This window comes from Bradyrhizobium sp. YCK136 (genome assembly GCF_044570075.1).
GTDB lineage: Bacteria > Pseudomonadota > Alphaproteobacteria > Rhizobiales > Xanthobacteraceae > Bradyrhizobium > Bradyrhizobium diazoefficiens.
Genome location: NZ_CP172424.1, coordinates 4,541,686 through 4,589,844, shown reverse-complemented (window position 1 = coordinate 4,589,844; position 48,159 = coordinate 4,541,686). Strand labels below are relative to the sequence as shown.

The window sequence follows — 48,159 nt, the reverse complement described above, 5'->3', positions numbered from 1 at the left end:
TGAATTCAAAGCGCTTGCAACACCCCGTCATCAGAACCCAGCGAGCCGCCCCTGTTGACGGGGTGGGATCAACAACGGCCCGCACAAGGAGAGACTGCATGAACCCGTTTGGCTTTAACAATCCCCTCTTCGGTCGTCCTGCTGCACTGCCGGCGCCCGAGGTCGAGACACTCGCAGGAGGCTACGTCGAGACGCAGCAACCGGTCGAGGCTGTGACTGAGCCGGCTGCTGAGCCGGTGATCGAAGGCGAAGTCCTGGCGCCGCAGGAAACGTTCGATGTCGCCCTCGCGGTTGTCGTCGAGGAAGCTCCGATCGTTTCGGAAGCCGTCATCCTAGCGGCCGAACCGAAGTATCCGGCCGGCGCGATCGACTTCAATAAGCCGTTCATCGTGGTCGATGCGAACGACGAGGACGACGTCCACGCCGACGCCAGGATCGTCGCGGTGCTCGCCGGCAATTCGTACCCGGTGGTCATCGTCTCGAACCACGACGACGAGGAGGTCATCCACCAGTTCGACACCGATGGCGACGAGTTGAACGGCTACGCCCAGGTCATCCAGGTCAAGGAGCATGTGTATCCCCGGACCATCTATGTCCTCGTCGACCTGACCAAGCGCGGCAAGATCATGGTCGATGGCGGCACCTTCTTCGACAGCTACGATGAAGCGGTCGAGCACCTGGCCAACGGCGAAGGCGGGGACGATCTGGACGGCGACCTCGTGGCGATCATGCCGATCACCGTCACGGCCGACGACTTCAAGCCGATCAACGACTACCTCAAGCCCGAGGTTGTCGAGCCGGAGCCGGTCGTCGAGGAGCCGACCGACGACGTCGAGGGCATCGAGCGTGACGATGACGAACTCGACGTGATCGAGACCGAGCAGGAAGAGAACGGCGACGACGTTGCCGAGGCTCTGCCCGAGGGCGCGGTCTGGGTCAACGGCATCGTCCGCAAGCCGGGCGACAAGGTGACCACCTACCGCACCGAGAAGGGCGAGCGTCGCTGCACGATCCTCAAGACGCGCAACGATCCGTTCAAGAGCCTGTACGTCCAGGCCGACAACGGCACCGAGGAACCCTACTGGGCCCGCAACAAGAACGTCCGTCACTACTGAGCCTGATGGCGGCCCGTCCTCTTCGGGGGACGGGCTCTCCCTCCATGGAGAACACAATGTTCGACAACAACAGAGCCTTCGATGAGGGCTGGGGCATCTTCGAATGTCACGGCAGCCAGAACGGCCCGTGGCAACTCCAGAAGCTTGACGAGTCCCCTCGCCTCCGCAACGACCTTGAGGCCTGGCGCCTGGTCGTCGACTACGCGAACGCCGGCAGCGACTACCACGTCAAGGCGCTGCAGTTCCTCGCCGATAACAACCCGCTCGAACACAACTGCATCATGGACACGATCACGCGGAGGGCCGTGGCGTGAGGCTGCCTGTTCGTATCATCTCTGAAGCCGAATTCGCTGAGCGCCTTCGTGTTGTGCTTCGAGCACACCGCGAAGACGTCGGCTGCGTCACCGGCCCGGGAAGATCCGGCGCGATCGCGTCGGTCTATACCTCCCACATCCTGGGTATCCCCTTCATCCCCTACGGTCAGCTCTGCCCTGAGAAGTTCAGGCTGCTGATCATTGACACCGCCCGCGAGAGCGGCCGGACGCTGCGCAAGGCAGCCCGCTGGTACCGCAACGCCAACCCCATCGTCATCGCCGTCTACGAAGAGCCGCCCCGCGTGGCCTTCTGGTACGAGGCGCCGAAGCCGCAGCGCTATCGGCACGAGAGGAGCTGCTCGAGTCATGAAGCATTTGAGGCCCTTCATCCGTCAACGCCGGCACCGGCACCCATGCTGCAAGGGTGAGCCGGCACAACGCGCGATCGGCGCGGCGTTCCGCTTCCTCCTGGAGAGTCACACCTGGAAGCGCCACCCCGCTCCGTTCAGCAAATCACGACGAGGTCGCTTGCGGAAGGCCGAGCAGCATTTCGTCATCGAGAGCAAACGGGCCTTCGTATGAGTGACATCCGTGACCTGGAACACATCCGCGGCTATTTCCGCACCCACTTCGACTGCCCTCATTGCGAATACGACTTCAGTGAGGAAGGAGACAAATCCTCCGAGGTCATCGAGTGCCCGTCCTGCCAGCGGAAGTTCTACTGCCGAGAGGTCTGGTAGCGACTTCTGGGTCAGGTGCGGCAAGGCGTACACCAACGCCGAGCTGACCATCATCAAGCGCAATCGGCACCTGAGAACGCACGAGCTGCAGAAGCTGCTGCCCGGTCGGTCCCGGCAGTCGATTGCCAAGAAGCGCGGGACCACCGGCTTCACCTACCGCCGGCCACCTTTCACCCAGGGCGAGGACGAAGAGATCAGGCGCGCTGCCCCGACCAAGGGAGCGACCGCGATCACCCACATCCTGCCACACAGGACGCCCTGGGAGATCAACAAGCGCGCCCAGGAGCTTGGCATCAAGCTGTTCAACTATCACGACAAGCCTCTCACCATCGTCGGTGAGCCGCTCGCCGATGCCATCCGGCAGCGCGCCAGAGAGGACGGCCTCTCGATGCGAGGTCTCGACGCCGAGCTGAACACCGGGGGCTACTTCACCAACTGTGCGGCCCTTCGCGTCAGGCGAGGCTATGGCCCGTACATGCCAAACATCCGCAAGGCGATCGAGTTCTTCGACGCCGAGCTTGTAACCGGTCCTGATGGGACCATCACCATAGACTGGAAAGACGAATAACATGAAATCAACTCGCACACCCATCTTCCCTCACCGCGGATCAAGGGCTGACCTGTCCCGTCGCCGCAAGGAAGCGCAACTCCTGATGATCGAGGATACCCGGATCGACGAGGCTATCGCCCTCGCCGGCATCCGTGAGCAGGTCCGGATCTTCGGGTTCGACGGCGTCCGGGGCCTGTGATGCCTGAGATCAGCTTCAAGGAGGTCCTCATCGGGCGCGTCGATAATCCGTTCCTGAGGCTGGACCACGACATCGACGTCCGTGGCAACAACTACGACACCCTTCGCACCAAGGCCGCGCAGGCGATGATGGATGCGGACTTCCCTCGCCGGACCTGGATCTACTTCGAGGTCGAGGGGCACAAGTTCAGGGCCAAGATGCACTACAACGACATCTGGGTGAGGCTCGATGACCGATCCTGACGACCAGACCGGAAAGCCTGTGCTCTGCGCCAGGCTGAACGGCGACACTCTTCGCGCCAAGTGGCCCGGCAAACGCTGGCACGGCAAGTACAAGAACATCGACGAAGTCTGCGACGCTGCCCACGATGATGGGCTCGCCTCCTTCGTCATCGACTACGTCACCGAGGAAGACTGATGAAGAGATCATTGGCAGAGCTGACGTCTGAGCTGGTCGACATGGAGAGCCAACGAGACAATCTCTTCGCTCAGCGCGCTCCGATCGATCGGAAGATCGAGCATGTGACCAAGAGGATTGCGCACTTCAACGAGCTGATCGGCGAGATCATGATCGAGGAAGGACGCAAGAACGCCCCGGACTGGAAGACTCTGGTCCGGCAGGAAGACGACGGACGAAAGTATTACGAGTACGTCCAGTCGCAATTCGCAAGCATCGGACTCGGGTGTGAAGGCTACTGGGCCGACACAAACGACCGGAACGTGCGGATCAAGATGACGAAGGGCTCGCAAGAGAGCTACGACATCACCAAACGAGCCATAGAACTGATCGCGCCGTTGCTTACCGAAAAGGACGGCATGGTCAGGTTCTCGATTTTCGAGCACTCACTGTCCGCCAATGGCATCTACATGTTGTGGGTGACCAAAGACTTGCAGCGCGCGAAGGTCACGCTCAATCGCTGGGACAAATTTGAAGGGACGCTCGATGAGGCCCTGACGCGCATCCAGCGAGATCACTACTACGACGAGGTTGGCGACTGAGCGCATGAAGGCTCAGTTCCTATTCTTAAACGCGACACCAAGGGACTACGCACTTGAGAAGACATTGTTGGACGGGCGGAACCAACAAGACCATCAACAACGATAACAGAGGAATCGAAGATGATGATCACTACGCACTGGTACAACCCCCGAGACAGACCACGGGCCGGCGCCTGAAACGACGCCACCTGAAGCTGACGAAGGGATCATATGACACGAATGTACAATGCCAGGGACAGACCACCGCGCACAGGGTCGCGGCCCATCTCTGAGATCGGTTAGGAAATTTAGCTTGCACGCTCGCTTGCTTGAATGCAAATAGATTGCATCGGTACGAGCCAAAGGCCGCTGGCCCCACATACTAGGGACCAGCCCGCGGCCAAACGACGGAATTCGCGTGCCTTGCGGCGCGCATGAATGCAAACGAAAGAAGCAAACGGAGACTGCGATGTCGTTCTACCTGGTCCGGCTCGAGCCTGATGGCAACGGCGCCATGATCGATGTGCCGCTACCCGACTACGGCCCCTACGAGAAGGGTGGCGAAGCGGCGAAGATGGCGAAGCAGCTGAGCGATCAGCGTGGCTACAAGGTTCAGCCGCGTCGCTCGCATCAGGCGCCGGATTGGCGTGAGCGCCAGGCGAAGCGTCTCGCCGATGGCAGCATCACTCCCCTCCCCGCTGCCTGGGATCTTCCGGCTATTGCTGACCACTTCGCGCACCTCGCGAACAGCGACAACACCAAGATCGCGTTCACCGAGAGCGAAGACCTGGGCATCATCGATCGCGTAACGATCGTGACCCCCGGTCGCTACCTCACCCGCTTCTATCCGGAGGTGGATGACGACAGGCGCCGGAAGCTGATCGCCGCGATCGATCCGAACAGCGAGATCAAGTACGCCACCACGCAGGACGAGATCACCTGGGTCTACAAGGAAGGCCCGGAGTCCTGCATGGATAACCGGAAGGCTCGCGGGTTCGATCAGTATCCGGTGTGGCCGACCGCAGTCTACGCGGCTGGCGACCTGGTGATCGCGTATCAGCTCAACGAGCGCAACCGCATCCAGTCGCGCTGCCTCTGCTGGCCCGAGAAGAAGCTGTTCGGCCGGGTGTTCGGCGACTTCCAGCGGATGAAAGCCGCGATGGAAGCCGAGGGCTACACCTACATCCGCGAGGACAACAAGGTCGAGGGCAACCTCCAGGTCGGGCAATTCGAAGGCGCCCGCATCCTGAAGGTGGAGCTGTCGAACGACAAGGGGTCGTACGTCCTCCCCTATTTCGACGACATCTACTGCGTCCACGACAAGGGCGACCACTTCGTCACCGCAAGGGCTCTTCCCGAGCCCGCGCCTGGCGTTCGCTATGCGGCGAGCGGCGGGACGGACGGCACCTCGGTGCTGATGCGCTGGTGTCCAAAGGCCCGGTCATTCGAGATGGATTGCGGCTTCGCCTACGTCCATCACGAGGACGAGTATTGGTCCCGCGCCGCCCGCAACACGCACGCCTTCACATGCTCTGCGACAGGTCAGGAATGGCCCGTCGAGCACCGGGAGTACGTGACCGTCGAGGGTCAGGTCCAGAGCTGGAATCCTGTTCACTTCCATCTGCACGGTGAGACGTGTCAACACTCCGGCGACAACTTCCCTCGTGAGGAACTCGTCACGCTGTCGAACGGCATGCGGGTTCACAAGCTCTACTGTGCCCACATCGACGGCGAGGACGTTCTCTGCGATGGCGGCAAGGCCTTCGAGACGCCGGACTTCTCCTGGCACAAGCCGGTGGAAGCATTCCCGAAGTTCACCGTCAGGAGCGATGACTTCATCGACGCTATGAGCCTCGCGCTCACCTCGTCGACGGTCACCGTCACCAACCAGGTCGTCATCGAGCCTGAGGCGGCCAACACCAACGAGCAGATCGATCCGGCGTACCTCGATCGGTTCAACCGGATGATCCAGCAAGAAATCGAGCGGTCTCTCCTCACCGGAGATACCCGCCTCGTCAACACCCGCGCAGCCTAACCAGAAAGCACTGACATGACTGACTTCGAGATCATCTCGTTGATGCATACCTATTGCCGTCCGGCAAACTCTCCGGCGGAGGCGCGGTTCATCGATCGCTTCCTCAAGCCGCTGGGCGTGACGAAGGACCAGTTCGGCAACCACTTCATCAAGATCGGCGATGCCCCGATCGTGCTGTGGTCGTCGCACACCGACACCGTCCATACCCGGGACGGCATCCAGGAGATCGACTTTGACGGCACCTACCTGAAGCTGCCGGCAGAGTCCAAGTCGAGCTGCCTCGGTGCCGACTGCACCGCAGGCATCTGGGTGATGACGGAGATGATCAAGGCCAAGGTGCCTGGTCTCTACGTCTTCCACTGCGCCGAGGAGATCGGGTGCGTCGGGTCTCGGGCGATCGCCGAGCAGAACCCGAAGTTCCTGGACGGCATCAAGGCGGCTGTCGCCTTCGACCGCTTCGGCGTCGGCTCCGTGATCACCCATCAGGGGACGCGGACGGCCTCCGACGCTTTCGGCGAGTCAATGATGGCTCAGCTTCCGAAGCGGTTCAAGCTGGACCCGACCGGCTTGGTGACCGACACGAAGCAGTACCGCGAGATCGTGCCGGAATGCACGAACATCTCGGTCGGCTACTTCGATCACCACAAGCCGACTGAGCGGCTGGACGTGGCGCATCTGATCGAGCTGCGTAACCACATGGTCCAGTTCGACGCCGGCAAGCTGGTCATCGAGCGAGACCCGACCATCGTGCCGCTGCGAAGCGAGCGGATGTCTGCGCCGGCACCTCGCCGCCGGCCGGCATTCAGCAATCTCGCGGCGTTCCGCAGCCTGCTGGCATCCGACATCGCTGACCTGGTGTGGACCTATCCGCGCCTGGTTGCGCAATTCCTCGAAGAGGAGATGGGCGTCTCCTTCGACGAGCTGGAGCACTACATCCAGCACGGCGAAATGCCCGGCCTGCTCTTCGACGACGAAGACGAGGGCGAGGACGAAGGCGAAGAGCCTGTCCGTCGTCGCGCCTAATCCCAACCCATCACATCACGATCGAGGAACAGATCAATGAAACTTGATATGCAGCAGCGCACCAACGTCACGTCCGGCTCCCTGAAGCGGACGAAGGTCGAGTTCGAGGCCAACGCGGTGTCGTTCTACGCTCAGGTCACGGGTCTTGCGAAGGACAAGATCCGCTACCCGATGCGCGAGATTTCGAGCAATGCCTGGGACGAGTGCAAGGGCAACTTCGAGGTCCACCTGCCGACCGAACTCAATCCGATCTTCCGGGTGCGCGACTACGGTCCGGGCATGTCGGACGACACAATGCAGCAGGTTTACGGCAAGCTCTACGCATCGACCAAGCGGACGGACAACGTCAAGGTCGGCGGCTGGGGCCTGGGCTCCAAGAGCCCGTTCTCCTACCTGATCACCGACAACGGCGCCGGCACCTACAACGTCACGTCCTACCATGACGGCTGGATGCGCTCCTACGTGATGTCGCTCTCGGATGAGGGCGAGTTGATCATGGACACCATGATCGAGATGCCGACCACCGAGCCGTCTGGTCTCGAAGTGTCGTTCGCGGTTCGCCGCGAGGACATCTACGACTTTCACCAGGCAGCGCGTGACGTGCTGTGGGGCTTCAACCCGCGGCCGACGATCTTCCCGGCGATCGAGTGGGACGAGCCGATCATCCAGTCGCAGGGCGAATACTGGACCACCTACAAGAACTCCTCGGTTCCGTTCTACGGTCCCCACGTCCGCATGGGCTGCGCGATCTATCCGTTCGACCTCAGCCAGATCCGCAGCTCGGGCTTCCTCAGCGAGAACGACTGCGTCCTGTTCGAGGCGCCGATCGGCTCTCTCAAGGTCACCCTGTCCCGCGAGCAGATCGCCTACAGCGACGGGACCAAGGCGACGCTGACCGAGCTGGTGCAGGCATACGAAAGCGCCTTCATCACCCAGCTCCAGGACAAGGTCGATGCCTCGGAGAACCTGTTCGCTGCCAATCAGGCCTGCCACGACATGTGCGTCGGGCTGGGCGAGACCCGCGAGGCCCGGATGCGCAACGCCGTGACCTGGCGTGGTCACCGGCTGTCGACCACCCTGAGCGTGCCTGGCGCCAAGCTCTGCACGCTTCCGGACGGCTGGCACCACTTCGACAAGTTCGAGGCTGGATCAGTCAGGTCGAGCTGGCCGCGCGACGCCAAGATCGTGATGGAGCACACGCCGCGGTATTCGCTCAGCCGGTTCGCCATGGCCAACCTGGTCGGAGAGAAGATCCTCTGGGTGCGCTGCAAGCGGGCCGATCGCGCGACTGTCCTTCATCACCTCGGCAATCCCGAGGTCATCGATCTCGACACCTTCAAGGTGCCGGTCGAGAAGGTCCTCGGCAAGCTGGTCCGCAAACGCAAGACCATCGAGATTCTCGAAGAGGGGCAGTTGCGTTCCACGACCCAGCACGTCGACCTGGCAGACGGCGGCTACTTCGTCGAGCAGGCGCCGGCACCCTACAGCCGGCGGCGTCGCGGCGAGTATTTTCGTCTCACGCCGCATGCCTCAGGCATCCGTCTCTACGACATGGATACCCTGATCAGGCTGTGCGTGAAGTTCGGCTTCATCGACCCGGGCACCACCGTCCTGGTCAAGCAGCCGGGTCAGGAAGTGCCCGACAACTGGACGATGCTCGGCCCCGAGCTGATCGATCAGCTGAAGGACAAGGTCGATCTGACTGAGCAAACCGGCCTGAAGGACAAGACGCTCAGCAACCTCGACTACCGTCTCAAGGGCATCGCGAAGCTCGCCGTCTGGGAAAGGGCTCCTGAGGATCTGAAGGAGTTCAAGGCCGACCTCGACGCGCTGATCGAAGTTCTGAAGCAGAACAAGGTGGAAGAGACCGACTCCGACAGGGCGATCGATGCCCTGGCGAGCCTCGGTGTCCATACCGACACGCCTGCTGTCGTCTGTCCGATCAGGATGATCGACCAAAAGTGGTCGGACATCTGCGACGAATATCCGTTGATGCGCAACATCATCGGCGGATTGAGCCAGTACGGCGACAACGTGAATGTCCGCGACAACCTCAACCACTACTTCGAGCTGCTCTGCCGTCCGCCTTTGGCGGATGAGCCAGCCAGCTCGGAGCACATCGAACTCGACCAAGCCGCTTAAGAACGGAGCACACAATGATCCCCGCGGTCATCACCGATACTTCGATCATGTTCTTTGCCAAGGGCCGTGCGTGGACCTTGGCGGAGGATCATCCGAAGTTCCACGACGTGAAGGCACTCTTGGCATCTGGGTCTGACGACATCGACAAGGTCGTGCAGATGACGGACGTCAGGGTTGCCGTGGAGGCGGCGACCGCGGGTCGTGCTGTTCTGACTGACAAGACCCTGACCCTCGACGGTCAGGAGCTGTCGGTGGCATGGCGCAAGAAAGCCGTCAGTCAGCCCGACAGCCTCAAGGTCCTGATCGTCAACACTGGCGACAAGGTCCGGGTCGAGGGCGATGACGATGCGCCGGACGGCATCTACATCGTCGGCGATCTCGACGACACCGACATCAACAAGCGGGTGATGGTCGAAGACGAGGCAGGTGAAGCCTACTTCGGCTACGTCGCGAACACCTCGATCAAGGAGATCATCCGCGATGCCGCGTGATCCCCGGGTCGATCCCCTCATCGCAGAAGCGCAGCGGCAGTGCGAAGGCTGCCGTCTGGCCTGGCGGTTGGACGGCTGGAAGCACCGCAAGCCGATGCCGATCATCTGCACAGCTCAATCCATTCGGCAGGAGCTGCGCGACATCGCAGCCCAGCTGCCCTGGCGCGTCGCCAAAGCCCAACAACAGGAGGCGCAACCGTGAAAATACATTGGCACTTCGATAATCCATGGCGCGACCGGGCGATCTACGTCCCTCTCCGCGACATGCTGGCGCCCAACGTTGCAGGTCTCGGAGCGATGGACCGGATCCAGCGGGAATTCGGCGACAAGCTCGACGCCTATCTGCTGGTCCAGCCTGATGGCTCGATCCTGGCCGATGTACGATACGGCAGCCGTCCGGAGGATTACCTGACGCCTCTCCCGTCTCACCTCGCCGGCCTGAAGAACCTTTCGATCCAGCACGCCATCCAGTGGCGTCCTTGCCGCTGGGACGACGAACTGACGCGACCGAAGCTGCCGGGTCACTACCAATTCCGCATCGCTGGCGACAGCGAGACCGATGGTCCGCACGTCTATTACGAATACCCGGACTACACGACGTTCGGCGAGGTCTTCCCAGAAGAGGAAGGCTACATCCATGCCCAAGGCTCACACGACGAAGAGCCCGAGTCCATCATCGCCTGGTACGGCCCGATCAACGTGCCCGACTGCGACTGCTTCTGAGGACGACCATGACCACAGAGACAAGCACGCTGTTGCATCTGTCGACGGCGCACATCACCAAGGCGACCTCCGAGATCCTCGACGCCGGCCAGAAATACTATTCCTCGAAGCACGACTACGGTTGGTTCATCTGGGTCGATGCAGAGCCGCCAACGGACATGCCGGCCGATCTTCAGGCCTGCCTGATCTTCGCCGGCAAGCTTGGCTGCCGCTGGATCATCTTCGACTGCGACGTGCCCCCGATATCCGACCTCCCGAAACACGAATGGTGACGAAATGTCCAAGACTCTAACGAAACTCCAGGAGCGCATTGTTGCGCGTGTCCTGGCAATGTCCGTCAACGAGACACTCTACCTGAGCAAGGGTCACCTGCACTCGGCGCGAAGCCTGAAGGAGCAGGGTTTCCTCGACCGCAACTGCTGGGGAATGGTGCAAACCCAGCACCTGACCGACAGCGTCAACACGACGTTCTTTGCGGAGAACGGCGACGTGTTTGCCATCGAGGATATCTACGACAACTGCTGGATCATCTTCGAGGACCGCAAGGTCATCGCCAAGCCCAGGAACGAGGCCAACGCCAAGCGCATCGTCGCCGCGCTGAAGGAACTGCGCATCGCAGAAGCGGACGCAGGAAGGCGGGCCGCCGCCTAGTTTGCATTTTTTGCAAAGAATCATTTGCTTGAATGCAAAAGCATTGCTAACTGACTCCACGCCAACCCCTGACCAAGAGATCCACCATGTTCGTTCCTTCCCCGCAGCAGGCGGCCTTCATCGACGAAGCGATGACCGGCGTCAGCTCGATCGTCCTGATCGCCGTGGCCGGCGCCGGCAAGACCACCACCATCCTCCAGGCAGTCGGCAAGATGCGCGGCTCCACTGTCATCCTGGCCTTCGGCAAGAAGATCGCCGAGGAGATCAAGGGCAAGCTCAAGAAGATGGGGATTGACTGGAAGAAGGCGGAAGCCTCGACCTGTCACGCCATGGGCCTGCGCAACTACCGCAAGACCTACCCGAACGTCCGCGTCGACGAGGAGAAGGTCGCCCGCATCACCGCCTCGTGGGTCGATTGCAACAGGATCGATACGACGCTGTCGCCTCACGTCGCTATCATCTGCCAGCTCGTCGGCCTCGCCAAGCAGAGCGGCCTCGGCATTCCCGGCGAGGGTCACATCGAAGACACCTCGATCTGGGGGGACATCGCCGAGCACTTCGACCTGTTCGACGAGGAAGCCACCCAGAAGAAGGCCGACGACCTCATCGAGATGGCGATCGAGGTGCTGAAGGAGTCCAACCAGAACACCGACGTCGTCGACTTCAACGACATGATCTACCTGCCCCTGCTCTACCAGATCAGGTTCTGGCAGTACGACAACGTCGTGATCGACGAGGCGCAGGACACCAACACGGTCCGCCGCCTACTGGCGCGTGCTCTGATGAAGCCTAACGGCCGGCTGATGGCTGTCGGCGATCCCCACCAGGCCATCTTCGGCTTCACGGGCGCCGACAACGACAGCCTCGACATCATCAAGCAGGAGTTCGGCTGCAAGGAGATGCCGCTGACGGTGACCTATCGCTGCCCGAAGACGGTAGTGAAGTTCGCTCAGACCTGGGTGAGCCACATCCAGGCGCACCCCTCCTCGCCGGAAGGAACCATCTCGCTCGAGACTTTCGAGCAGATGATCCAGACGCGCGATCGGCTCAACGGTGACGCGGCGATCCTGTGCCGCAACACCCGGCCGCTGGTCACCGCGGCGTTCGCTCTGATCCGAGAGAAGATCCCGTGCCGTATCGAAGGCCGGGACATCGGCGAAGCCCTCAAGAAGCTGGCCACCCGCTGGAAGTCGATCAAGACGATCCCGGCGCTGGAGGACAAGCTGGAGGACTGGCTGGAGAAGGAGAAGGAGCGCTGGCTGCCGAAGAAGAAGATGGCCAAGGTCCAGGAGGCCGAGGACAAGTTCGAGACGCTGAAGGTGATCATGGATGCGTGCCGCGAGGACAAGCGGAACGACATCCAGGCCGTCGTCAGCTATATCGACAACATCTTCTCCGACAACGTGCAGGGCATCCTGACGCTCTCGACGATCCATCGATCGAAGGGGCGTGAATGGAAGCGCGTGTTCTGGCTCGACCGGTTCAACACCTGTCCGTCGAAGTACGCGACCATGCCCTGGGAGAAGGAGCAGGAGGTCAATCTGCAATACGTGGCCGCGACCCGTGCCATGAGCGAGCTGATCGACCTCTTCCCGCCGCTGCCGAAGGTGCAGCCGGTGAACGACAACCAGCAGAAGCCGGTCGAGAAGGCCGCCTGATGCCGGATACCGCGATCGAGCCGTGGGGGCATTCGTCCCCATGGCCCATGGAGCTGGATGGCGAGGGCTGTCCCGTCATCCGCTTCAAGAAACCGGGCAAGGTCACGACCTGGCGGACCTGCCCCGAATGCGGCGATCGAGGCACCAAGATCCTCAGCCTCAATCCCGAGCACCCGGACAAGCCCTACCAGTGCCAGGGCTGCCGAGCCAACTACGCCCCACCTCCTCCCGAAGCGCGCCGGCCCCGCCGACGTCGGGACAGTCGTGACTGGTGGTTTGCATGAATTCAAAGGAGAGACCTGTGAACGGTTTTATTCTGTACCGCGGCCCGTCGATGATCGACGGCAAGGAGATCGTCGTCATTGCGACCGGACTCGAGGATGGAGGATCCAACTCGAAGACCGGTGCGATGGTCCAGATCTACATCATGCGCGCCGATCAGAGCCCGCTCCAGGCCGTCCAGAACGGCTCCGACGTGTCGATCTGCGGCGGCTGCCGGCATCGTGGCAAGATCATCCACGACCCGCTGACGGGCAACCGGAAGAACGTGGGACGGTCTTGCTACGTGGTGCTCTTCCAGGGGCCTCGCGTGGTCTATGACGCCTTCACGCGCGGCATCTATCAGGAGATCCCGCTCCCCAAGGCGCGCAAGCTGCTCGCCCGCAAGACAGTGCGTGTCGGCACCTACGGTGATCCGGGTGCTGTCCCGATCAACGTTTGGAAGGCGGCGCTGAGCCAGGTCGCAGCCCTCAACGGCTACACCCACCTCTGGCGCGAGTATCCCGCGCTGGCGGAGTTCTGCATGGCCTCGTGCGACAGCGAGGTCGATCGCGTCCTGGCGAAGGCTCTCGGCTTCCGGACCTATCGAGTCCGCGGCCAGGACGATCCGAAGCTGGAAGGCGAAGGTCACTGCCCGGCGTCGGCTGAGATGGGCAAGGCGGTGCAGTGTGCGCAGTGCATGCTCTGCGGCGGTCATCGTGCCAAGGCCAAGGCCGACATCACCATCGAAGCTCACGGCCCCGGCCGGCGCAACTTCGAACGCTCAAGGGAGAGCGCGTGATGGCACCCAGGAATCTGCGGGACAACTCCTGGCAGAACGTCTCTGTCCTCGAAGACGAGTTCGATGACTTCGAGGCCGACGAGACATTCCGCGTCAACCGCGGTGCCGGAAAAGTGGCTTCCCGCCATCGCGGCGAATACCGGCGGAAGAACCCCAACAACGAAGACGGCTACGGCGAGCTGGATTTCGCCTGACAAGGAGCATCACGATGGAAACTAACGAGATGGAGCGCAAGATCGCGCGCCAGATTATCGATGACGGCATCGCCGCCGGCTACACGATCGACGTGTACGACGGCGAGGAGACCGTCCTCAAACGCAGCACCGATCCGGAAGCGATCATCGCTGCGATGTTCTCGACTGACAGCGACATGCTGATCTTCCACGAGGGAGACAGGCGTCAGGGATCGGTCTGGTTCGTCTACGGCAACTCGGGATGGGACGTGGTCGCCGACTACAGCACCCGCCTCGAACCCATCATGGCGGGCGCCGACAAGCTGTCCGACGAATTCCTGGAGCAGATCCATGCAGCGGCTGGATGAGGCTTCAGGGTTCAAGGTCGGCCAGCAGGTGACCGTTCTGATCGAGACCAAGGGTGCCGATCACGAGGACATCGAACACACCGTGCCGGCGGGAGCTGCCGGCATCATCGACAGCATCGATCGCTACGACAACGACCAGGGGATCGTCTTCACCGTCGTGATCCCGGTCGATGCGTCAAACGAGCGCTGCATCGTCAATGCGTTCGACGAACTGGACGGCGACATCGCCAACATCATCGCCGCACAAACCACCAAGGAGACAACGTGAGGAAGAAAGCAGCAGCGGCACTCGTGCAGGTGATCGCGTTCAAGTCGCCGGGGCCGAAGTGGCATCCGGTCGGCGAGCCGACCGAGCGACCCAAAGCGGTCCTGATTCTGGCGGCCGAATGGCGAGCTAAACACCTCGCACGCATCATTCCAATCAAAACGGCGTCATCGAAGGCTTCTTGACAACGGGGTTGCACGAATTCAAATGAGCGTCTATCTCTTGCACATTGAGCCCAGCTATCAACATGCTGGGCACTACATCGGATTCTGTGAAGAAATCGATCCTCAACGGAGGTTGGAACGTCACTTGGCGGGCAGAGGATCGCCGCTTATCAAAGCGGCGGTGTCTTCGGGCTGTGCAGTCCAGGTCGCCCACTTCTTTCCCGGAGCCGACAGAAATTTCGAGAGAAAGCTGAAGAACCGCGGGAGCGCCCGAAGGTGGTGTCCGGCGTGCGGAATAAACGCGCGCCCGGTACCGAAATTTGAAACCGAAATCGTCAGCCAGGCATAGTCCTATGCTGCCGTGCCCAGCCATCTGGGTCCGTTACGATTCGTGCGAGCGCAAACGCTAACTTGATGAGGTTGGGAATGTCGCTTCGCAGTAGGAAGGCGTCGGATAAGTTTCTGACTGGAAGGGAGGTCCGGGTGTGGAGATTGTCCCGGAACCTGACACAGCCCGAGCTGGGCAAATGGCTCGGGCTCACCCCGCAGGCGGTCGCTCGCTACGAGGTGGTGGGCGTCACCAAAGCAACAGCCCTCGCCTTCTCCGCGATCGATCGCGGACTCAAGCCAGTGAAGCTGTCCAAATCGGACTACAAGCTGGCGGAGGAACGGGCGAATGGAAAACCCAAAGAAGAGGAGTTGAATGAGTAAGACAGCGCAGACGACCGCGTCGCCTCCGCCTACCCCGCCGCCCTCGCTCAATGCTAAGTTCAAAAGTCGGCTCCCGCAGATCATCGAAGAGATCTGCAAGGGGCTGGCTGTGATCGAGCCCGCAGTCCAGGACGTGTCAGTCCCGCTGCGGGAATTCCATGACTACCTGACGTTCGAGATCGCCAAGCTCAAGCTGGAGCTGGAACGCGCAGCCTGGGACTCCAAGGTCGATCAGAGCAAGGTCGCGGCCGACAAGGCGTGGCTGGCGAAGATGGAGCAGCTGCAGAAGGACTTCGACGTCGAACGTATGACGTCATCCATCACCTTCATCAGGTCGATGGTGGTCCGAGTGCAGGACACATTCGATATGAGGGTCGCCTACTAAGGCGACCCTCTTCTCAAACCGACTTCACGAAGATCGTCACGATTGCGAGTTCGGTAATGTCTTCGAAGGACATCAACTCTTCCTCCGAAGCCGGCATCGTCTTCGCCAGCTTCAGCCCCGTCTCATCAATATCGACAAGAAGACGGACACGGCTCTTGCCGTCCTTGCCGGTGATCAGCAGCGTGTCGCCGGAAACAGGATCCCGTCGCTTCGTTGCGAACATCAGGCTCCCAGACTTCAGCCACGGGTCGAACGTATTGTCCGGCATGTGGAAAGCGAAGGCCGTCTCGTCCCCTTCGAGCTGGGGCGGCGCCGGCACATAGGCCTCACGTCGCGGGCTCGCAGCCGACTGCAGGGCGGCCGGCAGCGACGACACATGGCGAAGCTCCACGGTCGAAACTCGAGCCGCGGCGCGCGCGGGGCGTCGACCTTCGAGGCTGGCTTCCTCAGCCTCAGAGGCAGCCGAACGCTCGACCTTCTGAGCACCGAGGGCGTCCAGCACTTTTCGGGGAATCGGATAGCCCGACCCTTCAGCGATTTTCTGGAGGGTCTTGAGGGAGGGTACGAATTGATGCTCAGGATCGTTGAGCATTCGGAGAATTGTCGATGGCGCAAGGTTCGAGTTTCGCGCCAGATCAGTTCCAGTCCACTTTTTGCGATCGAGGATGTGATCGATCCACTCGACCACGATATCCTTCGGGGTTTTCATTTTCTCTGCCGTTTGCGCCATGAGTGCAACCTCCATAGCATGTATCTTTCGGTCAAAACTTTGATGTCTTCCCCCGTGTTCGTACGGGGACTAGAAAATTCTCTCAGTGAAAAGTTGAATTCTCATAGGCGGCGCTTCCAATCCGTTTGCGCGGATGCTAACGCCACCCCTTACGATAGGTTTCGCCTGGTTGCAAACGATTTTTTGTTCCGGATTCGTTAAAACCCAAACGCCTGGCGGGAAAATGCTGCAAAAATCAATAGCTTGTGAGGCTTGACCGGCTGGAAGATTAACTCGATTTAACGCCGGTCGCGCGCAGTAAAGCTAACAGCTGCTTGAATTCCGGCGTCCGAATGCCAGCGTGGATGATGGCGCAAGCGTCCGCGGCGTGCTCATTGTCGTCGTGCAAATCCCCTGCCCGCCTGGTCAACTTGCCCTTGTGTTTCACATCCTTTTCATAGGTCTGCCAGCCGGCCTCCGGATAGAGGTCCGCGGCCCACCGGATGATCTCCGGCTTGCCGGCCGTCTTGATCCCGACGCTGGCCATCTTGGTTTCGAGCGGCATCACCTGGATGATCTCGACCGGGCAGCCGGCGAGTACACCGATGGCGATGCCGAAACCCAGCGCAGATCGCGCGTGCTGGGCGCCTGACGGGATCTCGGCGAATGCGATGGTGCAGTCCTGCACGCCTCTCACCATGCCCTCCCGCAGCTCCTGGGCGCGGCGGAGATCGTCACTGTTCTGGCGGACGACCTTGTTCTTGCCGGCGAGTTTCTCGGTGGAGATGGTCGTGATGCTGTCCAGCGTCAACGCGAGGGTCTCAAGATCCAGCCGCATCCTGGCGATGCCGAAGTTTGCCAACGCCGGATCGAGACCGGCAACGAGGATGGAACCCACCTGAACCCCTTGTGTCGAAGAAATCTGCGAGCCGCCACATCTAGCGACTTGTCGTTTGTTTGAATTCAAGCTAATAACCCGCCCCGAATTTGGGGTCAACCCCACCCACTGGACGCACCCATGAGCCTCAGAGCACTGACCTGGGCCTTCGACTGCGACGTCGAGGAGCTTAATACCACCCTGAAGTTCGTCCTCATTACGCTGGCGAACTATGCCGGCGAGGATGACGAGACCTATCCCCGGCAGGCGACGATCGCCAAGAAGACCAAACTCACCCGTCAGACTGTGAACGAAGCGCTCGGCCGGCTGCAGGAGCTGGGCCTGATCGAGATGACGCGCCGTACGCACAACACTGGCGCCTTCCGCTCGTCGGTCTACCGGCTGCTGATCCCTGCCGATTTCGGCCGTGTCAAATTCGACGACAAGGCGGATAACGACAATGGCCGCGTGTCAGATAGGCCGACACGCCATGTCAACGACAACGACAAGGGGAGTCGGCCAGACCGACAGGGTATGTCGGCGAGCCCGACAGAGGTTGTCGGCGACGACGACAACTTGAACCGTATACTAGAACCGTCACCTGAACCGTCACAAGAACCACAGCGCGCTCCGAAGCGTCGCCGCGTTCCTGAATTTCCGGCTGATGCGTTCGACCAGTTTTGGAAGCTCTTCCCCCGCAAGGACGGCAAGGGTCCTGCCCGGAAGAAATTCCAGAAGATCGCTGACGAAGGCCTCGTTGCTTTCGAGACGATCATGGATGGGCTCCGGCTGTACGTGAACAAGGACGACTTCCGAGACTGGTGCTGGCCGATCACCTGGCTCAACCAGGAGCGATGGGAAGACACGCCGGTCCAGAAGAAGGACGGCGTCGCGAAGCCGAAGCGACGGGTGGCGATCTGATGGCCGGAGTCGATGTTGCGAAGGTCCTCAAGGAAGAGGGCATCGAGGTTCGATCGGCCAAGTTCGGCAACCAGTACGCCCGCTGCCCGCAATGCTCACACAAACGGAAAGGAGCGCACAAGAAGCTCAAATGTCTAAGCGTATTGATCGACGCCAGTGGCGTCTGTTGGAATTGCAAGAACTGCGGATGGGTTGGAGCTGAGAATGCTGAACGAAAAACACGCTCGGGGGATCGAGGACCGCGGCCTGACCGTCGAGAAGGCGGCGGATATGGGGCTCTACAGCGGGCTTCGCTTGCGCGATGGGTCAATCGAAGCTGACCTGGACGGCAACATCCTCTGCATCCCCTTCTTCGAGGGCGATGTCGAGGTCAACACCAAGTACCGCTGGCAGCAGGACGGCATCCGGATGTTCATGCAGCGCAAAGGCGCTGTGAAGACCGTCTACAATGCCAACGTCCTGCTCGATGATGCGATCCTTGCCAGGCTCGAAGAGGGTCTGGACTCGCTCATCTGGACGGAGGGTGAGTTCGACACCATCGCCGCGCTCGAATGCGGCTACCTGACGGTCATCTCCGTGCCGGATGGTGCGCCCCCTGCCCGCGACAAGAACGGCAAGCTGATCGCCGTGCCGGATGACGACCGGGACATCGACCCCGAGGACGACGACAAGTTCGCGTTCATGGCCCGTCTGATGGAGCGGATCATGCGCGTGAAGACGCACATCATCGCGACCGATGGTGACGAGCCCGGCGGCCGGCTGGCCAAGGAGCTGGTCAGACGTCTCGGTCCGGCGAAGTGCTTCTGGGTCGAGTATCCCACCGATCTCGTGGTGCCCGACAAGAAGAAGAAGGGCGCCATGCGCGCCTGCAAGGACCTCAACGAGGTCAAGAAGCATCTCGGAGAGCAAGCTGTCCGCGACGTGATCGACAATGCCAAGCCATGGCCGGTGAAGGGCCTCTTCCGTCTCTCAGACTATCCGGAGATGGAGATCCCGACGATGGCCGAGATCGGCATCTCGAAGGAGCTGGACGACAAGATGAAGTTCTACGCAGGCCAGTTCATCGTCGCGACCGGCGTGCCCAACGTCGGCAAGTCGACGCTGATCAACCAGGCGGCGGTGCTCCTGGCCAAGATCCACAAGTGGCCGTGCGCCATCTTCTCCGGTGAGAAGGCGGTCAAGCCGTTCCTGGCCAACGAACTGATGACCGCGTTCCTGGAGAAGGAACGCAAGAACTGGTCGTTCGAGGATCGGAAGAGAGCCGAGGCGTTCGTCGAGAGATACTTCCGCTTCATCGACTACGATGACACGGCGGCGGATGTCACGATGGACGTCAAGTTCGTTCTCGATCGAGCTGCTACCGCGGTGTTCCGCGATGGCGTCAAGCTTCTGTTGATCGACCCGTGGAACGAGCTGGAGCACAACCGGCCGGGCAACATGTCGCTGACGGAATACGTCGGCAAAGCGATCAAGGAGTTAAAGCGGTTCGGGAAGATGTTCGGTTGCGCGGTCTGCGTCGTGGCTCACCCCACGAAGATCGCCCCCGATACGGTCCCCGGGCTGTACGACATCTCGGACTCTGCGCACTGGGCGAACAAGGCCGATCTCGGCATCGTCGTCCATGCGGAGGATCCGGATTCGAGCGCCAGACAGGTCTGGATCCAAAAGGTCCGCCTGAAGCGCATCGCCGGCAACACCGGCTGCGTCAACCTGTCGTTCGACGAGTCTACCGGCCTCTTCCGGCCGCACGACTTTTGACAAACTATTTGCTTGAATGCAAACGGCGTGGTAATGCGAACCGAACTAAGGAGAGAGACCAACAATGGCTTCACTGAACAAAGTTGAACTGATCGGCCGCCTCGGGAAAGACCCCGAGGTCCGAAACCTCCAGAACGGACAGGTGGCGAACTTCAGCGTCGCGACCTCCGAGACCTGGAAGGACCGCGACGGCGAGCGCCAGGAGCGCACCGAGTGGCACAACATCACCGTCTGGAACGAGAAGACGATCGAGTTCGTCGACAAGTACTTGAAGAAGGGCGACATGGTTCGCCTGGAGGGCAAGATCCAGTCGCGGAAATACGACGACAAGGATGGCAACGAGCGCACCGCCTTCGAGATCGTGATCCCGAAATTCGCGCCGATCGACGCGCTGATGAAGCTGTCGTACGACAACGACAACGGCAACGGCGGCGGCAACTCGCGTGGCAGCAGCCGCTCCAACTCACGCGATCGCGACGATGACCGCGGTGGCGACAGCCGCTCCTCGTCGAGCCGTTCGTCCCGCTCCTCCCGCGATGATGATCGCGGTGGCCGCGACGATGACCGCGGTGGCAGCCGCGCTTCGAGCCGCAGCTCGCGTCGCGACGACCGAGACGATCGCGGTGGCGATGACCGCGGTTCGCGCGGTGGAAACAACAGCCGCCGCGACAACAACGACATGGATGATGACATCCCGTTTTAACGAACGGCTGTCGGTGCTGGACCGAATGAGGTTCGGCTACATCTGAGCTTCCCCCGTGCGGGGAATATGAAGGGGCGCCCCTCTTGGTTTGGCGTGCAAGGGGCGCCCTTTCTTTGTCTGATCAGTTGCATGAATGCAAACACCGGAGCGAGAATGAGAACCGATTCCATGGGCGGAGTGACGCTCAACGACTTCACGCGGATGCTGGAAGATGCCGCCCGTCAGCAGGGCTTCGTCCTGGTCGACAGCGCCGAGCTACCGCCATTCAACAACGATAACGACGAGGACTTCGACGGCGACGAGACCTTCGACGGACCGAACGAGGACATCTTCGACCAGATCATCGCCGAGGCGATGCTGGAGGCCGACGAAGAGCTGGCTGCTCAGATCGACCGCGCCCACAAGCGCGAAGCCGTCGCTCAGCTCGGGCGGATCATCGAGGGCATCTCGATCCTCGCAAGCGTCCAGGCCGATCTGGTCAAGGCGCTGGTGGAGGACTGAGATGGCTCGCAACCGAACCGTCCTCGAAGTCGATACCGGCGCGCTCGGCGAATATTACGACTGGCTCCAGGCCGCCTCCAACGGCGACGTCCTGATCTACTGGCAGGGCGACCTCCAGTACGACCGCCAGGTCGTGATCCCCGAGAGCGATGTTCTGCGCACGGCCGACCGCCAGCGCATCAACATGCTCAACGTCATCGCCGACCGCATCATGCGTGATGCCAAGGCGGGCGAGCTGTCGCTGACCCAGTTCCGGATCGGTGAGAGCATCTACGAGTACCGCGCCACCCGTCGCCGGCAGTCCTACCCTGGCCAATCGAAGGTCTCGGAAACCCCGCATGACAACCTCGTCCTCGCTTGAGGATCGCATCACGGCTCTCGGCTGGCTCGCCCATGGTGGTGAGCTGGCCGTTGGCCTGAAGGGCGATCGCGCAAAACACAGTGACGTCATCTGGCAACTCCTAGAGGAAGCTGTCGCGGTGATCGACAAGACTCCAGACAATGAGCGGCGCTGGCTGACGTCCGGCAACCGGTCAGGTGGCTGGAACATGATCGGCATGACCCGTGCGGATCTGCAAGAGATCGAACGTATCCGCTTGTTGAGCGCGATGAAGCCCTATGACGGAACAACAAAGACATCACCCCAGCGCAACGACGTCGACCGAGCCCTTGGTGTCCTTGGCTGGATGCGTTGGTGCAATGCTGCGCGCCTGGCAGATCGACTTACCAAGGCAGCTATCGCGCTGGCTCGCGGCGGGGACAAGGAAGGCGTTCACCGGCTCTACTGCCCCACCCGCAAGCCAAACCGCCAGAACATCACCGAGATCCGAACGCGAACCGTTGGCTTCATCCTGACCGGACTGAAGAACGAGATGCAGATCGTGCCGGCGGAGGGCCTCGCATTCCGTGAGGTCCACAATGTCGCGTAGCCAGGAAGAGACGGAGGCGTACCTGCGCCTCCAGTCCGCCCATCGTGTCTACCAGGGCACGATCAAGCGGTGGGAAGGCTCCTACCTCGCCGGCAACACTGGCGAGATCGAGCTGGCGCTGAGCGCCACCTTCGACGCCCACCAAGCAGTGATGGATCGAGCGCAGGACCTGCTCGATGCGCAGATGCGGCAGGACCGCATCGATCCCCGGACAAGGAGATCGTTTTGAGGAGAAGAGAGGTCGTCATCGACACCGAGACCACGGGGCTCGACCGCAAGGTCGACCGCGTGATCGAGATCGGCTGCGTCGAGCTGGTCGACCTCATGCCCACGGGTCGCAACTACCACAAGTACGTTAATCCCCAGGGCAAGAAGGTTCATCCTCAGGCCTTCAAGATCCATGGCATCGGCGACGTCTTCCTGTCGACGAAACCAACCTTCAAGCGGATCGTGGACCGGTTCCTCGAATACATCGGCGATGCGCCGCTGGTGGCGCATAACGCCGCGTTCGACATCGGCATGCTGAACGAGGAGCTGGACCGGCTCGGCTATGCTCCACTGAAGAACGAAGTGATCGACACCCTGGAGATGGCGAAGAAGGCCAAACCCCGGGCGCGTCACACGCTCGATGCGCTTTGCTCCACCTACGACGTCGACAATTCGAAGCGTAAGGAGCACGGCGCCCTGCTCGACGCCGGACTCCTCGCGGAGGTCTACGTCGAGATGCTCGGCGGCAGACAGTTCGGCATGGATCTGAACGTCGCCACTGAAGAAGAACCTGAAACTGTCCGGCCCCTCATTCGGCCCCGCCCTATTCCGCTGGCGCCAAGGGTGACCAACCAGGACTGCGCGGCACACGCCGCATTCGTCGAAACCCTCGGTGATAAGGCCATCTGGCTGGATTACCGCGCCTAATCGTTTGCTTGAACGCAAGGAGATTTGCAAATGCAACCGCCCAGCTATCGCCGCACCGGCCACATCGGCATGTCCGAAGAGGCACGCAAGGCGCGCATGTCGTCCATCGGTGGATCGGACGCCAAGATCATCATGTCAGGCGACCAGAAGGCGATCGAACGTCTCTGGCGCGAGAAGCGCGGCGAGATCCCGCCGCTCGACATGAGCGAGGTCATCCTCGTCAACCTCGGCAATCTGACCGAGCCACTCAACGCCGACCTCTTCGAGAAAGAGACCGGCTGGTGGGTCACCGACGAGCAGCGCAAGGTCCACTACCCGGAGTGGGACAAGGCGCATACCACGCTTGACGGCCTCGTGCGCGAGACGCCGACCTCTGACCCGTTCGCGGTAGTCGAGTTCAAGTTCATGTTCCCGTTCGGCTTCGACATCGAGAAGGCGATCGAGAAGTACTACCCGCAGTGCCAGCACAACATGATGGTGACTGATCAGCCGGTCGCCTACCTATCGATCCTGACGGGTGCTGCGCAGTGGTACAAAGCCGAGATCGAGGCAGACGTCTTCTATCACTCCGAGCTGCTCAAGGCTGAGCAGGAGTTCTGGAAGTGCGTCGAGACCGGGCAGATGCCTGGCACGCCGGAGATCGTGGTGCCGCTCGTCGACCGCATCCGCGTGGTCGACATGAACCAGAGCAACGAGTGGGGCGAGCACGCCGAGTGGCTGAAGAAGACGGCCACGGCGGCGAAGAAGCACGAGTCCTCCAAGAAAGCGATCAAGAACCTGATGCCGGCCGACGCCAAGGAAGCGTCCGGCAAGGGCGTGACGGTGAAGCTGTCGAAGGACGGCAAGCTGCTGATCGACATCGACAAGGACCAAGTCAAGAAGATCGACGAGGAACTGGGGATCTTCCCGCCTCCGTCGAAGAAGTCGTCGTCGAAGCCCCGGAAGAAGAAGGGCGACAACGACAACAACAAGGACACGGCGGAGGCGGCGTAACCGCCTCCCCTTCACCATCACCAACGAGGACGAGCGATGAGCACCAACGACAATCTCGCAATCTGGAACGAGGTCGAGCGCACCGACCCCGAGTACACCAAGCAGTTCAGCCGCGGCGGCGGTTTCAAGGGCACGGCGACCAACGCCACCTACCTGATCAAGAAGGCCACCAAGATGTTCGGCCCGATCGGCATCGGCTGGGGTTGGAACATCATCGAGGAGACGTACCAGCCCGGCCAGGACAAGGACATCGTCCACGTCCTGCGCATCAAGCTCTGGTACGAGTGGAACGGCAAGCGCGGCGAGATCGAGCACTTCGGTCAGACCCAGTTCGTAGGCAAGAACCGCAACGGCTACTTCACCGACGAAGAGGCGCCCAAGAAGTCGCTGACCGACGCGCTCTCCAAGAGCCTGTCGACCCTGGGCTTTGCGGCGGACATCCACCTCGGCATGTACGACGACAACGGCTACGTCCGCGATCTGAAGGCTGACTTCCGGGACGAGGACGAGTTCGCCAACGACAACAAGCGCGGTGGCGATCGTCGCGATGACCGGCCGGCGCAGAAGGACGAGGGCTCTGCCCCTGCCCTGACCGCCCAGGAAGCGGACGCGATCATCGACAAGTGGGAGAAGGCGATCAAGGAATGCGCGACCAACAAGGACGTGCTGACCCTGGTCGGATCGGAGGACTTCAAGACCGATCTCGCCAAGCTCCACGTCGATGACGAGAAGTTCCTGCGCAAGAAGGCCAACGACCGCTCGAAGGAGCTGAAGGCCAACCGGGACAACAAGTCCGACGCGGCATGACCCCGGCCGAGGCCTACGTCCAGTTGGCCTCATGGGGGATCAATCTGGCTCAGAGCCCATCAGGCCTTCGGGACTGGTGGGCGACTGAGCGTGTCCGTCGCGAGCAGTACGGACTCTCGCAAGAGCAGATCGATCTCCTCGTCGAGGCTTGCAAGGAGCGGATCGCCATCTTGGAAGAGATGGCGACCGATAACCCTCAACCGCAACCGAAACAGAGAAGAGCGCGGGCGCCACGTCGCCGAGCGGCTATTTGAACCGATGACCAGAGCATGAGCAAGGCCAACAGCAAGTCCAACAACCCTTGGATCTACGTCATCAAGAACGAGGACGGGCTTCTGCAACCCTACGCGAACTACGACCGCGAGGCGTTCGAGCAGATGCCCTTCAACAAGGTGCTGCGGGTCAATGTGGCCCAGCAGCGCAGCCAGCCGCGTCACCGGCTGTACCGCGTCCTGCTCCGGCAGGTCGTGAAGAACACCGACATGTTCGTCAGCGAGGACAGCCTCCACAAGACGCTTCTCCTTGGCTGCGGCGTCACTGAGCCGATCATGACCACGACCGGCGAGATCATCATGGTCCCCTCGTCCACCGCGTACGACGCGATGAAAGAGGAGACGTTCAAGGCCTACTTCGACGGAGCCGTGAACATCATCAGCACCCACATCATCCCGGGAGTCGACATCGACGAGCTGCTCGACGAGGCCCGGGCTGAAGCCAACTTCAAGGAAGCCGCCTAATGGACCTGATCGACCACGAACCCAACGACATCAAATTCATCGGCCACTATCTCGACGAGGACGGTGTCGTCGCCGACGTCTTGGCGCGCGTCTCCGCCGATCCGGTGGCCATCGAGCGCTGGCTCGACCCCAAGAGCTGGGGCTTTCCGCTGCACGCCAGCGCCGTCACGCTCAAGGCTCTGCCCGAGCACGCCGGCTGCCTGATGTTCGCCGCAATGGGCATCAGGAACTTCTACGGGATGTGGCATGCGGACAATCCGCACACCGCCTTCGGGCTCGAGGACGACGTCCAGATCGAGGACGGTATCATCACCGACCCCCGATATCCGGACAACCTCTCCTTCCGCGTGATCGAGCGGGTCAAGGAAGAGCTGCACAAGCTGGTTCCGGAGGTTGCGTGATGCAGTACTACTGGCCGCGCATTGGCGATTGGGAAGGTTGTTTCGTCACCTACATCGTCAAGCTGGAAGCGTGTCCGTCGCACGGCGATTGGATCGTGCCCGGCACCTATCACGACCCGGAGTTCGCCTGATGCCGGGTAAGAGCAATGCTCCGTATCTCGATGTCGTCAGACAGTGCGTCGAGAGCATCAACTTCTACAAGCAGAACGGCATGCCCGCTGAGGACGCGGGCGTGCTGATGACCACGCCGAAGGGCTGGAAGGCGCCTCCGAAGTTTCCCCGCGGGGAGATCTTCCAGGTCAAGCCTGACGGCACCCGTATCCGCCGCCTCCCTGCCCTGAGGCTCATCGCCTGGTTCGTCGGAGCCGGCATCGTCAAAGCCATCTATGAGGATCGAAATGACTTCGCAATCGACACCAACGACGGAACAGCGCCCCTCCCACCGAGCGATCCACATGGCGGTCCGAAACATCCTGTTCAACGAGATGGGGCTGAGCCGGGAGGCGATCCACAACCAGGTCGAAGCTGAGATCACGGGCGTCACCAACCGGCGCTTCCGCGATCTCGAAGAGGTCGAGGGCTACATCCTCCGCGCCATCAGCAAGGTCGTCTACGGTCGGTACAGCGCCGACCGCATCAGGAAGATGATCGAGGATCAGGTTGGCAAGTGCGTGTCCGCCTACGTCAAGAAGCAGGTCGACGAGATCCTGGGCGACAAGCTGAAGATCGAGATCAAGGCGTGAAACGCATCCTGAAGCACGAACAGACCGTCACCTTCGACGGCGAGGACGGGGAGAAGCTGCGGGTGTCCTACGACAACCGCGGCGAACCCTACCGCCAGGGCGTCTCGCTCTGGCTCGAGTCCGGCTCCACCATGCAAGGCGTCTTCATCGACGAGAACGAAGTCCGCCGGCTGCAGAACCTTTTCGACATCCTCTTCCCAAGGAAACAGCGCGATGAACCCCAAGCTACTCCCCGCCAACGATGATCTCCCCGGCCAGATCAGCAGAATCGTCGAGGAGGCCGGCGAGACCCTCCAGGCGATCGGGAAGGTCGAGAGATTTGGCATCCAGAGCTATCACCCTGCCGGCGGGCAGAACAATGCCGCTCACCTCCTCTCGGAGCTGGCTGACCTGCGTCATGCCATCTCGGCGGCCGAGCAAAACCTGACCGATCACGCCAAGATCATTCTCCTCCACGGGGACCAGAAGCACGAGCTGCACTGGACCAGCACGCTGATCACGACGCGGGAGTTGCGCGATCTGATCGGCGACGAGGATCACGACAACGACAACGACTTCAACGCCGAGCACAAGGCGATCGCGGTCTGCGCCGGCCAGTGGCACCGCGAAGGCCTCGAATGGCGGTTCTACGTCGACCCTGAGCTGGACTGATGGCTGAGGTCGGCCTTGACGAATGGGCGAGCTGGCGTTGCATCCACGACAGCAGCAAGTTCTGCCCTCCGGAGGGATGCCCGAAGAGCTACGGCTGCGCCCGCGATGACGGGTGGAAGCCCGGCCTTCCGACACCTGACGGCGCCCTCGGGAGAGTGCCGCTTCCGCTCCCCGAACCGTAGCACCTTTTCTTGACGGTTTGCTTGAATGCAAATAGACAGCGGGCATGCAAACAGTCCTCGATCTCGCCCCACCTCCAGGCTTCCGGAAGGCCATCCCGGTCACCGTGAAGCTGGAGGTTGTCATTAGACAGCACAGCCTCTGCACCAAATGCGGCAAGCGGCTGGGCAAGCTCGACGACACGCAATTCGACCACGTCCCCGCGCTGCAGCTGCGCTGCTGGGACGCTGAAGCCAAGGACACGACTCCGAGGGCGAACGATCCCGAGTTCATCCAGGCAAAACACGCCGACTGTCATGCGCAGAAAACCTTCGGCTCGAAGGACGAGCTGACGCGCGGTGACGTCACTGAGATCGCGCGGACGAAGCGCATCGCGAAATCAACCGAGGAATTCCGGCGCAAGATGCTGGCGAAGGTCGATCCGGATGCACCGGAGCCTGCGCAGCCGAAGCGCCCGAAGAAGAAGTGGCCATCACGGCCATTTCCGAAGAGGGGGAAGAATGGAAGCCCACGTTCGAGAGGTGAAGAAGGAGGTCCAGAAGCTGAAGGATAGTGGGGAGATCGAAGCGTTCGAACTCGCCCATGACAAGAGACACCACAGGGTTCGCTTCCTGGTCAAGGGCAAGTGGTTTTCCGTGCCCTTCGCAGCGTCCCCGAGAACCCCATACGCCAACAACTTCACTCGGCAACAGATCCGAAGAGTCATTCGATCCTTGCCCTGACGTTTGCATGAATTCAAAGAGGAGAGACTAGATGAGATCAGTCGACGACACCCACATGGGAATGCTGAAGGCGTTCCACTTCCTGCTCGCCCGCCGCAACAATCCGCCCCCGCCGAAGCGCAAGCACACCTACGAGACCGCCGGGACCGTCGTGCATGCCTCGCGCCGCCTGCTCCCTGCTGAGCGTTCGAAGGTGGCCGGCCTCGTCGCGCAGCTCGCGGTGCTCGATCCCCACACCGATGGCGATCAGATCAAGGACATCCTGAAGCAGCTCGGCGCGCAGCCCGTGAAGTTCGTTCCGGTCAAGCGCGAGACGCCGATCTCGACTTCGAAGACCTACCCCTACCGCTCCAAGAAGCGCGGCGGCTGAGACCGCCCTGGACCCACGGAGACTCCGATCTCCGTGGCGTCCCCCTGCTCACCCAAAATGTAAGAGGCCCAATAATAATGCTGTTCGAAGAGCAGATCGCCAGAAAGCCGAACCTGTATCCTTGGACCCAGGAGTTCATTGACAGGATCTGGGCCGGCTTCTGGACGCCAAACGAGTTCGACTTCAAAGCCGACTACGGCCAGTTCAAGACAGAGCTGACCGACCAGGAGCGGCAGGTCATCGTTCGCACCCTCTCCGCCATCGGTCAGGTCGAGATCGCCGTGAAGCGCTTCTGGGCGCAGCTCGGCAACAACTTCCCCCATCCGTCCATGTCCGATCTCGGATACTGGATGGCGGCGACCGAGGTCACTCACAACCTCGCCTACGAGAAGCTTCTGGAGACGCTGCGCCTCGGCGACGTGTTCGAGCAGAACCTCAAGGAGCCGGTGGTTCGCAACCGCGTCGACTATCTGCGGAAGTATCTCGATCGGGTCTACACCGACGACAAGAAGCAGTTCGTCTACGCTATCATCCTCTTCACGCTCTTCGTGGAGAACGTGTCGCTGTTCAGCCAGTTCTACGTCGTGCTCTGGTTCAACCGCTTCAAGAACGTCCTAAAGGACACCGCCCAGCAGGTCCAATACACCCGCAACGAGGAGATGCTTCATGCCCAGGTTGGCATCAAGCTGATCCACACACTGCGCGAGGAGTATCCGGAGCTGTTCGACGCCGATCTCGAAGCCCGCGTCCTCGAAGAGTCCAAGGTCGCCTATCAGGCCGAGAAGGACCTGATCACCTGGATGATCGGCGACTACAACGACAGCAAGATCTCCGCCGAGATCCTGCACGGCTTCGTCCAGAACCGCCTGAACGACTCGCTGCATGCCATCGGCTTTGCAGTCCCCTTCGTCGTCGACAAGTCCATCGCCGAGACCACCCGGTGGATGGATGAAGAGTCCTACGGGAACAACATCGTCGACTTCTTCCACAAGCGCCCGGTCGATTACGCCAAGAAGAACCGGGTCTACACCACCGAGGACCTTTTCTGATGCACAGATGGCTCAACGACGACTCCAGGACCTTCCTGGAGCGCGGATACCTGCAACCCGGTCAGTCGGCCGAGCAGCGCATCCGTGAAATCGCCGACACCGCAGAGACCATCCTCGGCATGACCGGCTTCGCCAAGAAGTTCGAGGACTACATGCACGCGGGGTACATCTCCCTGTCGAGCCCGGTCTGGTCGAACTTCGGCACCGATCGCGGCCTGCCGATCTCCTGCAACAACTCCTACTTCGAGGACACGACCGAGAGCATCCTGCTCAAGACGGCCGAGATCGGGATGCAAACCAAGTTCGGCGCCGGCACCAGCGCGTTCCTGGGCGCCCTGCGTCCCCGTGGCGCACCGATCCGCGGCGGCGGGGCCTCGTTCGGCCCGATCCACTTCATGGAGATGCTGGAGACCACGACCAACATCATCAGCCAGTCCACGGTCCGCCGTGGATCCTGCGCCGTGTACCTGCCGGTCGAACACCCTGATATCCATGAGTTCCTCGACTGCCGCGAGGAAGGCTCGCCGATCCAGCGCCTGTCGCTGGGCGTGTGCATCTCCGACGCCTGGATGAAAGCCATGGTGGCCGGCGACCAGGAGAAGCGGAAGCTCTGGATGCGCATCCTGCAGAAGCGCTTCGAGACGGGCTACCCGTACATCTTCTGGACCGACACCGTGAACAACGGTGCGCCCGAGGTCTATCGGAACTATGGGATGAAGATCCATTCGAGCAACCTCTGCTCGGAGATCGCCCTCGCCTCGTCGGCGGAGGAGTCCTTCGTCTGCAACCTCGCCTCGATGAACCTGCTCTGGTTCGACGAGTGGAAGAAGACCGACGTCGCTCAGACGCTGGTCTATTTCCTCGACGCGGTCATGAGCGAGTACATCGAGAAGACCGAAGACGTCCCGCTGATGCAGACGGCGCGCAACTTCGCTATCAGGCAGCGCGCCATCGGCATCGGTTCGCTCGGCTGGCACTCCTACCTGCAGTCGAACATGATCCCGTTCGAGTCCATGCAGGCCAAGCTGCTGAACACCAGCATCCACTCGTTCATGCAGGGCGAGACGCTGGAAGCCAGCCAGCGCATGGCGAAGGAGTACGGTGAGCCCGACCTGCTGAAGGGCTACGGCCGGCGCCATGTCACGCTGATGTCAATCGCGCCGACCACGTCGTCGTCGTTCATCCTGGGCCAGGTGTCGCCGTCGATCGAGCCGCTCGACAGCAACTACTTCGTCAAGGATCTGCAGAAGGGCAAGTTCACCTATCGGAACCCCTACCTGCAGAAGGTCTTGGCCGATCACGCCAAGGATGACGAGGACACCTGGCGCAGCATCCTGCTCAAGGGCGGGTCGGTCCAGCACCTGGACTTCCTGACCGACAACGAGCGGGCGGTGTTCAAGACCTTCGGCGAAATCTCGCAGCACGAGATCATCGTCCAGGCCGCCGGCCGGCAGAACTTCATCGATCAGAGCCAGTCTCTGAACCTGAAGATCCATCCGGATACACCGCTGCGCGACGTGAACCAGCTGATGATCAGCGCATGGGAGCTGGGCGTGAAGACGCTCTACTACCAGCGCTCGACCAACCCGGCACAGGAATACGTCCGCAACCTGCTCTCCTGCGTCTCCTGCGAGGCGTAGTTGTTCACCGAGCTGGAGATCGTGGAGCGTTGCCTTCTGCTGTTCTCCAAGCCCGGAAGGTGGACGCAGAAGACATGCGCGCGGGACCGGCAGGGTAAGCCGGTCCCCGTGTTCAGCAAGGAGGCGCGATCCTTCGATATCGAGGGAGCCATCCGCCGAGCTGCTGGCGAAGAGGATCGAAGCGCGTACGCGCGCTTCGTGCCCCTAATCAAGGGGCAAGTGCAGAAGCATCCGTTCGACTGGAACGACGTGTCGGGTCGTAACCAAAAGGAGGTTGTCCGGATGTTCGAAGACCTCGCCGACGAATTTCGATTTAGGAGACCTGAGTGAGCGACCTGAAAGAATACAATCTGAGAGGCATCGAGGAATGGCGGGAATACGACTTCGCCGGCCGCGTCTATCGGATCACCAATCCGCAGAAGGTAATGTTCCGTGCTGGCGGCACCACGCACCGCGTCATCGACGCTGAGGGCATCGCGCACTGCGTCCCCGCTCCCGGCGAGCAGGGCTGCGTTCTGCGCTGGAAGGGTGAGGTGATCGCATGACCGCGGCTGTGAACCTCCCCAACGGCGTCACCCTCGCCGACCTCGACGCCTTCGAGAAGGCCGTCGACACCATCGTCGACGTGTCCCACCGCCTCGCCAAGCACTGGTGGATCGACCCAAGGACCGGCGAGGACCTGCGGAAGAACCCGCTGATCGTGCCGACGAAGCTGTTGCTGACCGTCAGCGAGATCTGCGAGGCCATGGAGGGCGACCGCAAGGACGCCATGGATGATCACCTGCCGCAGTTCCCCGCCTTCGCCACTGAGCTGGGCGATGCCATCATCCGGATCGGCGATCTGGCCGGCGCTGTGTCGGCCAAGGTCGGCTCCGCAGCCAAGGCAAAGCTGCTCTACAACGCAACGCGGCCGGACCATAAGGCCGAAAACAGGGTGAAGAAGGGCGGCAAAAAATACTGACAACTTCTTGACTTTTGATTTGCTCGAATGCAAATCGTGCGCAGCAAATAAGGAACGCCAACCCATGGTCGGAGTCTTTTTGGCCAACCACCTACTCGACGGACTGGGGATCTATCTCCTCTGCTCCGCCGTGTTCAAAGGAGCCCGGGGCTACCCGGTTCGACGCTGGTTCTTCTGACCCAGCGTTTGCGTGAATTCAACCCGTTCCAATTGGAACACCAAAGGAGAACTACATGAAGAAACTCATCCTGGCAGCAGCAGCCATCCTGGCGATGTCGGTCGCAGCCCAAGCGGAGCCCGCGAAGTTCCGCCTCTGCACGGGCAACAGCCAGCTCAACTACTTCAAGGCTGGCCACATCCTGAAGTCCAAGTCGTCTGCGGCCCAGGTCGAGGTCGTCGAGACCAAGGGCTCGATCGACAACCTGGACAAGGTCACCAGCGGCGAATGCGACGGCGCGTTCGTGCAGTCCGACGCCCTGCTCGTCTACTCGGCTCGCAACGCCAAGGCGATCTCGTCGCTGGAGCGCGCCGGCATCCTCTACCAGGAGCAGGCTCACATGATCTGCAACCGCAACGTCAACTTCGGTCGCATGGTCGACCTGAACCAGTCCCACACGGTTGCGATCGGTCCGGACGGATCGGGCGCCAACACCACCTGGGCTGCGTTCGTGATGGCCGACAAGGCCCGCTACGGCAAGGTGAACACCGACACCCGCTCGGGTCTCCGCGCTCTGTCCGCTGTCGCTGACGGTTCGCAGGTCCAGTGCGCCCTGATCGTCACCGCCCTGAACAGCCCGTTCATGAAGGTCGACGCCCAGAAGCTGGGTGACCGCGTTGTGCTCGTCGGCACCGATGACCGCGACATGACCAAGGGTGCGAAGGATGCCCGCGGCCAGTACGTCTACACCTACGGTGAGATCCCGGCCGGCACCTACCCGGCGATCCAGCCGTCCGGCACGGTCTACGGCACCAAGGCGATCGGCACGATCCAGCTCGACGCTGTCTTCGTCACCAACAACGCCTGGATCGATGCTCACGACCGTGAGTACGACGCCCTCCTCCGCGCCTTCGCCAACGCAAAGCCGGAAATCGCGAAGCTCGCTCAGCCGCAGTAAGCGGTAGGCACGACGGTCGCCCCTCCGGGGGGCGGCCGTTTCCTTTTTCATTAGGCAATTTTCCAGGAGAGAGAAGTGACCGACGAAGCAGTGACCGACGAGAAGAGGCTCGAGTTCGCGACGCAGGCCAGACAGCTGCTGGCCCTGTTCAATGAACCGTTCTGGGGCGCGACCCGCGAGCAGACCGACGAGATGCATCTCGCTGACTATTGCGAGACGCTTGCCAAAGGCCGGACTGATCTCGGCTTGGCGGAAGAGACGGCGATGCACGCTGTCATGGGACCTGGCGACATCGTCTACGCCTTCACCGGCAACACACCGAATGCCGGCGATCGCGCGAAGGCGATGGTCGGCTTCATCAACACGATGCCGTTCCTGCTCGATGCGCTCGAAGAGCTGATCGATCTGAAGCGGACTCACTCTGCCCGCGTCACCGAGCTGATCACCCACAACTCCGAGCAGCTCATGGAGAACAGGGCGCAGCGCGACACGATCCGTCAGCTCAAAGCGACTGTCGCTTTCCTGATGCAGCAGATCCCGGGGGTGCAGGCAGCATGATCGTGTTGGATGACTGGCGCGAGGTTGCGGTCCTCGCGTTCATCGCCGTGCTGCTGTTGGCGCTCGTCGCAATCTTCACGGACGCCACTGAGCCGACCTGTCCCGCAGGATCGCATGCGCAACACACTCGAAGCGGCTGGTACTGCGTCGTTCCGCCGCAACAATCCAAGTGATGAAATCGAATTGAAGGAACTGCATGACCATCTCTGCAAAGAAGATTCTCCACAGCATCACGCCGTGGGGAAAGGAACTGAAAACGGTGCTTGCGCGATATCCACGGTTCATCCATGCAGAAGAACTGACGCACCGCATCCTGAGCACGTCACCCGAAGAAATCGTAGTTCAAGCGATCGCCGATGGATTGATGTACGACCGCAACCTCTCTCGCAATGCATCCAGCTCACGCGCGATACCGGTCAAGCGGTTGATCGACGACATCCTGTTCGACACAGCGATGCCGATCTCCTGGGGCAAGAACCAGCGTGGCATGCAGGCAGGCGCCGAGCACAACGCTTCCGTCTCGATGCGCGTTCCGGGCTACAAGGATGGCTCCGACGCCCTGGAGATCATCGAGGTCAACTTCACACGCGAAGAGGCTTGGTTGCATCAGCGAGACCAGGCCATCGCGATGGCTCGCGCCTATGATGACGCCGGCTATCACAAGCAGATCGTCAACCGACTGCTGGAGCCGTTCGCGCACATCAACGTCCTAATCACCGCTACCGAGTGGGACAACTTCTTCGAACTGCGCGACCACAAGGATGCCCAGCCGGAGATCGAGGCGCTGGCGAAGGCGATCAAGGGTGCGTTCGAGGGCAGCGTTCCGGAAACGCTTCAGCCCGGCGAGTGGCACCTCCCCTTCGTGACCGACTACGAGAAGGAATGGCTGGATCTGGAGACCCAGAAGAAGGTCTCCGTCGCCCGCTGTGCCCGCACCTCGTACCTAACGCATGAAGGAAAGCAGCCGCTGGTCCACAAGGACCTGCAGCTCTACCACGACCTGGTCGGCGCCCGTCCGCTTCACGCTTCGCCGGCAGAGCATCAGGCCACACCGGACGTCTGGAGCGATCCCGACTACGCGGGTGAGTTCCGCTGGGCTCAGCCCGAGCTGCACGGCAACCTGGTCGGCTTCGTCCAGAACCGGAAGATCATCGAGAAGGTGATCGCATGAAGGTCGCGCAGGCCTATTACTCGACCGCGGTCGAGCACAAGGAGATGCCAGGGTGTTACCTGGCGACCTTCGCGATCCCAGGTGATGCCCCGGCTTGGGTCCTGGATACGGACGGGAAGCCGAAGACCTTCAAGCGACCCGACGATGCAGAACTGGCAGGCTTTAAGGTGATGGTCGCGAAGCTCAACCGGGCTCGCGACGTCCAGAGCTTCCACACCAGGAACGGCTTCAAGCGGAGGGGCGGCATCAAGGTCTTCCGCTCCTCCGAGCCGGAGCAGAAGCACACCGTCGAGTCGGTGTTTGGGAGGAAGCCATGAGCGGTGAGCACTGGATGAACGTGACCACTATCGACGACCAATGGGAGGTCGAGATGGACGCCTATCGAGACCCCTCCTCCCGCGGAGCATGGCGACACCGGCCGATCAGCTTCAGCGGCATCACCACAGACTGGATACCCGGGCGACCGCCGAGCGGCCCCTACGCGAAGAAAGACTGAGACCATGACCCAGACGACCGAAGTGACGCAGGACAACGAGGACGGGATCAGACCGATGATCTCGATGTCCCAGGTCCTCAAGCGGATCCCGTTGAGCCGATCGACGATCGAGCGGAAGGTGAAGGAAGGCACCTTCCCTCAGTCCTACCCGATCGCGCCAATGCGCGTTGGCTTCTTCCTCGACGAGATCGTCGAATGGCAGAAGCAGCTAGTCGAGAAAGCGGCTGCGAAGGCAGCGTGAGCAAGAGGCCGGGTGATCCCCGGCCTTTTTCTTTTGTGGATTCGACTCAAGAAAATTGCGGACCCCGTGCGGACCCCAGGCTATATTTGCTTCCACGCTGTTTTTGGCCAGCGTCAGAAGTGCCTGATTTTGTTGAAGGATTTGGTCGGGGCACGCGGATTCGAACCGCGGACCTGCAGTACCCAAAACTGCCGCGCTACCAGGCTGCGCTATACCCCGAATGTCCAGCGAGCCCTGTCGATACACGCTTCCCAAAGCGCCAGCAAGCGTCCTAAAGGCGCCGGCAAGGCCGGGAAGGCCCTACCGGACGGCTCTATTTGCTGCCGAACAGCGGGTGGCCGACGCGGTCGCCGGGGCGGATGCCGTATTTCTGCGCCGTTCCCGCCACCACCTCCAGAACGGCCCGCGCGGGGCCCTTGGACGAGATGATCTTGGTCGACAGCGGCTCGGTGTTCTCGGCAATGCGCAGGATGCGGCCGTCGGCGCGGATGAAGATCATGTCGAGCGGGACATAGGTATTCTTCATCCACATCGACACTTCCTGCTCGGGATTGAAGTCGAACAGCATGCCTTTGCCGTCGGCCAGCTCCTTGCGGTACATCAGGCCGGTCTGCTTCTCCTCCTCGGTCGTTGCCATCTCCACCGAGAACACCTGCACGCCGCTTTTGGTGACGATCTCGAGCGGCTGGAAGCTCGCGGCTCGGACAGGTCCGCCCGCCACGACAACGCCGGCGATGAGCAGGATGGCGGCAAGCCAGCCCTTCGCAACGGACCAGACAGCCTTTCGATCAAGATTCATGGGATGGCACTCAGGGCGTGGGAATGGAACAGTCCTACGCGGCGACCGCCCGAAAAGCCAGAGGCGCGCCGGTCAGCCGGCGCGCCTCTGCTCACGATTGCGGGAATTGGCGATCCTGCCGCCGCTAGTGCGACTGCAGTCCGGGCGATCCGGTCTCGGGATGGATCTCGGCCGCCATCATGCCCTTGGAACCAGGCCCGAAGCGGACCAGGACATATTGGCCGGGGCGCAATTCGGTCATGCCGAAGCGGCGCAGCGTCTCCATGTGCACGAAGATGTCGGGCGTGCCCTCGCCGCAGGTCAGGAAGCCGAAGCCGCGCAGCCGGTTGAACCATTTGACCTGGGCCCGCTCCAGCCCGCTGGTCGGGGTGACCGTGACGTGGGTGCGCGGCGGCAGCATCTGCGCCGGATGGATCGCGGTCGACTCATCCATTGAGACCACGCGGAAGGCCTGGTAGCCCTTCGCGCGCTGGATGCATTCGACGACGATGCGCGCCCCCTCATACGCGGTCTGGAAGCCGTCGCGTCTAAGCACGGTGACATGCAGCAGCACGTCCGGCCAGCCATTGTCGGGAACGATGAAGCCGTAGCCCTTCGACGCGTCGAACCATTTGATGACGCCGTGGACTTCGACGAGGTTGGCGCTGGCCTCGCCAAGGCCGGTGAACGGGCTGAGCCCGCTCTCGCGGCCGCTGCCGTGCTCGCCCGGCGTCATGCGCCCCGGCGACGTGCCCTGTCCGGGAACTCCAAGCTTTTTGGACTCAAATCCGTCCGACGACCCCATAACCCCGGACCCCACACTGCCATGCAACCCGCCACATTGGCGGCGCTCGAATCAAGCGTCTTAAGAGAATGTTCTCAATTCGACGCGACGCGAATCTTTCGACTCAAAAGATAACACTCCCGGTTGCGGCGCATAGACAAAAAAGAGATTCGCCGGAACCTATGAACAGCTTGCACAGCCGCGAATCAAACTAACGCCTCAATTGCCGACAAAGGGTCCGAGCGTTTCGCCGATGTCGTGGCGGATGACGAGGTCGGCGATGTCGTCCTGTTCGGTCGGCTCGCGATTGATGATCACCAAACGTGCACCCGCGCGCTTCGCCATCATCGGAAAGCCCGCTGCCGGCCACACCACGAGCGAGGAACCGATCGCGATGAAGAGGTCGCAGGCGCGCGACAGCGCGGTTGCGCGCTGCATCTCCTCCTCCGGCATCATCTGGCCGAACGAGATCGTGGCGGTCTTCACCGGCTCGTCGCACTCGGTGCAGTTGGGAGCGCCGTCCTGGTCGAATCGGCGCTTCACCCAGTCGAGCTGATAGGTCTGCCCGCATCCGACGCATCGCGCATAAGTAGTATTTCCGTGAAGTTCAATCACGTGCTCGTGCGCGAAGCCCGAGACCTGGTGCAGATTGTCGATGTTCTGGGTGATGACTGCGGGGACCTTGCCGGCGCGGTAGAGCGAGGCGAGCGCGCGATGGCCGCGGCCGGGCCTTGCCGCCGCGAAGGTCTCCTCCATCGCGAAGCGCCGGCGCCAGGATTCGTCGCGGGCCTCTTGGCTCGCAACGAATTCGTCGAACGGGATCGGACGGTTGCGCGTCCAGATGCCGCCCGGCGAGCGGAAGTCGGGGATGCCGCATTCGGTCGAGATGCCGGCACCGGTGAACGGTACGATGGTCTTCGCCTCGGCGATCATGTCGCCGAGACGTTCAACGCCGCTGCGAAGATCCGATGCAATCAATCGCACGCCTCCCGCTTTGGTCTTGCGCTAGCTGCAAGATGCGCAAGCGACAAGATTGTTGACGCTGTTATCAACTGCGAACGCAGGCGCGCTCGGCAATTTTTTCCGCCCATCGCATATCACAATCCTGCAATGCCTCCTCCCCATTGACGCCCCAATCAGAAGCGCCAATGCATGTGTTATGCGACTCAAGGCCCGGTGCGGCGGCAGCGCTTGAGGACACTCGTAAACACGACCCTGTAAAAACAACCCGAGTAACATCGTCCAAGTGTGAACAGAGGGGATGGACATGACCGAAGACGAACAACGCAAGATCCGTGAACGCGAAGAGATCGCCGCCCGTGTCGCCGCCTTCCGTGCCACCCAGGAGAAGTTCAAGCGCGAGCGCGAAGAGTATTTCGTGTCGACGCTTGAGAACGCACGCAAGGTCGAGCGACCCTCGCTCTGGCCGTAGCACGCGCCTGATCGCCACGCATGAAAAAAGCCCGGAGCATCGCTCCGGGCTTTTCACTTACCCCCGCCGTTACCAGTGACGGTAATAGTGGCGGCGATAGTAATACGGTCCGTCGCCATAATAGGCGTACGGGCCAGGTCCGTAATAGTAGCCCGGGCTGTCATAATAGCCGTAGCCAGGGCCGTAATAGCCGTAGGGGTGGGACGCCGCGATCGCGCCCGCGGTGATCGCGCCGGCGGCAAGACCGAACGCGAGGCCCGGGCCGATGCCGCGGCCGCGCGCCTCGGCAGGCGCAGGCGCCGCCACCGCGGTCACGCCGACGGCTGCGACGGTGGCCAGAACTGCCAGTGTCTTTTTCATGAGCTCCTCCTTCGCGTCTGGGGTGACAACGCGAGTGCCGTTTGATGGTTGCGCGCGGCGCGGAACCGGAGCCGGTCAAAAAAAATCGATGCGAGGCGGAACGAAATCGCCGTGCGGCGGTTGGAATTGCAAGTGCGAAGCCTCCGCTATCCGGTGAAGGCCCAGCACGAAAGCCCCGTCAGTATCCTCCGCGATGCTGGCGGGGTTTTTGTTCCACGGGAGCAAATGGGCAGCAGAGAACAACGGCTGCCAGCGGGGCGGAAGGCCGAGGAGGAAGGATTGCCGATATCCGCTTTGCTTGCCCGGATCCGCCGGCTCGTTCCCGGATCCGGCGATCGACATTACGACGAGATCGTCCGCAGTTTCGGTGTCGGCGCGCTGCGCCCGCCGCCGACGCCGATGAGCGACGGCGAGCTGGCGCGGGCCATCGCCGAGTTCCTCAGGGAACAGCCCTCCTCCGAGTCCGTCGCGACCCTCGGCCGGCGGCTCGATCCCTCCTCCAGGCTCTAGGCGGACTTCTTGCTAGGCGGATCTCTTTTGCGCGAGCCGGGAACAAGCGCCGCGCATGCAAGTTGAGGTTGTCTTCACGCAAGTGAGGTCCGACATGTTCGACATGCCCGTGTGGCTCGAAGTCTTGCTCAACCTGTCCGGCTATGCCGGCTTCGTCGCGCTCGCGAGCCGCGGCACCTCGTGCCCGCGCGCAGCGGCCGACGACCGGATCGGTAGTGACGAGCGCTAGTTGGTGTGCGGCGCCTGGCCTGCCGTGCGCACCAGCCGGTCGGCCTTGACCGCGACGCGCGTGTCCTCGGCTTGCTGCCGCAGCGAAAAACTGATCAGCACGAAAGCGAGACAGAACAGCGTGCCGACGATCGCAACGCGCCGGTAGGTGTGGCGGTCGCCTTGATAAAAGGACGGCTCTGAAAAAGGTGTCATGGCAAAGTGGCTTCTTGGCAAAGTCGTTTCTTGTCGTTGCCAGACACCTACTCCAACCCGCGGCAAGCGCAACGCGATTGGGCTTTTAACCTAACCGAATAGGGTTATCGTTTCCCGCGCAAGCTTTCGTTAGGAGTTGGCGCAGCGCCGTTTGGATCTCGGCGAGCCGCTTGAGGCATCGCGCGATCGCCGAGGCAGGCCCCCCTCGCCGACCGTTTTTGTTCCATCTTCACCTGCATTTCGTTCTCGAAGAACGAATCGGAATCGAAGAAATCGGCGCGGAGCAACTCTTAACGGGTGGTGTCGCGCGCGAAGATTCTCGTCACATCGTCTCGGCCGGCGTCGATCGCAGCGGCAGCACCTGCGGCACCGATCGCGCGCCGTTGCGCAGTCTCGCGTATGGCCTTGCACTCCTGTCAGACCAAAACACCTTTGCGATTTCGGCGAACATCCCGATCAACCAGCATGCATCCATGTCGCTCTCTCCTCGCCCATCTCCTGCGCGGGAGACGAGAACGGCACTGTGCGAGACTTCAGGCTGTCTCGTTCTGACACGCACGCTCGCATCGACATCGAGGACGCGCAACTTGTTCTGCATCCGACTCCATTTCGTTCTCGAAGAACGAATCGGAGTCGGGAAAATAAGCGAGAATCGATTCCTAACGATCGATGAAACCGCGTGCGCTCACGTCTTCGCCGGCAGACATCTTCGGTGGTGAAATATCGAGACCGCCGCAACCACGATGGCGATCTCGTGCGCCATCGCGGCCGGCGTCCGCCCGCGCGCGCATCACGCCGCGCGCTTCTCCTTGGCCTTCTCGGAGAAGCATTCGAGAATCTGGATGCGGAGTTCTTCTGCGGCCGGCCCCTCGACCTTCCTGAGCTCGTTCCAGAGTCTGATCACTTCGCGCTGTTTTTCGACGGTCATGAGTCACCTCCCAAAGGATTCCAAAAGATGATGGCCCATAGGAACAAAATGAGAACAAAAAGTCCAGCCCTCTCGCGCGATTTCCCACGCCCATCGTCTTGAACCTTTTGGGCGCCGCAAAGACCCATCGAGGCTGGGGATTTCAGCGCCCAGTCATACGGCAGCGCCGCCTGACGAACATACTCCGTCACGGCGGCGCTGTTGCTTTTTGGATTTTCTACCCCAGGTTTGATCTACGGCTGACGGCCAGGCGCTGAAATCCCATCGCCGTCAGTTTGGAAAACCCCGCGCGAAAGCGCGGGGTTTTCTCTTTCTCTTCTTCGGAAGGCTGAACCTTTTACTGGGCTGGCGCGTCTCATTCCTGAAGCTTCCCCCAGGCTTCATCCCCATCAGAAAGCCCCGCTCCCCCCAGGCGGGGCTTTCGCTTTTGCGGACATCGCGCCGCCCAAGACAAAAACAAAGAGACAAAACAAAGAGCCCCGCTCCGACATCATCGGAACGGGGCTCTGGGCACGCAAGCGGTGCGCGATGGCAGGATCAGACGGCGTCCTTGGCGACCTTCAGGGGCGATGCCTTCACCGACTTGCTCGCGGGCTTGGCCGCAAACTGCATCGGCTCCTTGGTGAAGGGATTGACGCCCATGCGGGCTTCGGTCGCCGGCTTGTTCACGACCGACATCTTCACGAAACCGGGAATGACGAACTCGCCGGACTCGTTGAGCTCCTTGTAGCCGACCGTCGCCATGTACTCGATGACCGACTTCACGTCGTTCTTCGCAAGCTGCGTGCCCTCGGCAATCGCGTCGATCAATTGAGTCTTGGTCATCTTCGCCATGTCAAACGTCCTTCTGAATGGGGTGCGCGCGGGCTGTGGGGTAACCGTGCCGGGCACGCGACAAAGCCGCGCAGCGCGCTTTGTGTTCATGCCAGCGGTCAGGAAGTCACCGGGCTTAGAACCCATCGGGGCCGAAAACGCAAGCCGCAGTTTGACGTCGGTTCCGCCTGTTTCGGCGGGATGACAGCGCTTGCATCGACCCGCGCCGAATCGAATTCAGCAATGTCCATAGAGGGTTCTGCCGGTTCGCCAGCAGGCAGCAGCGATGCCCGTATTAGCCGAAGTCACGAAAGCCCCTAACCGGTTCTCTTTCGAAAGCATTTGTTGCATAGTGGCGCATGGCCAAAACAAAAGTGACGTTTAGAGCGGTCCGGATCGCCGATGGCGACTGGAAGATCCTGGCGGACTACCCCGACCACGAGCAGCGCGAAATCACCGGATTTACCAGCAAGGCGGATGCCGACGACTGGATCAACGGCGATCGCAAGATCGCGTGGCTCCGGTCCCAGGGCTACGCCAAGTGACTTAGCGCAAGTGACTTAACGCAAGTGACTTAACGCAAGTGACGTAGCGCTCGCGCGCGAAAACGGCGTTCACGGGCGGCCGCAAGCCACCTCATCCAGCCAGCTCAGCAAGACACCTCACCGTGAAACCTGTGGTTCGAGCCGTGTTGTTGACACTTCAGTAACCCAACGCATCCAAGCTCCCCTTGGTATCGTTGCGTTGGAGTATCCCCACAGTGCTGGATTTTCACGAGCTGCGTGAACTCGCGGCCGATGTTCGCGTGTTTGTCGATGTCGCCGAAGACAAGGCCGAGGCGCTCAGAGCCGTCATCGCGGCCTATGACGTCGTGCTGGCGATCTTCCCTTCCGAAGAGGGCATGGGCCTCCACGTCATCAAGGGCAAAGCGATCCTGGACAAGATCGCCAAATCACGCAGCCATGCGACCTACAGCCATACGGCGATCGCGGTCCCTGACCTCGAGCATGCCGAAGTGCTCAAGCTCCTGACGGCGCCTGCCGAGCAGCGGATCGCTGCCTAAGCGCAGACGGCGAGAAATTCAGCGGCGGGCCGCATCAGGTTCGTTCGCCGTTGCTCGGCGCCGAACAGGTCGAAGCCTCGGTTCTCGGGAGCCGAGGGCCTGCCTAGCTCTCGCTGGGCAAGCCATCGCGAACCATCCCGCCGACGGCTCCGCCCAAAATGACGGACACTGTGACGGGCCATACAGCCGCCATCACGATGACAGCTCCAAAGCGAACGTCCCTGTTGGGGCGATCGTAGGAGTCCATGGCCGTGAAAACGAACAGGGCAATCAGGCAACCGATCGCGTATTTCTTCTTCCAGCTCATGTGATGAGGACCTTATGAAGCCGAGCATTGGTCGCGCCGGCTTTTCCGTGGGTTCATCCGCGCCGTCGCGATCCGGTGGCCGCGCTAAATTCGTTCGCCCGATAGATCCGGCCTGCCAAAGCCCGCTATTGCGGCATAGAGAAAGGCTGCCAAAAGGCACGAGGAGAAAGCGATGGCCCAGTTCCAGCCTGTCGAGCCGTACGAGACTGGATTGCTGGATGTGGGCGACGGCCACCAGATCTACTGGGAATGTTGCGGCAATCCCGCGGGCAAGCCGGCGCTTTTCCTGCATGGCGGTCCGGGCACGGGCTGCTCTGTCGGTCAAAGACGATTTTTCGATCCTGATGTCTACAGGGCTGTGCTGTTCGATCAGCGTGGCTCCGGTCGCAGCCTTCCGCTCGCAAGTCAGTTGGGTTCGAACCTGGCAAGCAATACCACCGCTCACCTTGTCGCGGACATCGAGAGGCTGCGCGAGCTGCTCGGTGTCGAAAGCTGGATCATCCTGGGCTTGTCCTGGGGAACCACGCTTGGCCTCGCCTACGCACAAGCGCACCCGCGACGCGTGAAAGCGATGCTGCTCGGATTCGTGACGACGACATCGCGTGCAGAGGTGCAATGGATCACCAACGATGTCGGGCGCATCTTTCCAAGGGAATGGGAGCGCTTTTCCGAGACTGTCCCCCGGCATCTCCGCGACATGCCGCTCGTCGATGCCTACGCAATCATGCTTGCCGATGCCGACGAGACCGTTCGCGACAGAGCTGCCCGGGCATGGTGCGAGTGGGAGGATGCGCACGTCTCGCTCACCCCGGGACATCGGCCAAATCCCCGATTTGACGACGCGGAGTTTCGATTGCGATTTGCGCGCCTGGTCACTCACTATTGGCGCCACGCCGCATTTCTCGAAGAGGATCAATTGATCCGCGACGCATCGAGATTGAACGGCATTCCCGGCGCCCTGATCCACGGCCGGTTCGACGTCAGCGGACCGTTGTCCACGGCGTGGCAACTGCACAAGCGATGGACGACGTCCAGGCTGCATATTCTCGAAGACGCCGGCCACGGCGGCGGCCATGAGTTCATGCCTTTGGTCATCAGGACACTGAATGAGTTCGGAAAGCTGTAGGCGGGTGACGGTGCGTGACCGCCGGGCGGGCGAATGAATTTAGAAGGAGACGTGCACTCAACTCCAAATGGTAGCAGGGGTGAGTTGGGTGCACTGTCGCCGCAACTCTAGTTATTCATCAGGCTCGATGACAATACGCCACCGCCGCTTGACTGCGCCATCACTGTTAGTCTCGCTTTCGAACCGATTATCATGCAGCGCGCGAACCAAAGCCTCTAAGAGAAATTCGTTCTCGCTGTTAAATATTGTTGGCGTTGGCCCTGGCTGAAGAGCGGCCGTGAAAACTGCCACAAACCATCCGAATGAAATGAGGCCTACGAAGGAGTTAGCCATCGCGTGATACGGCCGATGTCCGTCTTCGGGGCGATGTCGCCAAAACCCACGGTCGTGAAGTTGATTACAGTGAAATAGAGGCTGGAAAACCAATTGAAAGGCTGAATCTGCTCACTGCGCTCGAACCAAAAGAATAGGCTGGCTGAAATCAGGATCAACACGACTATCACTAGGAAGGAAAAAGCGATCCAACGTTTGTTTCTTCTGATGTCTCTAAAAACAGCTCGTCGATCACCAATATGGAGATGAGTTAAGAAGATGGATGACATTCCGTCCTCCGAAAAATGCCCTGATTATGGTGCGCGCATCGAATCGGACTCCAAAGAGTGGTTTTCTTAGAGGCCGAGTGACCCCTGCGGAGTCAGCTTGAAAGCTAGCTGCTTCAAGATTTCCGCTCGCATCTCGGGACCTTTCGCCACAGACTCGGTTCCGCCTAGCTCGGTGTAGGTTTTCATCGCCATCGTGGTCAGTTCGGCGAACAACGGCGGAATGAACGCTTTGGACGCAAGCGGAAGGAGTGCCGCGAGCTCTTTATCCGTCGGAGGCGAAGCCTTTTTCAGATAGGTGCACGCGACGGCCATCGAGACGAAGTATCTGAGGACCGATTTCCATTGCTTTAGATCCGTGCGGTCCGTCAGATAGCTTTCGACTTGGCGACAGATCAGAATGCTTGTGATGAACATGTCCCTGTTATGTGACTCGTTGAAAATGCGGGTATAGTCGCTCTTCAGCACCCTCGATGGCGTCGCATACGCGTTGTTCGGCTGTTGCAAGAGAAGGGCCATCACCGCTCTTGCAAGAGTTTGGATACTGACAATGTGGTCGACGGGCTTTTTTAGCTCTCGATATTCTCCCTTTCGACGCTCATAGAACAACCCGTAGAGACGAAATTTCTCAATGAATTGGATCGGTCGCTCGCAGGGATACCTCATTGATGGCGGTCTGCGAATTGGTGGCGCGGATGATCTTGCTTCGAACGTGCTCGTCGGGCGGAACGATAACGCGGACCAGCACGTTCCGTGCGTCGCTCAATTCTGGCTGTGTCTTGAAAAATTGGAAAATCTCGTAGGACGTCTGCAATCCGTTCACCACCTCGGGCTTTTCGATGACGATCCTGTTGCCAACGACGCTGCACTTTGAGGCGAGTATTGTGACGCCGTTGTTCAGCCACCAAAATTCAGGAGCGGTGGCTTCTGCAAGAGATTGGCGAATGGCTCGATTTACAACGTTCTTCGTTCCTTGGTAGTCGCGCACGTTCGGCTCGAGCATGCTTCTCCTAAGATTGCCGTGCTCGTCGCGAAGCAGCTTCGCTAAGCTGCCCAGCTTGACGAGGCAAACGGCGGAGCCGTCGTCTGCCGTAAACTGTTTCGAAATATCCAATGTTTCGGTAGTGTTTGGAGTTCGGCGAGCGACCTCCACCAAGCGCTGAGCGCCCCAGAACTGGAAGCCGACATCGGCATTCGACAGCTGATCTTTGACGTACTTCTGCAAAGATAGAGACACGTGTGGCTACTTTAGGATTCGGAGACTGATCGCTTTTGGTAGCATAATGAAAGCTGACCTTCATTGTGTGGGGGCGTCATGCATCTGACGCGCGTCACCCATGTTGATGCCCCTCCTTGTTAGGCTGACAGATTCTTAGATCAAGTTGCGCGATGACGTGGTTTCGAAGGTCTCCGATGGCGTGAAGAACGGATGGTGTATTCGGGAAGAGATAGGCGCCGCTGGGCTGGCGATCAATTAGCAAACGCTTGGTTCGGATCTGAACATAGAGCCAGTTTACTGGAATCTCGAGCCTTCGGGCCAGTTCGGGCGGGCTGAGGTATGAGTCGTCATGCTCCCATCGGCTGCGCTGGGCAGTTACCTTGATGGCGGCGGCACGACGGAGCCGCCCAACGGTGATAGGCAGCACCTTATCGGCGCAACGGGGAGAGCGGTGACCTTCCCGAGTAAGGATTGTGGCGATCTTGTCGTCTGGGACGCCGTCGCGAGCGAGCGTCAGAAGGCGTTCCCGCATCTCTGTGCCTCGCGTCAATCTGGTGACGGAGTTGACGCTCATCTTCACTTCGAGCTCCGTCACGGCGCCTCCCCGCCAGACGATCCTAGCCAGGGCCAAGTCGCGCTCACCGCGGTCGAGAACGACCTTTTCGATGAGACATCGCAACAACGCCTTGCGATGCGCATCCGAGATAGTCTCGTCACCCCATATCTGCGGGAGGCGGCCGGTGAGGCTGATGACCTTGTCGTTGAGCTCCTTGCTTATGGCCACTTGTGTGATGGCTTTGGGCGGCGTCTGTCGGGCAAGCGCCTCTTCGGCGGCGCGCACGTCGTTTAGCGCCGCTTCCCATCGACGCTCGAGTTCCGAGGCGACCAACCGATTATCTGGATCAGCTCGGTTGAACTGCCGTTCGGCGAGCGCCGCCGTGTATCGCTTGCGCTCGAGCTCTCGTTCTGCACTGGAGCGTAGCGCATTGTTCGTCTGCTGCTGCACCCGGCGGGAGCGCGACAAGGCATCGAGTTCGGCCGGCGCTAGTGCGGTTAGGAATGCGTCGCCAACGGCTGCATCGATATGGGCGGCGCGGATGTGTTGGCAGGTTGGCTGACCTTCCTGGGTACGCAGGTGATTGCATACATATTCGCCGCCGCCCTTGTAGCGGACGTACATCTTATGGCCACATCGTGCGCACCAGGCAATGCCGTGGAGCAGGAGCTCGCCATTGCGAGGCGCGCCGCGGGTTTTGATGCGCATGTATTCGGCTCGGTTATCTCTGATGACGGATCGGATTTTTTCATAAATTGGCCAGTCGATATAGGCTGGATATCGATCTTTAACGACGATCCGCCACTCCTCCATCGGCCGCGGAGCCTTTTGTGGCAGGGCCCCCTCCCGCTTCGGCGGCCGGAAGCGGGTTCGTCCATAGACAAAGGCGCCCGCGTATGCGGGGTTCTTCAAGATCGCCGCGACGGCAGCCAGCGTCGCGCGCGTCCAGCACAAATCGCCATATCGATCACGACGCGGCAGTTCCAGGTCACGCTCGTTCAACGCTCGCATGACCTTGGCAACGCTGCGCAGCTGCAGGAATAACTGGAAGACGAGACCGAGCCGCCCTTGCACGGCCATGTCGGGATCCTTAACGACCACACCGCTCGGGTCCCGCATCAGCCCGATTGGCAGCATAACCGCAAGTTCGCCGCGTTCGGCTTTGGCCAGCAGGCCGGCGGTCAGCCGGCTGCGGATCGTATGTAGCTCAAGCTCGGAGATCGAACCCTTCAGCCCGAGAAGCAACCGTCCGTTGGGAGTGCCCGGATCATAGACACCATCGCGGTCGGCGATCAGGCAGCCACGTAGACCACAGATATCCAGGAGCGGATACCAGTCGGTACAATTACGCGCCAAGCGGGTCACGTCG

General features: G+C 61.0%; 74 protein-coding genes and 1 tRNA gene (1 of these 75 only partly in view). 59 read left to right on the top strand and 16 right to left on the bottom strand.

Features of this window, described 5'->3' with window-relative positions:
- Positions 1-98: 98 nt before the first annotated feature.
- The 23 genes from ACFLEY_RS22210 to ACFLEY_RS22100 all read left to right on the top strand — a co-directional run bounded on the left by ACFLEY_RS22210 (position 99) and on the right by ACFLEY_RS22100 (position 15,744).
- A complete protein-coding gene (locus ACFLEY_RS22210; RefSeq protein ID WP_396604843.1) occupies positions 99-1,115 on the top strand; it encodes a hypothetical protein in 1,017 nt (338 codons plus the stop codon).
- 56 nt (positions 1,116-1,171) lie between these two features.
- Positions 1,172-1,429, top strand: coding sequence for a hypothetical protein (locus tag ACFLEY_RS22205; RefSeq protein ID WP_396604842.1), 258 nt, complete (start codon positions 1,172-1,174; stop codon positions 1,427-1,429).
- Positions 1,426-1,857, top strand: coding sequence for a hypothetical protein (locus ACFLEY_RS22200; RefSeq protein ID WP_396604841.1), 432 nt, complete (start codon positions 1,426-1,428; stop codon positions 1,855-1,857). The genes ACFLEY_RS22205 and ACFLEY_RS22200 overlap by 4 nt, the downstream gene beginning before the upstream one ends.
- A gap of 163 nt (positions 1,858-2,020) precedes the next feature.
- The gene (locus tag ACFLEY_RS22195) at positions 2,021-2,737 is read left to right on the top strand and encodes a hypothetical protein (RefSeq protein WP_396604840.1); all 717 of its coding nucleotides are present in this window, start codon (positions 2,021-2,023) and stop codon (positions 2,735-2,737) included.
- 180 nt (positions 2,738-2,917) lie between these two features.
- Positions 2,918-3,160 (top strand): hypothetical protein, encoded by a 243-nt coding sequence (locus tag ACFLEY_RS22190; protein WP_396604839.1) that lies wholly within the window; start codon positions 2,918-2,920, stop codon positions 3,158-3,160.
- The gene (locus ACFLEY_RS22185) at positions 3,147-3,335 is read left to right on the top strand and encodes a hypothetical protein (RefSeq protein ID WP_396604838.1); all 189 of its coding nucleotides are present in this window, start codon (positions 3,147-3,149) and stop codon (positions 3,333-3,335) included. The genes ACFLEY_RS22190 and ACFLEY_RS22185 overlap by 14 nt, the downstream gene beginning before the upstream one ends.
- Positions 3,336-3,346: 11 nt before the next feature.
- Positions 3,347-3,916, top strand: coding sequence for a hypothetical protein (locus ACFLEY_RS22180; RefSeq protein ID WP_396604837.1), 570 nt, complete (start codon positions 3,347-3,349; stop codon positions 3,914-3,916).
- 448 nt (positions 3,917-4,364) lie between these two features.
- Positions 4,365-5,930 carry a hypothetical protein gene (locus ACFLEY_RS22175; protein WP_396604836.1) on the top strand — a complete coding sequence of 522 codons (1,566 nt, stop codon included), beginning with the start codon at positions 4,365-4,367 and terminating at the stop codon, positions 5,928-5,930.
- A 15-nt stretch (positions 5,931-5,945) separates the two neighbouring features.
- Complete coding sequence (locus tag ACFLEY_RS22170; protein WP_396604835.1) at positions 5,946-6,953, top strand: M28 family peptidase; 1,008 nt, start codon at positions 5,946-5,948, stop codon at positions 6,951-6,953.
- A gap of 36 nt (positions 6,954-6,989) precedes the next feature.
- Positions 6,990-9,095 carry an ATP-binding protein gene (locus ACFLEY_RS22165; protein ID WP_396604834.1) on the top strand — a complete coding sequence of 702 codons (2,106 nt, stop codon included), beginning with the start codon at positions 6,990-6,992 and terminating at the stop codon, positions 9,093-9,095.
- Positions 9,096-9,109: 14 nt separating this feature from the next.
- Positions 9,110-9,586, top strand: a complete 477-nt coding sequence (locus tag ACFLEY_RS22160) for a hypothetical protein (protein WP_396604833.1) — start codon at positions 9,110-9,112, stop codon at positions 9,584-9,586.
- Complete coding sequence (locus ACFLEY_RS22155; protein WP_396604832.1) at positions 9,576-9,788, top strand: hypothetical protein; 213 nt, start codon at positions 9,576-9,578, stop codon at positions 9,786-9,788. Before ACFLEY_RS22160 ends, ACFLEY_RS22155 begins: the two co-directional genes overlap by 11 nt.
- Positions 9,789-9,883: 95 nt before the next feature.
- Positions 9,884-10,309: a hypothetical protein gene (locus ACFLEY_RS22150; RefSeq protein WP_396604831.1), complete on the top strand. Its 426-nt coding sequence runs from the start codon at positions 9,884-9,886 to the stop codon at positions 10,307-10,309.
- Between the two features lie 8 nt (positions 10,310-10,317).
- Positions 10,318-10,581 (top strand): hypothetical protein, encoded by a 264-nt coding sequence (locus ACFLEY_RS22145; protein ID WP_396604830.1) that lies wholly within the window; start codon positions 10,318-10,320, stop codon positions 10,579-10,581.
- A gap of 4 nt (positions 10,582-10,585) precedes the next feature.
- Positions 10,586-10,960, top strand: coding sequence for a hypothetical protein (locus ACFLEY_RS22140; RefSeq protein ID WP_396604829.1), 375 nt, complete (start codon positions 10,586-10,588; stop codon positions 10,958-10,960).
- 86 nt (positions 10,961-11,046) lie between these two features.
- Positions 11,047-12,618, top strand: a complete 1,572-nt coding sequence (locus tag ACFLEY_RS22135) for a UvrD-helicase domain-containing protein (RefSeq protein ID WP_396604828.1) — start codon at positions 11,047-11,049, stop codon at positions 12,616-12,618.
- 301 nt (positions 12,619-12,919) lie between these two features.
- Positions 12,920-13,678 (top strand): hypothetical protein, encoded by a 759-nt coding sequence (locus tag ACFLEY_RS22130; RefSeq protein WP_396604827.1) that lies wholly within the window; start codon positions 12,920-12,922, stop codon positions 13,676-13,678.
- A complete protein-coding gene (locus tag ACFLEY_RS22125) occupies positions 13,678-13,872 on the top strand; it encodes a hypothetical protein (RefSeq protein WP_396604826.1) in 195 nt (64 codons plus the stop codon). Before ACFLEY_RS22130 ends, ACFLEY_RS22125 begins: the two co-directional genes overlap by 1 nt.
- Before the next feature lie 29 nt (positions 13,873-13,901).
- Positions 13,902-14,219, top strand: coding sequence for a hypothetical protein (locus ACFLEY_RS22120; RefSeq protein WP_396604825.1), 318 nt, complete (start codon positions 13,902-13,904; stop codon positions 14,217-14,219).
- The gene (locus ACFLEY_RS22115) at positions 14,203-14,487 is read left to right on the top strand and encodes a hypothetical protein (RefSeq protein WP_396604824.1); all 285 of its coding nucleotides are present in this window, start codon (positions 14,203-14,205) and stop codon (positions 14,485-14,487) included. Before ACFLEY_RS22120 ends, ACFLEY_RS22115 begins: the two co-directional genes overlap by 17 nt.
- Complete coding sequence (locus tag ACFLEY_RS22110; RefSeq protein ID WP_396604823.1) at positions 14,484-14,669, top strand: hypothetical protein; 186 nt, start codon at positions 14,484-14,486, stop codon at positions 14,667-14,669. The genes ACFLEY_RS22115 and ACFLEY_RS22110 overlap by 4 nt, the downstream gene beginning before the upstream one ends.
- Before the next feature lie 471 nt (positions 14,670-15,140).
- A complete protein-coding gene (locus ACFLEY_RS22105) occupies positions 15,141-15,359 on the top strand; it encodes a hypothetical protein (RefSeq protein ID WP_396604822.1) in 219 nt (72 codons plus the stop codon).
- Positions 15,352-15,744 (top strand): hypothetical protein, encoded by a 393-nt coding sequence (locus ACFLEY_RS22100; RefSeq protein ID WP_396604821.1) that lies wholly within the window; start codon positions 15,352-15,354, stop codon positions 15,742-15,744. Before ACFLEY_RS22105 ends, ACFLEY_RS22100 begins: the two co-directional genes overlap by 8 nt.
- Before the next feature lie 13 nt (positions 15,745-15,757).
- On the opposite strand, the gene ACFLEY_RS22095 is transcribed toward ACFLEY_RS22100, so the two are convergent.
- Together ACFLEY_RS22095 and ACFLEY_RS22090 are read right to left on the bottom strand one after the other, a co-directional pair.
- Positions 15,758-16,474 (bottom strand): helix-turn-helix domain-containing protein, encoded by a 717-nt coding sequence (locus ACFLEY_RS22095; RefSeq protein ID WP_396604820.1) that lies wholly within the window; start codon positions 16,472-16,474, stop codon positions 15,758-15,760.
- A 268-nt stretch (positions 16,475-16,742) separates the two neighbouring features.
- Entirely contained in the window at positions 16,743-17,420 is a 678-nt protein-coding gene (locus tag ACFLEY_RS22090; RefSeq protein ID WP_396604819.1) for a hypothetical protein, read from the bottom strand.
- Between the two features lie 51 nt (positions 17,421-17,471).
- Between ACFLEY_RS22090 and ACFLEY_RS22085 the strand changes: the two genes are divergently transcribed.
- The 30 genes from ACFLEY_RS22085 (at position 17,472) to ACFLEY_RS21940 (ending at position 35,892) form a co-directional block, all read left to right on the top strand.
- Positions 17,472-18,251 carry a helix-turn-helix domain-containing protein gene (locus ACFLEY_RS22085; RefSeq protein ID WP_253623370.1) on the top strand — a complete coding sequence of 260 codons (780 nt, stop codon included), beginning with the start codon at positions 17,472-17,474 and terminating at the stop codon, positions 18,249-18,251.
- 204 nt (positions 18,252-18,455) lie between these two features.
- Entirely contained in the window at positions 18,456-20,009 is a 1,554-nt protein-coding gene (locus ACFLEY_RS22080; protein ID WP_396604818.1) for an AAA family ATPase, read from the top strand.
- A 64-nt stretch (positions 20,010-20,073) separates the two neighbouring features.
- Positions 20,074-20,712, top strand: a complete 639-nt coding sequence (locus tag ACFLEY_RS22075) for a single-stranded DNA-binding protein (RefSeq protein WP_396604817.1) — start codon at positions 20,074-20,076, stop codon at positions 20,710-20,712.
- 153 nt (positions 20,713-20,865) lie between these two features.
- Complete coding sequence (locus ACFLEY_RS22070; RefSeq protein WP_396604816.1) at positions 20,866-21,213, top strand: hypothetical protein; 348 nt, start codon at positions 20,866-20,868, stop codon at positions 21,211-21,213.
- A 1-nt stretch (position 21,214) separates the two neighbouring features.
- A complete protein-coding gene (locus tag ACFLEY_RS22065; RefSeq protein WP_396604815.1) occupies positions 21,215-21,574 on the top strand; it encodes a hypothetical protein in 360 nt (119 codons plus the stop codon).
- Positions 21,552-22,142, top strand: coding sequence for a hypothetical protein (locus tag ACFLEY_RS22060; protein ID WP_396604814.1), 591 nt, complete (start codon positions 21,552-21,554; stop codon positions 22,140-22,142). The genes ACFLEY_RS22065 and ACFLEY_RS22060 overlap by 23 nt, the downstream gene beginning before the upstream one ends.
- A complete protein-coding gene (locus ACFLEY_RS22055) occupies positions 22,132-22,371 on the top strand; it encodes a hypothetical protein (protein WP_396604813.1) in 240 nt (79 codons plus the stop codon). Before ACFLEY_RS22060 ends, ACFLEY_RS22055 begins: the two co-directional genes overlap by 11 nt.
- A complete protein-coding gene (gene dnaQ / locus ACFLEY_RS22050) occupies positions 22,368-23,057 on the top strand; it encodes a DNA polymerase III subunit epsilon (RefSeq protein WP_396604812.1) in 690 nt (229 codons plus the stop codon). The genes ACFLEY_RS22055 and dnaQ overlap by 4 nt, the downstream gene beginning before the upstream one ends.
- A 30-nt stretch (positions 23,058-23,087) precedes the next feature.
- Positions 23,088-24,050, top strand: coding sequence for a YqaJ viral recombinase family protein (locus tag ACFLEY_RS22045; protein WP_396604811.1), 963 nt, complete (start codon positions 23,088-23,090; stop codon positions 24,048-24,050).
- 36 nt (positions 24,051-24,086) lie between these two features.
- Entirely contained in the window at positions 24,087-24,857 is a 771-nt protein-coding gene (locus ACFLEY_RS22040; protein WP_253623360.1) for a hypothetical protein, read from the top strand.
- 269 nt (positions 24,858-25,126) lie between these two features.
- Positions 25,127-25,594, top strand: a complete 468-nt coding sequence (locus tag ACFLEY_RS22035; RefSeq protein ID WP_396604810.1) for a hypothetical protein — start codon at positions 25,127-25,129, stop codon at positions 25,592-25,594.
- A complete protein-coding gene (locus tag ACFLEY_RS22030) occupies positions 25,594-25,995 on the top strand; it encodes a hypothetical protein (RefSeq protein WP_396604809.1) in 402 nt (133 codons plus the stop codon). The genes ACFLEY_RS22035 and ACFLEY_RS22030 overlap by 1 nt, the downstream gene beginning before the upstream one ends.
- The gene (locus ACFLEY_RS22025; RefSeq protein ID WP_396604808.1) at positions 25,995-26,126 is read left to right on the top strand and encodes a hypothetical protein; all 132 of its coding nucleotides are present in this window, start codon (positions 25,995-25,997) and stop codon (positions 26,124-26,126) included. The genes ACFLEY_RS22030 and ACFLEY_RS22025 overlap by 1 nt, the downstream gene beginning before the upstream one ends.
- A gap of 324 nt (positions 26,127-26,450) precedes the next feature.
- Positions 26,451-26,738, top strand: a complete 288-nt coding sequence (locus tag ACFLEY_RS22020) for a hypothetical protein (protein ID WP_253623357.1) — start codon at positions 26,451-26,453, stop codon at positions 26,736-26,738.
- Positions 26,735-26,983 carry a hypothetical protein gene (locus tag ACFLEY_RS22015; RefSeq protein WP_396604807.1) on the top strand — a complete coding sequence of 83 codons (249 nt, stop codon included), beginning with the start codon at positions 26,735-26,737 and terminating at the stop codon, positions 26,981-26,983. The genes ACFLEY_RS22020 and ACFLEY_RS22015 overlap by 4 nt, the downstream gene beginning before the upstream one ends.
- Positions 26,952-27,389 carry a hypothetical protein gene (locus ACFLEY_RS22010; RefSeq protein ID WP_253623355.1) on the top strand — a complete coding sequence of 146 codons (438 nt, stop codon included), beginning with the start codon at positions 26,952-26,954 and terminating at the stop codon, positions 27,387-27,389. The genes ACFLEY_RS22015 and ACFLEY_RS22010 overlap by 32 nt, the downstream gene beginning before the upstream one ends.
- 286 nt (positions 27,390-27,675) lie before the next feature.
- Positions 27,676-28,122: a hypothetical protein gene (locus tag ACFLEY_RS22005; protein ID WP_396604806.1), complete on the top strand. Its 447-nt coding sequence runs from the start codon at positions 27,676-27,678 to the stop codon at positions 28,120-28,122.
- 200 nt (positions 28,123-28,322) lie between these two features.
- On the top strand, positions 28,323-28,661 hold the full coding sequence (locus tag ACFLEY_RS22000; protein WP_264623217.1) for a hypothetical protein: 339 nt from the start codon (positions 28,323-28,325) through the stop codon (positions 28,659-28,661).
- Between the two features lie 77 nt (positions 28,662-28,738).
- The gene (locus ACFLEY_RS21995) at positions 28,739-29,710 is read left to right on the top strand and encodes a ribonucleotide-diphosphate reductase subunit beta (protein ID WP_060911950.1); all 972 of its coding nucleotides are present in this window, start codon (positions 28,739-28,741) and stop codon (positions 29,708-29,710) included.
- Entirely contained in the window at positions 29,710-31,350 is a 1,641-nt protein-coding gene (locus ACFLEY_RS21990; protein WP_396604805.1) for a ribonucleoside-diphosphate reductase subunit alpha, read from the top strand. Before ACFLEY_RS21995 ends, ACFLEY_RS21990 begins: the two co-directional genes overlap by 1 nt.
- Positions 31,351-31,680: a hypothetical protein gene (locus tag ACFLEY_RS21985; protein ID WP_396604804.1), complete on the top strand. Its 330-nt coding sequence runs from the start codon at positions 31,351-31,353 to the stop codon at positions 31,678-31,680.
- A complete protein-coding gene (locus ACFLEY_RS21980) occupies positions 31,677-31,895 on the top strand; it encodes a hypothetical protein (protein WP_060911947.1) in 219 nt (72 codons plus the stop codon). Before ACFLEY_RS21985 ends, ACFLEY_RS21980 begins: the two co-directional genes overlap by 4 nt.
- On the top strand, positions 31,892-32,311 hold the full coding sequence (locus ACFLEY_RS21975) for a hypothetical protein (RefSeq protein ID WP_396604803.1): 420 nt from the start codon (positions 31,892-31,894) through the stop codon (positions 32,309-32,311). Before ACFLEY_RS21980 ends, ACFLEY_RS21975 begins: the two co-directional genes overlap by 4 nt.
- Before the next feature lie 233 nt (positions 32,312-32,544).
- Positions 32,545-33,426, top strand: coding sequence for a TAXI family TRAP transporter solute-binding subunit (locus ACFLEY_RS21970; protein WP_396604802.1), 882 nt, complete (start codon positions 32,545-32,547; stop codon positions 33,424-33,426).
- Between the two features lie 75 nt (positions 33,427-33,501).
- Complete coding sequence (locus ACFLEY_RS21965; protein WP_396604801.1) at positions 33,502-33,984, top strand: hypothetical protein; 483 nt, start codon at positions 33,502-33,504, stop codon at positions 33,982-33,984.
- Positions 33,981-34,157 carry a hypothetical protein gene (locus tag ACFLEY_RS21960; protein WP_396604800.1) on the top strand — a complete coding sequence of 59 codons (177 nt, stop codon included), beginning with the start codon at positions 33,981-33,983 and terminating at the stop codon, positions 34,155-34,157. Before ACFLEY_RS21965 ends, ACFLEY_RS21960 begins: the two co-directional genes overlap by 4 nt.
- Positions 34,158-34,180: 23 nt before the next feature.
- Positions 34,181-35,155, top strand: coding sequence for a hypothetical protein (locus ACFLEY_RS21955; RefSeq protein ID WP_396604799.1), 975 nt, complete (start codon positions 34,181-34,183; stop codon positions 35,153-35,155).
- Positions 35,152-35,472, top strand: a complete 321-nt coding sequence (locus ACFLEY_RS21950; protein WP_396604798.1) for a hypothetical protein — start codon at positions 35,152-35,154, stop codon at positions 35,470-35,472. Before ACFLEY_RS21955 ends, ACFLEY_RS21950 begins: the two co-directional genes overlap by 4 nt.
- The gene (locus tag ACFLEY_RS21945; protein ID WP_129557581.1) at positions 35,469-35,651 is read left to right on the top strand and encodes a hypothetical protein; all 183 of its coding nucleotides are present in this window, start codon (positions 35,469-35,471) and stop codon (positions 35,649-35,651) included. The genes ACFLEY_RS21950 and ACFLEY_RS21945 overlap by 4 nt, the downstream gene beginning before the upstream one ends.
- A gap of 4 nt (positions 35,652-35,655) precedes the next feature.
- Entirely contained in the window at positions 35,656-35,892 is a 237-nt protein-coding gene (locus ACFLEY_RS21940; protein ID WP_060911940.1) for an AlpA family transcriptional regulator, read from the top strand.
- A 142-nt stretch (positions 35,893-36,034) separates the two neighbouring features.
- On the opposite strand, the gene ACFLEY_RS21935 is transcribed toward ACFLEY_RS21940, so the two are convergent.
- The 4 genes from ACFLEY_RS21935 to ACFLEY_RS21920 all read right to left on the bottom strand — a co-directional run bounded on the left by ACFLEY_RS21935 (position 36,035) and on the right by ACFLEY_RS21920 (position 38,432).
- Positions 36,035-36,111: transfer RNA gene (locus ACFLEY_RS21935), tRNA-Pro, on the bottom strand.
- A gap of 94 nt (positions 36,112-36,205) precedes the next feature.
- Positions 36,206-36,691, bottom strand: a complete 486-nt coding sequence (locus tag ACFLEY_RS21930; protein ID WP_011087183.1) for a DUF192 domain-containing protein — start codon at positions 36,689-36,691, stop codon at positions 36,206-36,208.
- Positions 36,692-36,815: 124 nt separating this feature from the next.
- Positions 36,816-37,475 carry a cold-shock protein gene (locus ACFLEY_RS21925; protein WP_027542689.1) on the bottom strand — a complete coding sequence of 220 codons (660 nt, stop codon included), beginning with the start codon at positions 37,473-37,475 and terminating at the stop codon, positions 36,816-36,818.
- A 198-nt stretch (positions 37,476-37,673) separates the two neighbouring features.
- Positions 37,674-38,432, bottom strand: coding sequence for an NAD-dependent protein deacetylase (locus tag ACFLEY_RS21920; protein WP_028171327.1), 759 nt, complete (start codon positions 38,430-38,432; stop codon positions 37,674-37,676).
- A gap of 289 nt (positions 38,433-38,721) precedes the next feature.
- On the opposite strand from ACFLEY_RS21920, the gene ACFLEY_RS21915 reads away from it, so the two are divergent.
- On the top strand, positions 38,722-38,886 hold the full coding sequence (locus ACFLEY_RS21915; RefSeq protein WP_164933808.1) for a hypothetical protein: 165 nt from the start codon (positions 38,722-38,724) through the stop codon (positions 38,884-38,886).
- A gap of 69 nt (positions 38,887-38,955) precedes the next feature.
- Here the strand turns inward: ACFLEY_RS21915 and ACFLEY_RS21910 are convergent, their stop codons facing one another.
- Positions 38,956-39,246 carry a hypothetical protein gene (locus tag ACFLEY_RS21910; RefSeq protein ID WP_060911939.1) on the bottom strand — a complete coding sequence of 97 codons (291 nt, stop codon included), beginning with the start codon at positions 39,244-39,246 and terminating at the stop codon, positions 38,956-38,958.
- Positions 39,247-39,357: 111 nt separating this feature from the next.
- Here ACFLEY_RS21910 and ACFLEY_RS21905 point away from each other — a divergent pair, with 111 nt between their 5' ends.
- Both ACFLEY_RS21905 and ACFLEY_RS21900 read left to right on the top strand, forming a co-directional pair.
- On the top strand, positions 39,358-39,756 hold the full coding sequence (locus tag ACFLEY_RS21905) for a hypothetical protein (RefSeq protein WP_231166471.1): 399 nt from the start codon (positions 39,358-39,360) through the stop codon (positions 39,754-39,756).
- 94 nt (positions 39,757-39,850) lie between these two features.
- A complete protein-coding gene (locus tag ACFLEY_RS21900; RefSeq protein WP_396604797.1) occupies positions 39,851-39,985 on the top strand; it encodes a hypothetical protein in 135 nt (44 codons plus the stop codon).
- Here the strand turns inward: ACFLEY_RS21900 and ACFLEY_RS21895 are convergent.
- The 4 genes from ACFLEY_RS21895 to ACFLEY_RS21880 all read right to left on the bottom strand — a co-directional run bounded on the left by ACFLEY_RS21895 (position 39,982) and on the right by ACFLEY_RS21880 (position 41,941).
- A complete protein-coding gene (locus ACFLEY_RS21895; protein ID WP_011087178.1) occupies positions 39,982-40,179 on the bottom strand; it encodes a hypothetical protein in 198 nt (65 codons plus the stop codon). The two genes, ACFLEY_RS21900 and ACFLEY_RS21895, sit on opposite strands and share 4 nt — an antisense overlap.
- 322 nt (positions 40,180-40,501) lie before the next feature.
- On the bottom strand, positions 40,502-40,777 hold the full coding sequence (locus tag ACFLEY_RS21890) for a hypothetical protein (protein ID WP_129557580.1): 276 nt from the start codon (positions 40,775-40,777) through the stop codon (positions 40,502-40,504).
- Positions 40,778-40,969: 192 nt separating this feature from the next.
- Entirely contained in the window at positions 40,970-41,107 is a 138-nt protein-coding gene (locus tag ACFLEY_RS21885) for a hypothetical protein (protein WP_171901269.1), read from the bottom strand.
- A gap of 537 nt (positions 41,108-41,644) precedes the next feature.
- Complete coding sequence (locus tag ACFLEY_RS21880; RefSeq protein WP_027542683.1) at positions 41,645-41,941, bottom strand: HU family DNA-binding protein; 297 nt, start codon at positions 41,939-41,941, stop codon at positions 41,645-41,647.
- Positions 41,942-42,294: 353 nt separating this feature from the next.
- Here ACFLEY_RS21880 and ACFLEY_RS21875 point away from each other — a divergent pair, with 353 nt between their 5' ends.
- The gene (locus ACFLEY_RS21875; protein WP_396604796.1) at positions 42,295-42,465 is read left to right on the top strand and encodes a hypothetical protein; all 171 of its coding nucleotides are present in this window, start codon (positions 42,295-42,297) and stop codon (positions 42,463-42,465) included.
- A gap of 215 nt (positions 42,466-42,680) precedes the next feature.
- Positions 42,681-42,983 carry a hypothetical protein gene (locus tag ACFLEY_RS21870; RefSeq protein ID WP_028171323.1) on the top strand — a complete coding sequence of 101 codons (303 nt, stop codon included), beginning with the start codon at positions 42,681-42,683 and terminating at the stop codon, positions 42,981-42,983.
- A 103-nt stretch (positions 42,984-43,086) separates the two neighbouring features.
- Here ACFLEY_RS21870 and ACFLEY_RS21865 read toward each other — a convergent pair whose 3' ends face one another.
- On the bottom strand, positions 43,087-43,290 hold the full coding sequence (locus tag ACFLEY_RS21865; protein WP_028171322.1) for a hypothetical protein: 204 nt from the start codon (positions 43,288-43,290) through the stop codon (positions 43,087-43,089).
- Positions 43,291-43,462: 172 nt separating this feature from the next.
- Between ACFLEY_RS21865 and pip the strand changes: the two genes are divergently transcribed.
- Entirely contained in the window at positions 43,463-44,416 is a 954-nt protein-coding gene (gene pip, locus ACFLEY_RS21860) for a prolyl aminopeptidase (RefSeq protein WP_060911938.1), read from the top strand.
- 314 nt (positions 44,417-44,730) lie between these two features.
- On the opposite strand, the gene ACFLEY_RS21855 is transcribed toward pip, so the two are convergent.
- From ACFLEY_RS21855 to ACFLEY_RS21840, 4 genes are all read right to left on the bottom strand, one after another.
- On the bottom strand, positions 44,731-45,018 hold the full coding sequence (locus ACFLEY_RS21855; protein WP_082756855.1) for a potassium channel family protein: 288 nt from the start codon (positions 45,016-45,018) through the stop codon (positions 44,731-44,733).
- Between the two features lie 66 nt (positions 45,019-45,084).
- On the bottom strand, positions 45,085-45,681 hold the full coding sequence (locus tag ACFLEY_RS21850; protein WP_082756852.1) for an AIPR family protein: 597 nt from the start codon (positions 45,679-45,681) through the stop codon (positions 45,085-45,087).
- Positions 45,644-46,240 (bottom strand): AIPR family protein, encoded by a 597-nt coding sequence (locus tag ACFLEY_RS21845; RefSeq protein WP_060911935.1) that lies wholly within the window; start codon positions 46,238-46,240, stop codon positions 45,644-45,646. Before ACFLEY_RS21845 ends, ACFLEY_RS21850 begins: the two co-directional genes overlap by 38 nt.
- A 106-nt stretch (positions 46,241-46,346) precedes the next feature.
- Positions 46,347-48,159, bottom strand: partial view of a recombinase family protein gene (locus ACFLEY_RS21840; RefSeq protein WP_049810452.1) — the 3' portion only. Its footprint extends 275 nt past the window's final position; the window shows 1,813 of its 2,088 coding nt (coding positions 276-2,088); the start codon falls outside the window, past its right edge; its stop codon occupies positions 46,347-46,349.

Excerpts from the sequence above, each read along its gene's own strand:
- ACFLEY_RS22210 (WP_396604843.1), top strand. The coding sequence starts at position 99 with ATGAACCCGTTTGGCTTTAACAATCCCCTCTTCGGTCGTCCTGCTGCA.
- ACFLEY_RS22205 (WP_396604842.1), top strand. The coding sequence starts at position 1,172 with ATGTTCGACAACAACAGAGCCTTCGATGAGGGCTGGGGCATCTTCGAA.
- ACFLEY_RS22190 (WP_396604839.1), top strand. The coding sequence starts at position 2,918 with ATGCCTGAGATCAGCTTCAAGGAGGTCCTCATCGGGCGCGTCGATAAT.
- ACFLEY_RS22185 (WP_396604838.1), top strand. The coding sequence starts at position 3,147 with ATGACCGATCCTGACGACCAGACCGGAAAGCCTGTGCTCTGCGCCAGG.
- ACFLEY_RS22175 (WP_396604836.1), top strand. The coding sequence starts at position 4,365 with ATGTCGTTCTACCTGGTCCGGCTCGAGCCTGATGGCAACGGCGCCATG.
- ACFLEY_RS22170 (WP_396604835.1), top strand. The coding sequence starts at position 5,946 with ATGACTGACTTCGAGATCATCTCGTTGATGCATACCTATTGCCGTCCG.
- ACFLEY_RS22165 (WP_396604834.1), top strand. The coding sequence starts at position 6,990 with ATGAAACTTGATATGCAGCAGCGCACCAACGTCACGTCCGGCTCCCTG.
- ACFLEY_RS22160 (WP_396604833.1), top strand. The coding sequence starts at position 9,110 with ATGATCCCCGCGGTCATCACCGATACTTCGATCATGTTCTTTGCCAAG.
- ACFLEY_RS22155 (WP_396604832.1), top strand. The coding sequence starts at position 9,576 with ATGCCGCGTGATCCCCGGGTCGATCCCCTCATCGCAGAAGCGCAGCGG.
- ACFLEY_RS22150 (WP_396604831.1), top strand. The coding sequence starts at position 9,884 with ATGGACCGGATCCAGCGGGAATTCGGCGACAAGCTCGACGCCTATCTG.
- ACFLEY_RS22145 (WP_396604830.1), top strand. The coding sequence starts at position 10,318 with ATGACCACAGAGACAAGCACGCTGTTGCATCTGTCGACGGCGCACATC.
- ACFLEY_RS22140 (WP_396604829.1), top strand. The coding sequence starts at position 10,586 with ATGTCCAAGACTCTAACGAAACTCCAGGAGCGCATTGTTGCGCGTGTC.
- ACFLEY_RS22135 (WP_396604828.1), top strand. The coding sequence starts at position 11,047 with ATGTTCGTTCCTTCCCCGCAGCAGGCGGCCTTCATCGACGAAGCGATG.
- ACFLEY_RS22125 (WP_396604826.1), top strand. The coding sequence starts at position 13,678 with ATGGCACCCAGGAATCTGCGGGACAACTCCTGGCAGAACGTCTCTGTC.
- ACFLEY_RS22120 (WP_396604825.1), top strand. The coding sequence starts at position 13,902 with ATGGAGCGCAAGATCGCGCGCCAGATTATCGATGACGGCATCGCCGCC.
- ACFLEY_RS22115 (WP_396604824.1), top strand. The coding sequence starts at position 14,203 with ATGCAGCGGCTGGATGAGGCTTCAGGGTTCAAGGTCGGCCAGCAGGTG.
- ACFLEY_RS22100 (WP_396604821.1), top strand. The coding sequence starts at position 15,352 with ATGAGTAAGACAGCGCAGACGACCGCGTCGCCTCCGCCTACCCCGCCG.
- ACFLEY_RS22095 (WP_396604820.1), bottom strand. The coding sequence starts at position 16,474 with ATGGCGCAAACGGCAGAGAAAATGAAAACCCCGAAGGATATCGTGGTC.
- ACFLEY_RS22085 (WP_253623370.1), top strand. The coding sequence starts at position 17,472 with ATGAGCCTCAGAGCACTGACCTGGGCCTTCGACTGCGACGTCGAGGAG.
- ACFLEY_RS22080 (WP_396604818.1), top strand. The coding sequence starts at position 18,456 with ATGCTGAACGAAAAACACGCTCGGGGGATCGAGGACCGCGGCCTGACC.
- ACFLEY_RS22075 (WP_396604817.1), top strand. The coding sequence starts at position 20,074 with ATGGCTTCACTGAACAAAGTTGAACTGATCGGCCGCCTCGGGAAAGAC.
- ACFLEY_RS22070 (WP_396604816.1), top strand. The coding sequence starts at position 20,866 with ATGAGAACCGATTCCATGGGCGGAGTGACGCTCAACGACTTCACGCGG.
- ACFLEY_RS22065 (WP_396604815.1), top strand. The coding sequence starts at position 21,215 with ATGGCTCGCAACCGAACCGTCCTCGAAGTCGATACCGGCGCGCTCGGC.
- ACFLEY_RS22060 (WP_396604814.1), top strand. The coding sequence starts at position 21,552 with ATGACAACCTCGTCCTCGCTTGAGGATCGCATCACGGCTCTCGGCTGG.
- ACFLEY_RS22055 (WP_396604813.1), top strand. The coding sequence starts at position 22,132 with ATGTCGCGTAGCCAGGAAGAGACGGAGGCGTACCTGCGCCTCCAGTCC.
- ACFLEY_RS22045 (WP_396604811.1), top strand. The coding sequence starts at position 23,088 with ATGCAACCGCCCAGCTATCGCCGCACCGGCCACATCGGCATGTCCGAA.
- ACFLEY_RS22040 (WP_253623360.1), top strand. The coding sequence starts at position 24,087 with ATGAGCACCAACGACAATCTCGCAATCTGGAACGAGGTCGAGCGCACC.
- ACFLEY_RS22035 (WP_396604810.1), top strand. The coding sequence starts at position 25,127 with ATGAGCAAGGCCAACAGCAAGTCCAACAACCCTTGGATCTACGTCATC.
- ACFLEY_RS22030 (WP_396604809.1), top strand. The coding sequence starts at position 25,594 with ATGGACCTGATCGACCACGAACCCAACGACATCAAATTCATCGGCCAC.
- ACFLEY_RS22025 (WP_396604808.1), top strand. The coding sequence starts at position 25,995 with ATGCAGTACTACTGGCCGCGCATTGGCGATTGGGAAGGTTGTTTCGTC.
- ACFLEY_RS22020 (WP_253623357.1), top strand. The coding sequence starts at position 26,451 with ATGGCGGTCCGAAACATCCTGTTCAACGAGATGGGGCTGAGCCGGGAG.
- ACFLEY_RS22010 (WP_253623355.1), top strand. The coding sequence starts at position 26,952 with ATGAACCCCAAGCTACTCCCCGCCAACGATGATCTCCCCGGCCAGATC.
- ACFLEY_RS22000 (WP_264623217.1), top strand. The coding sequence starts at position 28,323 with ATGAGATCAGTCGACGACACCCACATGGGAATGCTGAAGGCGTTCCAC.
- ACFLEY_RS21995 (WP_060911950.1), top strand. The coding sequence starts at position 28,739 with ATGCTGTTCGAAGAGCAGATCGCCAGAAAGCCGAACCTGTATCCTTGG.
- ACFLEY_RS21990 (WP_396604805.1), top strand. The coding sequence starts at position 29,710 with ATGCACAGATGGCTCAACGACGACTCCAGGACCTTCCTGGAGCGCGGA.
- ACFLEY_RS21975 (WP_396604803.1), top strand. The coding sequence starts at position 31,892 with ATGACCGCGGCTGTGAACCTCCCCAACGGCGTCACCCTCGCCGACCTC.
- ACFLEY_RS21970 (WP_396604802.1), top strand. The coding sequence starts at position 32,545 with ATGAAGAAACTCATCCTGGCAGCAGCAGCCATCCTGGCGATGTCGGTC.
- ACFLEY_RS21960 (WP_396604800.1), top strand. The coding sequence starts at position 33,981 with ATGATCGTGTTGGATGACTGGCGCGAGGTTGCGGTCCTCGCGTTCATC.
- ACFLEY_RS21955 (WP_396604799.1), top strand. The coding sequence starts at position 34,181 with ATGACCATCTCTGCAAAGAAGATTCTCCACAGCATCACGCCGTGGGGA.
- ACFLEY_RS21950 (WP_396604798.1), top strand. The coding sequence starts at position 35,152 with ATGAAGGTCGCGCAGGCCTATTACTCGACCGCGGTCGAGCACAAGGAG.
- ACFLEY_RS21945 (WP_129557581.1), top strand. The coding sequence starts at position 35,469 with ATGAGCGGTGAGCACTGGATGAACGTGACCACTATCGACGACCAATGG.
- ACFLEY_RS21940 (WP_060911940.1), top strand. The coding sequence starts at position 35,656 with ATGACCCAGACGACCGAAGTGACGCAGGACAACGAGGACGGGATCAGA.
- ACFLEY_RS21930 (WP_011087183.1), bottom strand. The coding sequence starts at position 36,691 with ATGAATCTTGATCGAAAGGCTGTCTGGTCCGTTGCGAAGGGCTGGCTT.
- ACFLEY_RS21925 (WP_027542689.1), bottom strand. The coding sequence starts at position 37,475 with ATGGGGTCGTCGGACGGATTTGAGTCCAAAAAGCTTGGAGTTCCCGGA.
- ACFLEY_RS21915 (WP_164933808.1), top strand. The coding sequence starts at position 38,722 with ATGACCGAAGACGAACAACGCAAGATCCGTGAACGCGAAGAGATCGCC.
- ACFLEY_RS21910 (WP_060911939.1), bottom strand. The coding sequence starts at position 39,246 with ATGAAAAAGACACTGGCAGTTCTGGCCACCGTCGCAGCCGTCGGCGTG.
- ACFLEY_RS21900 (WP_396604797.1), top strand. The coding sequence starts at position 39,851 with ATGTTCGACATGCCCGTGTGGCTCGAAGTCTTGCTCAACCTGTCCGGC.
- ACFLEY_RS21895 (WP_011087178.1), bottom strand. The coding sequence starts at position 40,179 with ATGACACCTTTTTCAGAGCCGTCCTTTTATCAAGGCGACCGCCACACC.
- ACFLEY_RS21890 (WP_129557580.1), bottom strand. The coding sequence starts at position 40,777 with ATGCAGAACAAGTTGCGCGTCCTCGATGTCGATGCGAGCGTGCGTGTC.
- ACFLEY_RS21885 (WP_171901269.1), bottom strand. The coding sequence starts at position 41,107 with ATGACCGTCGAAAAACAGCGCGAAGTGATCAGACTCTGGAACGAGCTC.
- ACFLEY_RS21880 (WP_027542683.1), bottom strand. The coding sequence starts at position 41,941 with ATGGCGAAGATGACCAAGACTCAATTGATCGACGCGATTGCCGAGGGC.
- ACFLEY_RS21865 (WP_028171322.1), bottom strand. The coding sequence starts at position 43,290 with ATGAGCTGGAAGAAGAAATACGCGATCGGTTGCCTGATTGCCCTGTTC.
- pip (WP_060911938.1), top strand. The coding sequence starts at position 43,463 with ATGGCCCAGTTCCAGCCTGTCGAGCCGTACGAGACTGGATTGCTGGAT.
- ACFLEY_RS21855 (WP_082756855.1), bottom strand. The coding sequence starts at position 45,018 with ATGTCATCCATCTTCTTAACTCATCTCCATATTGGTGATCGACGAGCT.
- ACFLEY_RS21850 (WP_082756852.1), bottom strand. The coding sequence starts at position 45,681 with ATGAGGTATCCCTGCGAGCGACCGATCCAATTCATTGAGAAATTTCGT.